Origin of the sequence: Nostoc sp. MG11, from assembly GCF_014904695.1 — a bacterium.
Classification (GTDB): domain Bacteria; phylum Cyanobacteriota; class Cyanobacteriia; order Cyanobacteriales; family Nostocaceae; genus Komarekiella.
Genome location: NZ_JACXXN010000007.1, coordinates 1 through 57,671, shown reverse-complemented (window position 1 = coordinate 57,671; position 57,671 = coordinate 1). Strand labels below are relative to the sequence as shown.

Genomic DNA, 57,671 nt, shown 5'->3' with positions numbered 1-57,671 from the left:
GCCTGAGCTTGCTAAGATTGACTCTGCACTTGAGGAACTCCGCAATCAGCAGGCCAGCCTGATGGTCAGTAACTAATAATCCATCTTGATAATTTAGCTATGAGTAACATGCTCAACTCCGAAACTCAATCGGAGGGAAGTTCGCTACATCTATCCCAGACAGAGACAGATGCTTTACTTGAAGCTGTCAGTGAGCAACTAAACCTGAACACCTTCAACCCTGATGACCAACAAATTCTAAAGCGGATGGTTGAAAGTCTGGGAGACTCGCGGGGGATGGTACGCTTGAGTTTCGCAGAGGCATTGGGTAAAATTGGCAAACCTGTTACCCCGTTGTTGCTGGAGGCTGTGGCAAATCACCCAAATCCAGTTGTACGGAGAGCCAGCGCTAAAACTTTGACACTCATTGCCGATCCAAAAGCAGTTCCAACCTTAGTTAATGCCCTCTTAAATGATCAGGATACAGTTGTTAAAAATTCGTGTGTTGGAGCGCTCGCTAGGACGGGTGAAGCTGCTGTACCAGCATTGCTAAAAATTTTAGCATCAACTGAGTATCCCGAAAGTTCCAAGGGTCTGGCGACATGGGCGTTGGCATTTATTGGTGCAGAAGCGAAAGAGTATGTATATCGAGAAGTTGACTCTGATTCGCCTGAAGTTCGTGCTGCTGTGATCGGTTCAATCGCAGCGATCGCTCAGGAAAATCCAGAAGCGGGAGCGTTCGATATCCTGATGAATGCTCTAGCTGATCCGGTTTCATCTGTGCGATGCGAAGCGACAACTGCCTTGAGTAACCTAAAATATCGTCCTGCGGTTCCCCAGCTAGTTGATTTGCTCAAAGATCATACTGATTGGGAAACTCGAAGGGCTGCGGCTTTGGCATTAATGAAAATAGGCGATCGCGCAGCCTTAGAACCTCTGCAAGCTGCATTGACACAAGAAGAGGAAGCGGGAGTTCAAGCAGTCATCAAGTTGGCGATTTCTCAAATTGAAAGGCACTTAGAAGAAGACATTTGGGAATAAGACGATAAAAGGCAAATGGAGAAATGACTCTTACTTTTGACCAAACTGTTTAGCCAGTGACAACCCGCCAAGCTAACTTAGTAGGCATCATCGGGTCTAGTGGTGTGGTGTCTGAGGTTGTGAACGGCAAGCGGTCGATTAGTGTAAGGCACAAGCTAAGGCACTTGGAGATTACTTTAAGGTGACGCCCAGCTTGTTCATCTAATCCATCATTAAATCATTTTGTTGTAGTGCGATCGCTAATTCACTCTCTTAGAATAGTTAATCACCTGATCTAATCGCGGCAATGCACTCACTGCTGACTCACGAATATATGGATCGACAGATTCATCATTAGTTAATGCCATCAGTACTTCCACTCCCCGAATGTCACCCATCGAACCAAGTGCATTCACAATCGCCACAGCCACCGCAACGTTATCCGTCGTTCTCAGCGCTTCAGCCAAAATTTCAAAAGCAGGAGAACCAATTTCGCCCAGCGCCATCACAGAGGCAATGTAAACAACAGGATTTGGGTCATTAAGCGCTGTTTTTAATCCCTGTAAACCATCACTGGAGAAGGGAACTTCTGGATGGTTGGCAGCGACCTGAGCCAGAGCCTTAGCACAACTACCTCGAATAGTCGCGTTATCACTGTTTAACAATGACTCAACCAGTGAAGGCACGGCATCTGGCCCAATAGCACCCAGTGCCTTTACCGCAGCCCGCCGATAGGTAACATCATCGTCATCCAAAATACCCATCAAACGAGAAATAGTATTTTCATCGCGGACATCAGCCAATTCCCGCATCGCCCTTTCCCGCAGATTAGGGTTGGGATGTTTCAATTGTTCAAATAAAGAATCTATTGTCATAGGTTTATTTTTATATCTTCAGATTGCCGGGGCTAGAAACTTACCACAGCTTAAGAAAGCTCTCTTCTTTGACCTAGAGTGGTGTCTGATGATGGAATGCAAGCTTCCACGAGCCATCCCAGCTGACATAGGTACTACTTATCATTATTGTGAACGGTTCGCGTCCCTGACGCTGTGCAGTAGCTTTGTAGATCACAACAGCACTGTCTGTCGTCAATTGTAAAATTCGAGGTGCATCGACAATGCGCCAGAAGAAGAATGGTGGTTGCCCCTCATTAACCGCGATGGTGGTTTCTTTGTTCAATACGCCAAAAGTTCCCACAGTAAGGGCATCGTTAGTGAGGTATCCCCGAATTAAGTCAACATTTGCAGCAGAGCTAGCCTCCCAAAACTTCTGTTCAAGCGCCATCAAGGTTTCTTTCAAATCCATCTTTGTTCTCTTTCCTTATGAGTAAAGCGTACCCCAGTAATCTGACCCGCGCCCAATATGAATTTCTTAGTACCTTCACCTTTGACCCTTGACCCATGACACTTGACTAATAACTAATGACACAACTGAGGGACTCTTAGTCGATCGCTTACCTTAAATTTAGGCAAAGCAATATACTGAGAGTCCCCTAGTTTTAGAGTATGACGATCGCTCGTCTAGTCAATCTTTCTCACTATGACAGGGAGTTGATTACGTAGTCGAGGAGAGAACGGAATTCAACCAATGCTTGAGGAGACATATCGCGAGGAGAGCAAGCGCGATCGCGAGTATAAGTCATCGCAGTAACGTAGGGAGCAGTGGGCAGACCCAAGGAGCGATAAACTTCACGAGCACCTGCAATACCCCACTCATCTAGAGGGCCAGTACCACCGACAACTAAGCTGTAGTTGATTAGACGCAGGTAGTGCTTGATGTCGCGCAGGCACTTGTCTTTCTTGGCTTGGGTATCGCCAGCTTCACCTTCTTGGTTGAGGTAAGGATATTTTTTGAAAGCAGCGTCATAACCTTCTTTAGCTACGGCATCGATACCAGAAGCTAGCTTTTCAGCAGCTTCTAGACGAGCAGACGCACGCTGAATGCTACCTTGGATGGATTCCAAGTCAGAGGTGCTGGGGAAACGACCTGCTGCATCAGCAGATGTAATAACTGTGGTGATAACTGATTTCATTGCTTTTTATACTCCTGATTGCATTTGCTCGGATTTGGATTTCAGTTTGCTTGGCTAATAGCCGTTAGCTATGAGTTGTTAGCTCAGAGCAGAAATAACGCGATCAAAGTAGCTAGCAGCTTCCGAAGCCAAAGCAGAGCAGTCGCCTTGAACAACTTCCAGTTTGCGGAACTTTTTACCAGCGTTAGCTTCAGTGTTGGTGTTAGTGATGTGGGCAACGCTGATAGACTTCAAGATTTGAAAAGCGCGTACAGCAGAGGTGGTGGGCACGCCCAAAGCTGAATAGGTTTCTTTGAGGCCATTCAGAGCGCGATCATCTAATACTGAGGAATCACCAGCCAACAGCGCATAGGTTACATAGCGCAGGACGATTTCAGCATCACGCAGGCAAGCAGCCATCCGGCGAGTGGGGTACAAGTTACCACCAGCTTGTAGCAAACCTGTGTTTTCACAAGCGATACCAGCAATAGCATCAGAAACAGCACAGCTAGCGTTGCTAGCGATCGCATTCACAGCGTCAAGGCGTTTGTTGCCATCAGCAATGAAAGACTTGAGGGCTGCCAAATCAGCACCACCGATAGGAGCAGTTTTTGCATCTGCTGTAATTACAGCTCTGGAAAAAGCATCAAGAACCATTGAGTTCCCCTTGATATTCACAAATGGTGGATATTATTTTTGGCGTGTTCTCGAAATAATTGCGAGCAGCCAAGAAAAACATAGGGGATTAATAGTACTCTCGTCTTTTCTATGAGAGAGAAAGTAATAATCTGTAATATTTCCCACTCAGCACGTCAGTCGCTTCCACATTCTCCTCTGGCTTACCCCACTCCCCTTTGTGGTTAATAAATAACATCAGCCTGGGTGAGTTTTACCACTTTCACTCAGGCTGATGTTATTTAGGACACTATGAGATTTGGCACTCAAATCAAGTTTGAATTAAAGCGTGAAAATCATCAACTCTTTATGTATGTAGTAGTGGACAGGCACTTGCAATGGTTAACTTCGTTGTAGGCAAAATACCTTACTATATAGAACAAATGTACTAAATAGCTAAGTGTCAAGCTTGTTTAATTAAATGCTTGACCAAATTGTCTTTTACCATCATCTGCCGTAAAACTTCTAGCAAGAATTCTTGAGCCTCTTCTCGACTCAAATCTTTTACTTGGTCTTTTAAGTTTTGTAAACGGAACTGTTGCTCTAAAGTCAGTTCGATTGGAAAATCCATGATTCACTCCTCTGATTCAGAAGATCGAAGGGTATTTGGTTAGTACTGTTTGTGCAGACAGTATTTCTACTAGTTTATCACAGGGTATTAAACTGTCTAATTTGTCAAGCTATGAGCGATTACCACCATAAAAGTTTACAATTGTAAGCAACATACCGATTTAATCCCTTTGTCGGGAGGCTTCTTGAAAGCTAACCGCTAATCGCTGTAATGTTTAGAATGTTTATATACCAATAACTTTAAAAAGAAAAAATCTGTAAAACATCATCCGCAGGAGTAATAAGTAGGAGTCAGAAGATTGATGGACGCGATGGAATTTTTTAAGCTAAGTGCAGGCAGGTGGCAATCGCAACGAGCGACTCATCACCTTGCCTTCAAGCGCTCAGAGACGGGAGAATCGGACATTCAGGTAGAAACTCTGGCTGAGGATCACCCAGAAATCATTGAACTATGCCAGTATCATCAGATTGACCCCAGTCTGTCAGTAGGTGGTTCGCGCGTGCGTTGGCTGGGTACAATGGCTTGGGATAGAGATAATGATGAAAACCACGAGGGTAAAACTATATTTGCGATCGTCCCTGATATTGATAACCCCAGGCAAGGTAGATTACTCCGAGAGAGAGGTTACGCAGAAATTGTGCCTGTAGTCGGTCAATATCACATGGATGATCAAGATGGGCTAGTGCTGACAACCGAATATGAAACAATGAGTTCCATTGAGCGGTTTTGGTTTGCTAGCCCAAATCTCCGACTGCGAACCAGTACAGTGAAACGGTTTGGTGGTTTCAGCACAGCATCTTTTTGTACTGAAGCTCGCGTTGAAACCTCTTCAGAGGATTCCAATCCAGAAGAAGCAACCTCCAGACAAACACCGGATGTTATGGAAGCAAGACAGTTTTATTCAGTTTTGGGCTGGTGAATTATCTGAAGCAGACTGATGCCTTTACTCGTGGTCTAGAGTACCTGCGTCTGGTACAGGAACTTGCCCTACAACCGGGTATGGTGGATGTGGTCAATAATCTGCGCGATCGCATCCCTATTTGCACTTGGATCGGCGATAACATTGACGCTATTAATGCTCAGCTTAAGATCTGTCTTGAAGCTTGTCATGATTGCTTTCATCCCCAAGATCGTCCTCACATCCAAATTTTTGCAGTACCCATATCTCAATCCTTTGGTATAGACGGGTTGTGCAACATATTCACAACCCCAATTACCATTCTGGTAGACGTTGGGCGAATTGCACCTATAGACTGGCTAGGTATCGTTGCCCATGAATACGCCCATGCTCATGCAGGAGACTCCGGTCATAACCAGCAGTTTGTCAGAATTTTATCTCACCTATGCTTAGGACTGGGATTGGAACCGCCTAACTGGGAGCCAGGGATGGAAGCAACTTTGCGTAACTGGCCTTACTGTAACTCAACCATAGATCCTCTGGAATTTTGGATAGGTCAATAAGAGGAAAAGGGCAGGGGGCGGGGAGCAGGGGGAGAAATCCCCAGTCCCCAGTCCCGAATCCCCAATGTTAAAGATTATTGCTTGAGTTCAAAAAAGTGAAACTGAATCTCTTAATCTGAAAATGGATAAAGCTTTTAATGATAAACTATCTAATTGTTAATTACTAAATTTATTGTTATCTTCAGTGAGAATTTAGCAATTAGATAAGTTTGACCGTTGATTCCTTTATTAAATTACTTAGCTTTATCTCAAAATCAGCGTGTATAAACTTGCTTTTTTTTCTGAGTAGCCACAGTTATTTTACTACTAGGCTATGGACTAAATCCCCTAAACTAACCGCTACTACTACGAAAACTTACCCTTGGTTAAGTTTCGTGAAATTTAATCAGAATTCTGAGGTTCTGATACAACTACTCCCTTAATATGTGATTTAAAGTTGTTAATTTTAATTAAGAACATGGAGGCTTTAGAGTGCCACTTCCTCTATTAACATATGACCCTTCAAGTCAAAACCAGCGTGTAGCGGCATATGAAGTACCGGGTGATGAACAGCCCAGGGTTTTCTCTACAGACAATCTACTTTCTCCGTCAGATCTAGGTAATCTGATTGAAGCTGCATATCGTCAGATTTTTTTCCATGCCTTTGCAGCCGATCGCGAAGCATTCCTAGAGTCTCAACTCCGTAATGGACAGATTACAGTACGAGACTTTATTCGTGGTTTACTGCTTTCCAATACCTTTAAGAAAAGCTTCTACGACCTCAACAGCAACTACCGCTTTGTTGAACATTGCGTGCAGAAGGTTCTCGGTCGCGACGTTTACAACGAACGGGAAAAAATTGCCTGGTCAATTGTAGTCGCTACCAAGGGTATTAGAGGCTTTGTTGATGAATTGCTCAACACTGAAGAGTACCTGAGCAACTTTGGCTACTCTACAGTTCCCTATCAGCGGCGTCGAGTATTGCCATCCCGTGCTGAAGGTGAGTTACCTTTCAACATCAAGTCTCCACGATACGATGCTTACCACCGTGCCAAACTGGGCTTCCCACAAATCATTTGGCAAGTAGAAGTACGGAGATACACCCCACAAGACCAAAAGCCCAAGGCTGGCGATCCATCTCTATTCCTGGGTATGGCACAAGATATCAATGCAACTGGCAATCCTCCACAACGGATTTCGCCATACAACATTGATATCGAAAAGTCTGTACCTTACAGACAACTGGCAGGCGTTAAGTAACGATTTTTCGTCTGCATCTGGCTAGTTAACGCTTTCAATTATCTTATAGCGTGCATAAGTCCTGGGTTATGCAGGAGTTTCATTTAGGTATAACTAGTGAAACAGACTCTATCCCATGTCTGATGCACGCTAATTGTTTAGCGAACATCACTGTCATTTGTTCTTTATCATTTGTAAATACAAATGACCAGTCGCATAGACGCCTCAGCAGCTATTCTCCAAATTCTGTATACTCCTACGGAGAAGCAGGCTACGCACGCGGAGCGTTCTGTAGTTTAGGGTAGGACTACCGCAAATTTATTTGTGCAACAGCTTAGTTTGACAGTGTAATTCGTTTTTGTAATACCTCCAAGAGCTTTGTAAATGTTCTAGGAGGGGGAGCTGTCACCTCAATCGACTCCGCAGATAGGGGATGTTGCAACTTTAGACGCCAAGCGTGCAGTGCTTGACCGGGCAAATTTACCCCCACTGAATGACCAGAACTATAAACTGGGTCGCCGACAATTGGATGACCGATTTTGGCACTGTGGACGCGAATTTGATGAGTACGTCCAGTTTCTAATTGGAAGTGGATTAATGTGTAATTACCCAAGCGTTCTAGTACTCGCCAATGAGTAACGGCAGATCGTCCGCCTTGTTCAATGGGTATAATAGCCATTTTTTTGCGGTCTTGTGGATGGCGACCGATGGGCAGGTCTATACTACCACTTTCAGTTTTTGGCGCACCGTAAACCACGCCTAAGTATTCTCGCCGGGCGGTTTTGGCTTGGAGTTGTGCTTGTAGGCTTTGATAGGCAATATCTGTTTTAGCGATCGCGATCGCCCCCGTTGTATCCTTATCCAGTCGATGGACAATTCCTGGACGTTGGATTCCCCCAATTCCTGGTAAGTTGGGGCAGTGTGCCAATAAGGCGTTTACTAGAGTACCGTCTGGATGACCAGGTGCGGGATGCACGACTAAGCCTGCGGGTTTGTTAAGAATGAGTAATTGGTCGTCTTCGTAGAGAATATCTAAAGGAATATCTTCTGCTTGCAGTTCTAAGGGTTGCGCTTCTGGTATTTCGAGAGTGATGCGATCGCCTATTTTGACATTAATCTTTTTAGATGTGCAGACTTTGCCGTTAATTTGGACGTTACCCTGTTCAATTAACTGTTGGATGCGGGAACGCGATAAGTCTGGTAATTCTTGTGAAAGATAGCGATCAAGGCGTTTGTTATTTTCTTCAACTTGTAAATTAAATTCGGTCACAATTGCTCTGGATTAATTCCCCGTTCTTTAAGTAAAGCGCGGAGTGCTTCAAGTTCACTTTCTGCTTGTTCAGCTCGTTGGCGTTCTTGTTCAGCTCGTTGGCGTTCTTGTTCAGCTCGTTGGCGTTCTTGTTCAGCTTGAGCTTGCGCTTGTTCCCGTTGTTGCGCTAGTTCTATATATGTCAGAAATCGCTGCCCATCAGGACGATAAATCTGAAGTTCGCTATCTGACAATTCAAAGCGTATACCAAGACGGGAACTTACCCAACCAGTCATTTGAGGAATTTCAGCTAGTTCACTACCAGAACGTAACCAACCACTTAACTCATCTGTCTCTGGATCGTATAAGTAATATTCTTCTACCCCATAACGTTCGTAAAATTTGTATTTAGCAATCATCTCTTTAGCACTATTGCTAGGAGAGAGAATTTCAAACACCACTTGCGGGGGAATATTATCTTCTTGCCATTGTAGATAAGAACCTCGGTCTGCTTTTGGTCTGCCAAAGACTACCATGACATCAGGCGCTCTGCGTGTGACGTTATCCCCCTGAACAGGATACCAAAATAAATCGCCGGCAACGAATACATTAGGGTCATCAGCAAATAAAAGATCCAAGTTCTTTTTAATCAGCACAATCAACTCAAACTGTTTTGTATTTTCTGCCATTGGCTGTCCATCGCTTTCGGGGTAGACAATGGCTTTTTGGCTGGAAGATGGTAGCTGAGTGACCATTGCTATAAATCCAATTTCACAAATGTATTGTCAATTTTAACGAACTGAAGGTTCTTCAACTTGTAAATTTAATTCGGTCACAATTGCTCTGGATTAATTCCCCGTTCTTTAAGTAAAGCGCGGAGTGCTTCTAGCTTACTTTCTGCTTGTTCAGCTCGCTGACGTTCTTGCTGTCTTTGCTGATCTAGTTCCAAATAGGTGAGAAAGCGATCGCCATCAGGACGATAGATTTGCAGTTCTTCTTCAGACAACTCGAAGCGTACTCCTAATCTAGGACTTACCCAACCAGCCATTTGGTCAATTACTTCTAGTCGTAAGTTACGAAGTTGCCAACCTGTCAAGTCCACTACATCAGGTTCATACAAATAGTATTCTTCTACACCATAACGCTCATAAAACTCAAATTTCTTCGCCATTTTGGAAAGACGATTTCCAGGCGACCAAATTTCAAAAACCACTTGTGGAGGAATATTATCTTCAAACCACTGTTGGTAAGAACCTCGGTATCCTTTCTGTCTACCAAATACTACCATTACGTTGGGAGCTTGGCGGAGCTTGTTATCATTTTCTACGGGATACCACAGTAAATCACCAGCCACAAACACATTAGGATCGTTGGCAAACAGCAGTTCTAAATTATCTTTAATCCATACAATTAACTCAAACTGCTTGGTATTGTCTGCCATTGGCTGTTCGTCGCTGTCAGGATAAATAATGCCTTTGTGGGTGGAAGATGGTAGCTGTGTGACCATTGTGATGATTCCCATTTAACGAGTAGCATTGTTAATTTTAACCAATTACCAAGCAAGATAGAGATTTAACGGCGAATCTCCAACATTTGAATATCTGTCACTTTTAAGACTTTAAAACTTTATGCTAAATTGCTATTACCAAATAATTTATTACTTGATAAGTGTAATTTAATCACATCACAAAATAATATTTTACTGTACATTTTGCATCTACCCGGATATTCCAACTAAAAAATATTCATAGAACTTTTGATCGAATAAAATATAAATTATTTTTTATATTTTTTCTAATTTTTTATTATAAATTTTACATACTATTTTTACTTTTAGTTGAAATTTATAGTAACCTGAGTTTTAGTAAGTAATTTACTTACTATCTACCTTGAACTGAAAATTATTATTTTTAGGTATGCACTCTACTTCTTGAGTTTCGCTACAAATTCGAGAATATAAAATTCAGAATTGTGCAGAGTAACTATTCGTCGCAACAAAACTTTAGAGCGTGTTTTCATTACTTATGAACAGATTACCTTTCACTGAGTCAGTCGTGGTTGAATCTCCCTACATACCATTACTGGATCAACTATCATCTAATTTCCCCCTAATGAGAGTTTGTCATTCCTATTGCTCAAGGGATGAATTTGCTCAAGTCTTGTAAAGAAAAGCTCTACAATCTGGAACTAGGGTAGAATCTTAAATAATTGTAAATACTTAGTTGCATCTATTACTTTTGTTCTACATAAAATTCTTCTCAAGATGGTGTTTAAGCTATTAACCTTTTAGTTTGCGCGTATTGGCTGAAGCAGCAAAGTTCGAGCAAAGCGGAACAATAGGGGAAAGAGATTACCACGTTTTTCTCTAACCAGATGCAGGGGAAATTACATCCGAAATACAAGTTAAATGCACATCAGCTTGGAAAGCCTATCTTCCTTCTACGTTGCTGACTGACTACAACCTTAGACCGTCAAATATCCTCTTATGCAATGTTTTTGCTCTATTTGCGTCTCTGAAGTGTTGGTCTACGCCTGTAGTTGAGTTACCCTTAGTCCAGCCAGATTAGCGAAAGATACAGAAAGTAAATCTGATTTTTGGAATACTGTTTCTAGGAAAATTGAGCTATTTCGCTATTTGGCAACAGTAGAGCTTGGTTTGACATAGCGAGTTGTGATTTGTGCATTATAGCTTAGCAGAGATTGGCGAATTAGGTGTTGGGGGGTGTGGAATCTCTGTACTAACTTAAATGTGACCGCTATATTGATCTGACAGTGCTTACGATAATGTCGCTGTGAATTCTGAAAAAGAAATTCACCAATTTTGACTGCGAATATTAATTTAATCCAGAGCCGTCCCGATGAAGACACTTCCTATTAGTAGATATAGATTTTTTCAAAAACTCCAGCCCTTATCTTTATTAAAAAAAATTACTAGTAAGTCTGTTACTGGTTGTTTACAAGTCTTTAGTACGTCAGGTTCTTGGTCAATATACATAGACGAAGGTAAATTGATCTATACCTGCTACTCAGAGAAAATGTTTGAACCGCTGTACAGAAACTTGCAACGCTTGAGTCTGCAAATTTCTACCCTCCCTCGCGGAATTCACGAGCAGTTGCGAGCGATATTTGAAACGGGTATTGAGAATCAGGCAATACCAAATCCAGATTATTTAGCTATTTGCTGGTTAGTCAATCAGAAATATCTGAGTTCTTCTCAAGCAGCGATACTGATAGAACAATTAGCCCTAGAATTCCTAGAGTCATTTCTGAGCTTAGAAGAGGGGAGTTATGAGTTTGTTCCTGAAAGCTTTCTGGATGACATGCCAAAGTTTTGCCATTTGAATCTTCGCTTACTAGTCGAACGTTGTCAAAAGCGATCGCCTACTTCTCTAGTGCAACCCTCGCAATTTTTGCCAACAAATCAACCCCAAACTCGAACCAAGCCTGTTCAAAAGTTGCTTAAGCTAGACAACGGTAATCAACCAGTAGCATACGCTAACCGGCCTTTAACCGATAGTATTAATACTGTTGACAATAGCAGCAAGCAAATTATACCGCCGCCTGCGGAGAAAAAACTCTACACCATCTTTTGTATTGATGATAGTCCGACAGTTTTGAGTGCGATCAAAAGTTATTTAGATGAGCAAATGTTTTCGGTTGTGGGAGTCACCGATTCTTTGAAAGCTTTAATGCACATTATCCGCGCCAAACCCGACCTAATTTTGTTAGATATCTCAATGCCTAACTTAGACGGGTATGAACTATGCTCTTTGCTGCGGAAGCACTCATATTTTAAAAATACACCCGTGATTATGGTGACAGGAAAAACGGGTTTTTTAGATAGAGCAAAAGCCAAGATGGTCAAGGCATCCGGCTATTTAACTAAGCCGTTTACACAAGGAGACTTACTGAAAGTAATCTTTCAACACATTGTTTAATTTCCCAAAAGAAAGAATAACTACGCCTTGGAGATTTAAGGTTGAGTATTACTTGGATTGGCACAATTTTGGTTGTAGAAGATTCTTTAAGCGAATTGAAATTAATCAGTTATTTTCTTAGAGATAGAGGTTACAACATCATTAAAGCCACCAATGCTAAAGAAGCTCTGGAAATAGTCTTAGAAGAAAAACCAAATGCGATTATTACGGATATAATAATGCCAGGAATGAGTGGATTTGAGTTGTGTCGCTTCCTCAACAGAAATCCAACTAATCAAAAAGTGCTAATTATAATTTGCAGTAGCAAAAATCAAGCAATTCATCACTTGTGGGCGAGGAAACAAGGTGCTGACGCCTATATAACTAAGCCATACAACTCTGAACAGCTACTAAGTATTATTCAGTCAGTAGAAGTACAAAGTCCCAATCCGATTTGTGAGATTTAATGCAATGCAGTTAAGTTAAGAATAATTGTGGAATGCTGACATAATTACAACATTTCCAGAAGCTCTAACAGCTATTTCAACAAACGGATAAAACCCGCTTGCTCAAAATGTTGATCAGTTGTCAAAGCCTCCTGAATCCCCACTTGTTGCATTGAGATAAAAGATGTGCAGTCAACCAGTGACCAAGCTTTGTCTGGTCTACTTTTGCAGAGTTCCCAGGCTGCGGTATCGGTTACGTCATTGATGTGAATATCCTCAACATAAGGCACAGTCTTGATAGCATCAACTATTTCAAAGATACGTGGGCGTGGAATCCGAAGTGGACTTGCTGAGTAGTGCTACCAATTCAGCAACTACGTAATTTGTCGTAACAATACCTCTCTGTTGTTGATGAGCTAGACGAAAGTACTAATCTGCCTGCGAATAAAAGGGTTGAGTGTTAACAAATAGACTTGCCCAACCAGAGGTATCTACAAACAGGCTACTCAACACCCTTTAACTCGTGATATAGAGCTTGTCCAATATAGTAGTCGTGATTTTCTGCTAAATCAGGAATATCCATACTGAGGGAACCAATTAGTCGCAGAAGTGGGTCTGTTTCTGTTTTTTGTATGGTTTCACACTGGGCTAAGTTGGTTAATTCTTGTGATAATACTTGTAACACAACTTCCTCTGGAGACTCATTCAGGCGCTCTGCTTGGGTAGTTAATGCTTGCTCTAGGTCATCTGGAAGAGTAATCACAAAGGTTTTAGCCATAGTATCCTCCTAGTTAGGTTGCTAGTGTACATCATCTGTAACTTCTTCAAGGAAGCTTCAAATGAACCATCAAACTGGACGACAACAAGACAAAATACTGTGCATATTTACTACCTGCCCAATTACCGCGATCGCAGGTGCACCAAATCCAGTTTGCTCTACCTGCTCAACAATTGTCTTCAACGTCCCAATCAATTCTTCCTGTTCAGGTCGCGTACCCCAACGCACTAAAGCAATTGGCGTTTCTAAACTCAGCCCAGCTGCACTTAACTGTTCTACAATGTAGGGCAGATTGTGAATTCCCATATAAATTACAATCGTTTCGGAACTGTGGGCGATCGCATGCCAATTTACTATCGGTTTATACTTACCCGCTGCCTCATGACCAGTAACGAATATTACCGAAGAACTATATAGCCGATGAGTTAAAGGTATACCTGCGTATGCTGCTGCTGCAATCCCAGATGTAATACCAGGCACAACTTCTACAGGTATTCCAGCTTTAACTAATTCTGCCATCTCCTCACCACCGCGACCAAAGATAAACGGGTCGCCACCCTTGAGCCGCACGACAATTGCATTATCCTGCGCTTTATCAATCAGTAGTTGAGTTGTTTCTTCCTGCAACAAAGAATGTCTCCCCATCCGCTTACCAGCGTTAATTTGCTCTGCTTGGGGATTAATCATTGCCAAAATTGTTGGACTCACCAAGGCATCATAGATCACTACATCTGCACATTCCAACAAACCTTTACCCTTGAGGGTCATTAGTCCCGGATCTCCGGGCCCTGCACCTACCAAATAAACCTTTCCCAAATACTTTCTCCCCTCTGTTTGTGTGCAATTCATTTGTCTACTAAATACCAAATTAGCTCGGCTAATTCTGCGCTTGCTCCTAAAGGCTGAGCCAGTTGGAAATTCACCGTAGGGAACTGTAATTTTAGCTCCTCTATTGACCGAGCGATCGCATCTGTTATTCCACCGGCGAACAAAAAATATGGCAAAATTGCAATTTCCCGATAGCCAGTAACTACCAATTCTTTCACCCGTGATTCTAAACTAGGAGGCACAGCCCAATAAGCAACCATTGCTCCTAAACTCGCCGCCATTGCTTCTACTGGTTGTTGCGAACCAGGGCGACTGCTACCATGAGCTAACAGAATCCATGCTTGTGCTTTGATAGCAGCCATTGACTTTGTTAGTAATTTCCCTAAACTTGGCTGACTACCTAAGTATGGTCGCAGGTCAATAATCATATCTTGACCAATAACCTGTTGTGCTAGTGCTACTTCCGCCGGAATATCTGTCATTACATGCACTCCAGACAGCAAAAATAGCGGTACTATATTCAGGCGATTGCACCCAGAAGCAAAAGCGCTCTTGGCAAATTGTCGAATCTGCTCGTGTAATGGCTCAGAACTTGCTTCCAAGTAAGCTACACCTACTTGATTTTTACAATCTGGAGTTACACCTGCTTGGTTATAGCTATTATCCAATTTATTACGTAGTAACTGTGCCAGTTCTTGCATGGCAATTTCTGGACGCGGATCGCGACTTCCGTGGGATACCAGCAAATAAGCAGATGACATTGGCAAGGGTTTAACTCTCGATTGCTATTTTTCTTATCTTACTTAAGATTAAAAGGACTTGATTCGTGGGATATTTTAAGTAACCGCAGCAGGAACAGGCATCGTAGTTAGGCTGATGCCAACTGTGTTTTGGAGATTACTGGTTTATTTGCGATCGCAGAATATCAATAAATTGACCGAATAGGATAGCGATTCTCTAAAGATTTATATATAAAAGTATGTGCGAGCTATTCCATATTCTTGCCTCTACTGCTTGCCTTATTGTTCTTGGGCAGTGTAAGTATAAAATTGATTCAATGCTCCCACCGTTTCAAATCTGTAAGAAGGTATCCAAGAATTTAGTTTTAAATCTGTACGGTAAATACTAAAAATAATATAATTTTGCCTTTCTGTAGTCCTGGCAAGAATTTCCTGCATTTGTGGGTTAACCGAATCAACCAATTTCTCACAATTTAAATTTATTAGATTTTCTAAGATATTCGTTGTTTTTTTACATACGTCAGCTTTTAAGTACTTAGCCAATCGCTGTACTGCATACTCTTCATATTCAGCCTGATTGGGATTGGTCTTCGCCATTGTCACCCCTAAAGCGGCGAGTCCCGCTGCTGCTCCAACATATGCGATAGTGGTTAGGGCCTTCATGTTTGCCAGATAAAATTTCGTTGTAGTCATTAGACTCTAAATCAACTGAGTCCGTTCCTTTAACTAACACTCTTGATCGCTTCCCCAAAACTTGTTATAATCCAAATTGTTGAATGGCGAGCGTAGCCAAGTGGTTAAGGCAGTGGTTTGTGGTACCACCATTCGTGGGTTCGAGTCCCATCGTTCGCCCTATAATACAGTACAGCACCTCATTTGGCAATAATTTTTTATCTACAGTTGAATCAACCTAGATAAGGTAGTATAGCTAAATATTAGCTTAGCTTATAGATATTTTGATTTATATAAGCACAAGTACTTGATAAACTTGGCTAACTTCTCTTTTTCAACGAAGTCAGAAGTTTATTCGGGCGTGGTTGGAATACCCGTACTTATTCTGACTTCTGACTTCTGACTCTGAACTTCTGACTTCTTGTTCAATACCAAACGTATGAGAATGATAATAGTAACTTATTACCTTTTTATTTCTCTGCTAACGCATGAATAATGGAAGCAGATTAGCTGTATCTGCTTCCAAAAATTTTTTCAACGCACAGCAAACTGTTAGAAAAGTCCCAAAAGAATGATGAAAGTCAATCCACAGAAAGCAAGTAAAGAGATAATCATGATGTTACCTACACTGTGGTCTGAAGCTGTTAACTTATTTATGTTGTCAGCCATATTAACCGACCCTATTAAAACAACTTTATGTTGAAATTATAGCTAGGGCAGATAAACATTTGGTCTAGATAACTTAAAAAATTGATTTTAATTCATTTAAGTTAAAATACACAGACAGTTATAGCCTTAAGCAAAAAATTAACTTTTGTTTCAAGAAGTGAGAAGTTAGTAGTGCACTACTTAAAGAATGGGTTTTTGCAAAAAAAGTTGGTTCTTCAGTACTTGTTATGCAAAAATATTAGTTGTAACTATAAAATAGTATAAATAGTGATCGCTCTCAGAACCAACTTTTATTTAAATTAATAATATATAAACAAAAAAATTTAAGTAAAAATTATGAATAAAATCAGGCTGATGAATTGGGAATTGTTAACTGGGCAAGACTTCCCAACTTTAATTCCTAATAACTGATCGCCAAGCAAGTATTATCTGGATGGATGGACAGGTGAACCGAAAGGTTCTACAATCTGACTGATTGTGGTAAATTTACCTATTGTCCAATCAACCTAAGCATAGTAAAGATTTCCTAGTGATTCTGCTATGTCACAGAAGCACTAAATTAATATAATAAAGTCTTGAGTAAAGGGCAGCAAGCAAATGGATGTAAAACTCATATTAGCTGGACTAACAGTTATATTTACGATTTCGTGCTTGTTTTTTGGCACGAAAAATGGATTTTATGATTCAGACAACTATCACGGCAATGGTTCTGCACATTGAGAGAAGTCTAAGCGCTTGCGAGAGGCAGACGTAGAAGCCTAGAGTGTGGTGAGGCTGCGTTGCAAAGAGAAGTTGGAGCAGCGGCTTCTGAAAACTATGTTTGTCTTTGGCGATAACTCCGCTAACGGCAAACAGAAATTCAGTAGTCGCTCTAAACTTCGGGGAGGGTTAAGCTCAACCCAGGTAACTACGTTCGCCCAAAGGGTTCTCGCACCCTTACAAAGAAACAAGCTACGCATTGGCAGAGCCTCTTGCAGAGAAGCTTCCCGAAAGACTTGTCATCAGACATCAGAACTTCGGAAAATACTTCCTGTCAGGTTGAGTCAACTCTTTGCGCTCAGAACTTTAAAAGAGAAAACAGGTAAGGGGCAAAGTGCCTGAGCAAATAGTTTGAGAGATATTCGTTAACCAACTTTTCCGAACCAGTGCGGGTTCGGTGGAGGCGTCCTCCCCAATCAAAAATTCGCATTTTCAAGACTAGATCTAGGTACGCACTACAAAACTTACCCTAGATCACAAAACCAAAATCCGTGTATTTTTTGGCTTTTGGGACATGTTCATGATGATGAGGTTTGAGGGGAGGAGAGCATGAGGGATAATCTGTCGGCATCCTCTCGCGTTCATGCTGGAGAAGCGGGTAGTGAATTAGAATGTTTGCCTTATAGTGTCCAGCATAACGATGAGGGTATATGTTTATTGATCAAGATGGGGCCACACCGCATCTTGTTAGATTGTGGTTTGGGAGATATTTCATCGCTGGCAAGAGGGCTGAGTAAGTCGGAGCGTCGGGGTAGTTCGCCTCTACCAGCAGATTTGGTATTGATTAGTCATGCCCACCCAGATCACGCTAGAGGTTTACTAGCACTGCACAAAGCTTTTCCAGTGTTACCCATCTATGCCAGCGAGGTAACTAGCAAATTACTACCGTTAAATTGGCAAGACCAGGCTCCTCCAGAAATTTCCCAATTTTGTCAAGCGTTGCCTTTGCGATCGCCTGTGGAATTTAAAGATGGTCTGGTAGCGGAATTATTTCCCGCAGGTCATCTTCCCGGAGCAGTAGCGATTATGCTCACCTACACTACCCAGCAACGCTCTTACAGACTACTGTATACAGGAGACTTTTTCTTATCAAACTCCCGGTTAGTAGAAGGTTTGCGTTTAGAGGAACTGCGGGGATTAGACTTGGATGTGCTGATCATTGAAGGTAGTTATGGCACATCCCGTCATCCTCACCGTCGCAACCAAGAAAATCAACTAGCAGAGCGAATTAATCGCGCCATCGCCGACCATTGTTCTGTACTACTTCCTACACCTGCTTTAGGACTGGGTCAAGAACTGCTGATGCTCTTGCGCTCTCATCACCACTTCACAGGACGTGATTTAGATATCTGGGTAGACGGTGCTGTCGCCACTGGATGCGATGCCTACCTGGAACTACTACCTCACCTACCTGCTTCAGTACAGAATTTCGCTCGCCATCAACCATTGTTTTGGGATGAACGGGTACGTCCCCGCGTACGTCGCTTACAGCCAGAAAATCGTGCTACCGTGGGCAAGTCTCCCTGTATTGTTCTCACCGACTCTACTGCTGATTTGAGTCAGCACTGCCAACCCGATACTGGGCCTTGGTTAATTCTTTTACCAGAAAAAATTGATATAAAAGTTAACAAACAATATTTAGCACCTACCACTATTGAAACCTATCTTTTAGCTCAACATAGTGATGGCCCTGGTACTACCCAGCTAATTCATAATTTGCGACCCCAGCATGTCATATTTGTCCACGGTTCCCCTGCTTACTTGGCAGACCTGACTAGCTTAGAGGAGTTGCAAAACCGTTACCACGTACATTCTCCTGCTGCTGGTACTTTAGTTGAACTGCTTATTGGTGATACATTTTTACAACCGGCAGCACCAGAGACTAATTATGAAGGCGAACTAACTGATTTAGGAACAGTAATTACGATTACTCTTTCTGAAGCCATTACAGCTGATTCACGCTGGCAACAGTTTGCTGATACTGGTTTAATTGAAGCTCGTTGGCAGGGGGAAGAACTAGTATTGCGGGGATTGTCTCAACGAGAATTACTCAACCAAAGTAGCGATCGCTTTACATGGTCTGAAGTAGACTGTTGCGGTACTTGCCGACACCAAAGAGGACAGCGGTGTTGGAACCCTGCTTCTCCATTGTATAACTTCAAGGTAACTCTTGAAGGGTACTGTCCTGCCTTTGAAGGTTTAAATGATAGTCAATAGTTTAAAATCAAGAGTCAATAGCCCAAAGCAATTAACTTTGACCCTTGACCCTTGACTATTTATTCTGGATTTGAGTCTGTGTATCGGTTGCGGATGCGCTCAGCTTCGGGACAATCCTCTGTTAGGAGAGGTTCTACATTACCGCGCGGCACTGAAGCTAATTTTTGTGTTACAGCGCCAATGCTTTCGAGACGAACCATCTCCTCCCAAGAACAAGTTTCGTCTTCTTCTTCTGTTTCGTAACGTAGAGTCACTAAATCCCCTTCTATGTCGAGGATGCGGGCGCGTTCAATCCAGCGTTGCTGGTCCCGCAAGAAAACACATACCTCCCGCCCATCGCAACACAATTGATAAATCTTGCGGTGTAGCATGTACTGCTTCTGCCTTTTTAAACAACGTAGTTAAACCTGTCAAAATTTGGGTTTTACCCCAGTAGATTACACTTTTAAGAGGTCAATTTTAAGGTTCACAACTAGTGTGTCTCGTAACCCAATCCTTATACTTGCTTATAGTTGCCAAGTTTAAGGATATTTTGAGCCAAAAACCAATGTTGTTGCACCAGTTGAACTTGAACTCTTTCAGGGTCATTCTAGGGAACGTTTACTTCTGTAGAAGTCAAACGATTCAGGAGTTGTCTTACCCAACTTAATACTTGCTGGTGAGTTCTTACTACCATTATGTAATAATAAATACTCCAAAACTAGCATTGATTGCGGTTGTTCGAGTTGCCTAATTGTAATCATTGGCATTGCTAGAAGTCCGGGGACTTGGCTTGACTTTTACCCCCATGTATTTGATCTTAACTCATTCTCTCGCTGACCTGAACGGTTTTAAACAACAACACCCGAAGAGTTTTGAGTTTGGGGTTGTTACTTGATGTGACACCTCCACCTCCAATCAACAATACAGTACTAGAGTCACCTATTGTTGGAGTATCAGCAAGATTTGTGCGTTATGGGAAATTCTATGAGCAGATTCGAGGACGCTTCTCGTTTAATTTGACCTGCGCGAACTGCATCGTATAGAGATGCAATGGCTGTTAAATCCTCTGACTGATAGCATTTAGTTGCCAGAACTTGATGAAGTAGACCCTCAGATTCAACACTAAGATATCCAGTTTGAAAAGCAGATTCAACGAGTGTGCGAATCATGTTGATTGGGGCAGAGTGAGCAATTTGTTACCTCTAGTGTGTAACATTTTCCTCTTTTGCCGATTGATATGAAACATTAGATCACGGTGATTATAGTTACATAATTTTAGTGATATAAATCACACCGTATGAGATGATGTGCATTCTTGAATTATTTGTTTACATTATAAACGGTAGATTATGGATACATAATTTTATAGCATAAAAGTTTTAAATACGTAAAAATAAAAAGTGCTATAAAACACAAACAAAAACATGGTAGCTCATGATGAATGTATAAAAAACAACTAATAAATAATTAAGCAAAAAACTGGCGGAAATCCTCATCCTTACGACTCAATTGTACCCAGTCTAAGTTTAAGAACCCAAATTTTTGCACCAAGCGATCGCAAGCGGGGCGTTCAGTAGCGTAATGTCCGGCATCAATTAAAATTAAACTGCGATCGCGGCTTTCTTGAAACTGATGAAACTTGCAGTCAGAAGTCAGATAAGCTTGAGCACCAGTTTTGACTACCGCCGAGATAAAACTAGCCCCTGAACCACCCAAAACTGCAACCCGTGAAATAGGCTGCTGTAAATCAGCGGTTGGGGAAAAAATCAAATTAGGGGGAGTAAGTCGAGTTTGAATTGCTGCAAGTAATTCCTGTAAAGTTATAAGTTGCTCCAACATACCAACACGCCCATATCCTAATCCTGCTTGTGTGGGTACTATGGGAGTGATTTCTTTGAGTTCTAAAATTTGAGCCAACACGTCAGCAGTACCATCATGTACTTGGTCAAAATTCGTGTGGGCGCTGTAAATACCAATATTGTGGGTAAAAGCTAACCGTACCATCTCCGCGATCGCCTCACCACTACGTAAAGACTTAAGAGGACTAAAAATTAAGGGATGATGGGCAAAAATTAGATTAGCATCAAGAGCGATCGCTTCTTGCATTACCGCCAAAGTTGGTGTCAAACACACCAATACTCGTGCTCTTTTCTCTAACACTCCGGGTTCAACCTGCCAACCACAATTATCCCAGCTTTCACACCAAGCAGGATTTGCCCATTCTTCAAACCAAGAAATTAACTCAGCAATTTTCATCATGATTTTCTAAGCAATTATTTTGGATACAGCCAGAATACTTGCTAGTGAGTGATATATTTGACAATTTTGAATTTGTACTCAGTGTCTCTGTGGTTGAATATTCAATTTTAATGCTAACTGCTGGCGCATTTCCTGGAAAGGTTTATTCCAAACAGGGTGAGCATTCCAGTTCCACGTCGCCACCGGGATAAGTTGTTCTTGGGCAAGATAAGTTAGGAGACGGTATTCATCTTGCGGTTCACGGGAAAAAGTAAAAGGATTGCGGTAGCCTGTGTCACACAGTTTATAGCATTTAACCTGACCGTGACTGATACGTTGCAAAAGTTCCTGACCCTTAGCAAGCAAATAATCTAAAAAAACTAGGCTGAAAGGCTCTATATGTACACGAGTTTGTGGATCTTTTTGTACCCATCTTGCCCACTCAAACCCGTACATAAAATCGTGAACGTAGCGAAAGCGGATTTCTGTTTTAATTCCGAACATATCCGTTAAAGACACCATCTTTTTCCCAAAAGATTTTAAAAAAATAACAGCACCCTCATCTGCTATTAAAGCCTGCCTAAGCATACTACTTACCATAAAATCAAAATCCCAGAAGATGTTTTCTGGGAAGCTTTGCAGCTGAGCACGGACTATATCTTCTAAAGTATCTCGAAATATTGTAAGTATTTGAGTATTAGTGCTTTTTTCGGCAGTCAAATATCCCAGTTCGGCGAAGCTGGTAATTACAGTCTTTTGGGGATTAAGTGACAACAGATTAACAGACTGCTGGGCAAGGATTTCGTCAATAAATTGGAAAGGATTAGTGGATGCTAGGTCTTGCTTCATAAGTAATTCAAATAGCCCATGCAGCTTCCTATAAATAATAGTTTAAATTAGAATAAATCGAATATTAAATTAATATAAAAAAACTTAACTCTTGAGTTAATAAATTGACATATAATGCTCGGTATATATTTAGTTAATTGCACATGAAAAGCTTTCGCCAACAAATTATGATGGCGAGAATCGCTTAATTATATTACTGCGAACTTTCCGAGATTATACACAAAAGGCAGACAGCAAGAACAGAGCATTTAAACTCTACAGATTAATGCTTAAAGAAAACTATGTTCTAAATTTAAAACCTCATTAGCGAGAAATGTGAACAATCAATTCTCTTGTATGACTGCGCTGACGATGTTCCCAAATATAAATTCCTTGCCAAGTTCCCAATACTAAATGACCGCGATTAATCGGGATATTTTCAGAAGTGTGAGTAAAAGCTGTACGGATGTGTGCAGGCATATCATCGGGGCCTTCTGCATCGTGGATGTATTTACCCGATTCTGGTACAAGTTTTGCCATAAAGTTAGCTAGATCCACAAGAACATCAGGATCGGCATTTTCTTGGATTACTAAACTAGCTGAAGTGTGGCGCAAAAATAGAGTACAAAGACCAGTTTCTACCCCTGACTCTGCAACTATAGCTTCAACTTTAGCGGTGATATTTTGAAAAGATTTACCAGTAGTAGAAATTCTTAAAAGCTTTTGGTAGTGAGTCATATATATTAAGGTTTAATTACTGCGAAAGTAGTTAATGACAGCCTGAGCGATCGCTTCATTACCATCCTTAGCAATTGGTTGGGATTGTTTAGGTTTTTGGGGTAATTCATAGAGAAAATCCCAAGTTCCTTGAAAAAACTCAGATGGTTTGATGATTTGATGCTGGTTGTAATTAGTTATGCCTTCTATTATAAAAATTGCTTCGGCAAAATCCTCACGTGGGATGGTAACAATAGGTACTCCTAGTAGCGTGGCTTCAGAAAAAGTACCATAACCAGGTTTAGAAACAACTCGTCCACAAATAGGCATAAAATCTACAGGGCGGTATTTACGATTGCTAATTTTCACCAAGTTGGGTAGATCAGGTGCAGATTCATCAAAAACAATGAATTGCCAATCTGGAAATCGCCGCAGGTTGTCGTAGGGAATTTGCTGTAAACCCAAGCCGCCAAAAGTCAGCAAAATGGTTTTTTCGATTGGTGCATTTATTCCCCAAACAGAGCGTAAATCATCCGCAGAGTAATAGGGAGAACCACCAGTTAAGCCAACATCTGTGATATTCTTAAAAGCCGACATTGGTTCGTGAAAGGGGAGACGAAATAAGCGATCACACTTTGAGTACCAATCACTAATCCAGTCAGAAATGGCAGTAAATTCACCCCCCCAATCTCGGTAAATAAAGTCCCAGCCGAAATTACTCATCATCCAGCAAGGAATATTTGCAGCATGAGCAAACCCAGGGGCTAGGAAGGGAATATCTGCCAAAATAAGATTAACGCGATTTTGGCGAATAAAATTAACTTCCGAGGCAATCAGCGAATTCTGATGCTTCTTAATATCCAGCAACTTTTCTAAAGTCGCTTCTTTATCCATTGTTAAGCTATCTGCTTGCACCACACCTAAATCAAATGCACGGGGACGATGAATAAAATCGCCTTCTATGTAACATTCTAATAACCAGCGTGGGGCAGTGGTTGCCAGAATTAGTAAAATTTCTGGATATAACTTTTGAATTGTCGCAGCTACAGATGCCGTGCGGGTAGCATGACCAAAGCCGTGGTTAGTGATGGCTATGTATAAAATTGGACGTTCCATTTTGGAATTAGAAGATGGGAAGTAGCTCTGTCAAGGTAGATCAAAAATCTGCTTTTGTCCCTATAATTAGTAGATCATTTTACTTAGTGTCTTGGTGTCTTTGTGGTGACGAAAATTAATTTATTAACCACAAAGGCGAGGGCAGCCATGTGGGCTGGTTTCCCGACTTGAACGACTGCCTGTGCAAAGACACAAATAAAACTGAATTTGAAGTTACACCTTGGCATGGTTCGAGCTAGGAAGTAGGAATTAAAATCATAATTTCTATTTGATAACTCATAACCCTTAACTGATTTTGCAAAAACTGTGAATCGCCTCAACTAATAGGTCAATTTCCGATTCTAAAGTAAAGTAATGGACGCTAGCGCGTATACAGTTAGGGTTGGCAATTGTCCTAGTTAATATCTTTTGTGACTCTAGAAATTGCACTAACTTGAGACTTGCTTGGGGCTGCTTGGTAAGTTGAAATGAGACTATACCGCTTTGGGGTGGGGAAGTCTTCAAACATCTGACATCGGGTAAAGCTATCAACTTTCGCCAGAGGTAATCACTGTTACGGCAAATTTGCTCATAACGTTCCTGTGACGTTCCCCATTGCTGATGAATTGCGATCGCTTCCCTTAACCCGACATATAGCGGATAAGCTAATGTAGACACTTCATATCGTCGCCCATCTGGAAGCCAATCCACAGGCTGAGATTGACTATCGACAACAATGCCACGCAAGCCAATAAACGTAGGTTTCAAGCTCTCTCGTACTTCTGGTTTGACATATAAACCACCCACACCCGCCGGCCCACATAACCACTTGTGTCCTGTGAAAGCATAAAAATCTACCCCCAATTCCGTTAAGTTTAAAGGCAATGCACCCACAGACTGGGCAGCATCAATTAGCAATGAAGAGTTATTCTTTTTGCATACTTCAACTATTTTGTCAATGGGTAAAACTTGGCCCGTGTTCCAGAAGACATGACTTAGTACTACCAGGCGGGTATTAGGGCGCAAGTATTGGGCAATGACTTGCACAGGGTCGCCCTCATTTAAAGTTGCCATTAAAGGACAGGTAGTAACTTCTACAGCAAATCTGCGGCTAATTTCCTGTGCAGTGGCAATTATACCTGGGTGCTCGCAATCGGAGAGCAAGATATTGTCGCCAGCGTGCCACTCGATACCCCATATAGCGATATTACAACCAACAGTGACATTTTCAGTGAAGGTAATTGTTTCAGTTGGTATATGTAACTCAGAGGCGATCGCTTCTCTGGTAGCTTGAATCTGGGGAGCTATCCAGCGATAAGCTTCATTGCCAAAGGGCCCTATGTGCTGGATGTGAGCTTGAGTTTGGGTGATGGCATCCATCGCCCCTTGAGGCATCGGCCCTTGTCCCCCGTAGTTGAAATAAGTCTTATTTGCTAAAGCAGGAAATTGCTCTCGATGGGAATGCAACCTAGTTTGTGAAACAGAAATACTAGTCATACAAATTTTGGATTAAGTCAACGATCAAGGGTCAAGGGTCAAGAGTCAGTAATTTATTTCTCCTCTGCTCTCCCATTCTCCCACTCCATTATTAGTTGTCTGGGTTTATCGCAGAGAATGCTAAATTCTTGTTAACTTAAAGGGATGTTAATTAATGCCGAACTCCTACTACAATACCAACGCTGTAAGCGCCGACCTTTCTTAGATACTCACGGTGACAAAAGTCAGCGAGATGCTCCCAATGAGCTGCTGTGGAAACTACAACAAGACAAAATCGCTCATCAGCTGAGTATCTTGGCAAAATTGACTTATCACCAACCAGATTATCCATACGGAAACTGGGAAGCGGGAGCAGCGGCGACTTTAGAATTAATGCAGCGTGGTACTGAGTACATTCATAAAGGAGTGCTGTTAGCAACTTATTCTGAAGGATACATCCTGCTGAGCCGTCCAAATTTACTCGTCAAGCAGCCAGGAAAGTCCTGCTTTGGAGATTGGGTTTACGTCCCGGCGAGTATTGAGTTGGGTAAGCGCCCCAAGCAAGAATATCAAGTTGTTGCTGCATTTCACGCCCAAGTATTAGCGACAGTGCAGGGAGTTACACCCGGAACAGCTTGGCTGATGTTACGAACCAAAGACAGAAGTTATGCGGTAGATTTGGTCAAATGGACGCCACAGATGCAGCAGATTCTAGAGGAGTTTATTCAAGTTTTAGAAACGCCGACTGCGCCAGAGGTGTTTATTTCTCGTCAAAAGTGTAATCTGTGCCATTGGTATAGTCAATGTTATGCGATCGCCCAATCTCAAAAACATCTCTCATTGTTACCAGGAGTAACACCCATTCGCTACACTCAACTTCAAGCCCTCGCCATCACCACACTGGAATCTCTGGCTAACACTAGTCCCACCGCCCTAGAAAACCTGCTTGGTTTCGACAGTCAAGTAGCGCCCAAGCTAGTAGTACAAGCTCAATCTGCACTGGACAGACGACCGTTTATCTTACCCTACCCGCTACCAACAGCAGATATTACATTCACAGCACCCATAGAGCTTTACTTTGATATTGAGGCACAGCCAGACTTAGATTTAGATTATCTCTTAGGAATTTTAGTCGTTGATCGCAAAGCCAACACAGAACAATTTTATTCCTTCATGGCAGAAAAACCAGAAGACGAAGAATTAATTTGGCAGCAATTTCTGGATTTAGTTTGGCAATATCCCGAAGCGCCAATTTATCATTTTTGTGTTTATGAATTTGATACAGTCAAACGACTGGCAAAACTTTACCGCACCCCGTATTCCTCAGTACATCCCGTCTTGAACCGATTTGTGGATGTGTACGAACAGTTAACGCAAAGTGTCGCCTTACCCGTAGAAAGTTATGCCCTGAAAGCGATCGCCCGTTGGTTGGGCTTTGAATGGCGCGACAAAGAAGCTAGTGGTGCTAAGTGTATTTACTGGTATGACCAGTGGTTGCAAACAGGCGATCGCACCTTACTAGAAATTATCCAACGCTACAACGAAGACGATTGCCGCGCTACCCGCAGCGTGAAAGACTGGCTCGTTAACTTTGTTCAGGATGAATATAGTAGACGACTCGCTTAAATATTTTAAGGCTGGTAAATGACTGTTAACTTTAGCGTGATATCTTATTTATGATTTTCACACAGTAATAGCTTTCCATGCAGCTAATGAGAAAAATCTTCACCTTGCCACGAATTATTTACTTTATTATCTCGATTTTAACTATCAGCTTCTTATTCACAAGGTTAACTACAGGCGCTATTGAGATTAGTGATATAGAGTTGATCGGAGAAACCTCTTTCACAAAAGGATTAACTTTCCAAAAAACTGAAGTCGGAGGATTATCTGGAATTACCTACGACACAAAAAATGAACTTTATTATGCTATATCAGATGACCGTGGACAAAAAGCCAACGTCCGTTTATATACCCTGAAAATTGACCTCAGCAAAGGTTCGCTAAAAAATGGCGGGGTTGTTCCTGTCGGTGTAACCACATTATTAAATGAGAATAATCAAACATTTTCTCCTGGCAAAACCGATACAGAAGGTATTGCTTTAACTAATAAAGCAACTGTATTCATTTCTTCGGAAGGCGATGCTGGAAAATTGATTAATCCTTTTATTAAAGAATTTTTACTATCTTCTGGTAAAGAAATTATCACATTACCCATACCAAAAAAGTTTTTGCCTGATCAGATTAGTCAGCAAGGTATCCGCAATAATTTGGCGTTTGAAAGCCTTACCATCACACCTGATAAAAAGCATCTGTTCACGGCTACCGAAAATGCTCTAATTCAAGATGGACTAGCAGCTAAACCCAAGATTGGTACTTCTTGCCGGATTTTGCAATACAATCTGCTTACCAACCAGCCAGAAAAGGAATTTCTTTACCAAACTGAACCAGTCACACCATTTTTAAATATAACTGGCAAGTTCGCTAGTGGATTACCTGACTTACTTGCACTCGATAATCAAGGACACTTTTTGAGTTTAGAGCGGTCTTTTACTGGCTTGGGATTTGCTATTTTCCTATTTCAAGTCTCTTTAGAAGGAGCTGATGATATTCACAATATTGACAGCCTATTGGCGGTTGAATCCAAAAACATCAAACCCGTTCAGAAAAAACTGCTGTTAGATTTAAGGACTCTAGATGTGCTGCTAGACAATATCGAAGGCTTAACTCTTGGTTCTAAGCTACCTGATGGACAGCAAGCATTAATTCTCGTTAGCGACAATAACTTTAATCCTTTGCAACGCACACAGATACTAGCCTTTAAACTCAAAATTGAAACACCGTTAATCAGGTTATTACGCCGTTTTTTCCCAAATCTCAAACGCTAAGATAAAGGCGATCGCGTCTTTACTTTGTTCAGTTATTTTTGCTTGTTTCTGTGTATTCACGGTCTAAACGACACAACTTAACCTCACCTATTTATCGTTTCAGTGAAATTCCTCAACCACGTAACTTAATAAATATGTTACATAATGTTTAACCTTTTTTGTAGTGATTTTTATCTGAAATGATTTATTTACTAAAATCATTAAAATATGTCTTAGATCTAATTAACGATTAACAAGATTTTATTAAATATAGAATCACAAAATCAATTGGATAATATGGTAAGGCAAAAAGCCGAATTAGATATTTACCTCGGAAAGTTTTTAAATAATCGTTATTTAATTAAAGATTTAATTGGTAAAGGTGGAATGGGTAGAGTTTACCTCGCAGAAGATGCTGCTAAAGGTGGTATGCCCATTGCTGTAAAAATTTTATCACTTAGTTTGGCGAATCAGCAAATGTCACAACGATTTGCCAGAGAAATTTTTATTGGCGCTCAATTAGGTCGAAAAAGTAAATACATTGTGCGCGTATTAAGTTACGGTGTTACTGAAGAAAAGGTTCCATTTTATATAATGGAATATCTCCAGGGGAAAAATCTCAAACAGATTTTGAAAATTCAACCTTTAATAATATCTAAATTTTTGACTATATGTAATCAAATTTGTTTAGGTTTACAATGCGCTCATCAAGGTATCAGCTTTAAAGGAGAAATTTATCCGATTGTTCACAGAGATATTAAACCAGAAAATATATTCATTAGCGAAGATAGCAAACATAGAGAAAGTATTAAAATACTTGATTTTGGCATTGCCAAGTTTTTAACAGAGCGGAGTGGGATGACGCTGACTGATTCTTTTATCGGCAGTTTACCTTACTGTTCTCCAGAACACATGGAAGGACGCAAACTGCTAGATGTAAGATCTGATATTTATAGTTTGGGAGTGCTGATGTTTGAGATGTTAACAGGAAAACATCCATTTCAGACAAAAAGTAACTCTTTTGGGACTTGGTATCAAGCACATCGTTTTCAGACACCACCTACAGTTGAAGAAGTCAATCCGCAAGTAAAAATACCGCAAGAATTACAAAAACTATTGATGAGTTGTTTAGCTAAAGAAGTAAGCGATCGCCCTCAAAATATCAGCCAGATATTAGACATTTTAGAAAAATTTCAGATACAGACAAAGACTGATATTGTTACTAAAAGCGATAACATTCAATTTGTTTCTCCAGTGCAATTAGTACCAGTAACGTCATTATCAGAAAAAGAGTGTTTGCAGAGAAATTGGCCTAAAAATAAACCAATTGCCCCAATTGGCTTTCCCTGTTTGTTAACTACATCTCAGGGCACTATACCCACTTTCTGGGCAATGTTACCTAAACAAGAGATTGCAAAGTTTTTAGATAAAACACATGGCACTGAATTTATTACTAAAATGAATTTATACCCAATGTTGTTGTGGGTAACAGTACTATATGATGCCCAGCTTTCTCTAACTAGATGGTTATCTTATTTCTTAGATTTCAAAGATAATAAAGGGGAAAAAATAGTGCGATCTTTATCAGAAACAGGTTACTACCATCTTCTATTTTTCCCTCTAGAAAACCCAAATCGCTGCTCCCACGTAATGACTTTAAATCTCACAGCTAGTCAGCGCCAACAACTTGCAGATTGGTTAGATATGAGTCAAGAATCAAATAATTGTATTCTGCCTAAGCAAGCTAAAAGCATTCTCAAAGCAGAGTATGAAAAGCTCAAATTGGATATAATACGAAAATTGGTAATGCATCAAACAAGTGAAAAAGTAAGTTTAAAAGATTGGATGAATAAATTATTAGGGATTTTTTTTAAACTTTTGTCAAATCATTGAAACTTCATTATAAGAAATGAAGATTTTCGCTATAGTAGATGATAAAACTTTTAGATTGTAATTTATAATTTTGAATTGCGTCAGTAGCAGAGGTTATTAAAGTGAATAAAAGCCCATTTGCGTCTCTAAGTAATACGGGGTTGCTTGCTAATCGTTATCAACTCAAGCAGTTAATTGGTAGCGGTGGCATGGGTGAAGTTTTTTTAGCCGATGATATTTTGTTAGGGGGAACACCAGTTGCTATCAAATTTTTGGCTCAGACTGTTGCTAATACTAAGATGCAACAAGACTTTGCTCGTGAAGCTTTAATGAGTGCAGCTTTAAGCCAAAGAAGTGTACATATTGTGCGGGCGTATGATTATGGTGTGAGCGAAAAAGGTAAACCGTTCTACGTCATGGAATATCTATGCGGTAAGAGTTTAAAAGATTTGATTCCGCTGTCATTGCCAATGTTTGTAACACTCTTGCGCCAGATTTGTTTAGGTTTGCAGTGTGCTCATCAAGGTATTAATATTGATGGCAAAGTTTATCCATTAGTTCATAGAGATATTAAGCCTGCAAATATATTGGTTATTCCTGATCCAATATTAGATAAATTAGTTAAGATTTTAGACTTTGGTATTGCCAAGTTTTTAAACTATACATCAACTGCCAGCACTAGCAGAGGATTTAATGGCACTTTACCTTATTGCTCACCGGAACAACTAGATGGGGAAAAACTAGATAGTCGTTCTGATATTTATAGCCTAGGTGTAATGATGTTTGAGATGCTGACAGGTAAAAAACCCTGGCAACCAGAAACCGACTACTTTGGTGCTTGGTATAAAGCGCATCACTTTGAACCACCACAAGCGATCGCAGATGTTAATCCTGCTCTCAAATTACCTCAAGAGCTAGATAATTTAATCATGGCTTGTCTTGCTAAAAAAGCAAGCGATCGCCCGCAAAATATCGCCCAAATATTGCGCGTATTAGAAAGTTTAGGACAGCCTGACTATCTCAGTTTTTCTAAAAGTTTACCTGCCAAATCTATCCCCAGCAGCCCCTTAGTTTCTGGTTTATCTACCACAGTAGAACAAACCTGTTGGCAACTTCTCTGGCCCCAGGATAAACCAATTCAAGAAATTGTATTTTCCCGACTTCTCGATATAAAACAAGAATTTGTAGCAGCACTATGGCTGATGTTGCCAAAACAGGAAATTAAAAACCATACTCTTTCTAACCGTTACAACCAGTTTATCTTCATCAAATCTCCACACCCAATGCTACTTTGGGTAACTTTACTCTACAATCAGCAACTGACTCCTAAGTGGCTACCCTGCTACCTAGATATGCAAAATCTCCAAAATCGTAGGCTGGTGCAGTCTCTAGCTGAAAATGAACACTACCCTTTGATTTTCTTTACTCTAGAAGCACCACATACCTGTACTAATGTTCTCAGTAGCTACATCGATCCAACTCAGCAGCAAATGTTAAAAACTTGGACAAAACAGAGTCAAAACCTACCACCCTCTTCTCAACCTCATTTAAGCAAACACCTGTTAAAGCAGCAGTATAAGCAAATGCAATCCCAAATGTTACAGCGTTTGGAATCAAAGCCCCAGGTTGTAGTATCAGGGCATATTTGATTTCAAAAACTACGCCGACAAGGAGCGTATTTTTTTAGCATAGGGAAAAAATTACCAATACCCTATACCCCTTAACCTAAAGGCATTGGCTTTAGTACTTGACAAATAAGAAAAAAATAGGCATAATAACAAAGTTGCCAATTAAGGGACTGTAGTTCAATTGGTTAGAGCACCGCCCTGTCACGGCGGAAGTTGCGGGTTCGAGCCCCGTCAGTCCCGTTCTAGATTCATAAATTTTGAGTCCTGAGTATTATATAAATTAGACATAGGTAATGGTGATGACGCAAAGTCAACAGTTCTTAGACTCAGTACAAACGCGATAAATCGCATCTCTAAGGACTCAAAACCAAGGCTTAGTCATAAGCTAAGATTTATCATTTTTTGCAAAAGAGAGAATTAACTGTGACTGTTAGAGTCCGTATTGCTCCAAGTCCGACTGGCAATTTACATATTGGTACAGCCAGAACAGCTGTATTTAACTGGTTGTTTGCTCGCCACCACGGTGGGAAATTTATCCTGCGAATAGAAGATACAGACCTGGAGCGATCGCGTCCCGAATACACTGAAAATATTCTCGAAGGGCTGCGCTGGCTGGGACTAAACTGGGATGAAGGGCCACTTTTTCAATCCCAACGCTTAGATCTTTACAAAGAAGCAGTACAAAAACTGTTAGATCAAGGATTAGCTTATCGCTGTTATACCACCTCTGAAGAACTAGAAGCTCTCCGAGAGGCTCAGAAAGCCAGAAACGAAGCACCCCGCTATGACAATCGTCACCGTAACCTCACCCCAGAACAACGCGCCGCCTTTGAAGCAGAAGGTCGCTCTTATGTGATTCGCTTCAAAATCGAAGATGGGCGGGAAATTGTCTGGAATGACTTAGTACGGGGAAAGATGTCTTGGCGAGGTAGCGATTTGGGTGGAGATATGGTCATCGCCCGTGCTTCAGAAGAAGGTAGTGGTCAACCACTATATAACTTTGTAGTTGTAGTGGATGACATCGATATGCAAATCACCCATGTCATCCGGGGAGAAGATCACATCGCCAATACCGCCAAGCAAATTCTACTTTATGAAGCTTTGGGTGCAAACATACCTGATTTTGCCCACGCGCCACTAATTTTGAATATGGATGGGCGCAAGCTTTCTAAGCGGGATGGTGTTACTTCAATATTTGACTTTAAGCAATTGGGCTTTACTGCTGAAGCTTTGGTAAATTACATGACATTGCTAGGTTGGTCGCCCCCAGACTCAACTCAAGAAATATTTACTTTAGAAGCAGCAGCCAAAGAGTTTAGCTTTGAGCGCGTGAATAAAGCAGGCGCAAAATTTGACTGGGCAAAGCTAGATTGGTTGAATAGTCAGTATATTCACAGTACGCCAGTAGATAAGCTCACAGATTTACTCATACCCTTTTGGCAAGCAGTTGGGTATCAATTTGATGGCGGACGGACTCGCCCCTGGCTAGAACAGCTAGTAGCTTTAATTAGCCAGAGCTTGACTCGTCTAGTGGATGCTGTACCAATGACACAACTGTTTTTCAGCGACATTGAATTTAGCGATGAAGCCAGTACACAACTCAAGCAAGAAGGTTCTGCTACAGCAATCCAGGGTATAATTACAGCCTTAGAAAACCAACCGCAACTGTCGGAAGCCTCTGCTCAGGACATTATTAAACAAGTGGTAAAAGGGCAAAACGTTAAAAAAGGCTTAGTCATGCGATCGCTCCGAGCAGCCTTAACCGGAGATGTTCATGGCCCTGACCTCATCCAATCCTGGTTACTACTCAATCAGATCGGTTTAGACAAGCTGCGCTTGAATAGAGCCATAACAGAAGCCAATTAGCGATCGCTTCTAATTTTTAGAAATATTTGAGATGTTAGGGACGCACATTTGTTTGTGCGTCCTTATCCATAAGTTAGAGCAACCATAGAAACAATAAATCTTAAACTTGAAACAAGTAGTCAATTATCCTCATATTAATATTAGGAACTAAGTGTGTAAAATTCATGTCTTTAATAACACTTAGGAACGAACTTAATTACAATGCGAAAAAAAACACTCAATAGAGGAATGAGAATATCTTTCATGATGGTTATACTCTTCATGACATCGGCAATTAATACCACATCTGATGCTGAGGAAATGCCAACCATATTTGGAGATGTCACCATTGATCGCCAATTTTCTCCAGACCCCATGATAGTTCGCGGTATGAGTGGTGGCTTAGTATCTGGGAACCAAGTGGCCGGAAGAGGCGAGACAGCCACGGGCCCTTGTAATGGATTTGTTGATGAAACACCAGACCATACTTTGGTATTAACAAGTAAATTTGACTACTTGAGGCTGCAAGTGCAAAGTCCTGAAGACACCACCATGATTGTTAAGGGCCCCGGTGGTACTTGGTGCAATGATGATTTTGATGGCAAAAATTCCGGTATTATTGGTGAATGGCTTCCTGGAAGTTACCAAATTTGGGTTGGTTCCTATAACCAAGGCAAGTATCTTCCTTACACTCTACAAATTACAACAGAAATTAAGTAGGTAAAGGCATAGAGGAAGAATAACAGCACACTTAAGTTTTCTTTTATTTTATCGTATATTTACTGAATAAATTTTATTTTGCTGGTAAGCAAGTTGAGCTAAACTTCTCAGTAAAATTCCGCATAAAGTTTGGTTGATTGTGTTTCAGACAACGCCCAAGCGATCGCTAATTTTATGTATCTGCTATTCAATATTGCTGATTTTTAGCTTCTACGACGATTTAAGCAGCGTCACCTTATGACGCTTTCATTTGAAATTCTCTGCTTGTTTATCCAAGCTGTATTAAAATTAAGTTAAATTTGATTAAGATTCTTGATAGCATCGTCGTAATGCCCCAGTGGTTCTATGGCAGTGCATATAAGACATCAAATTAAACAAAATGGATTTATAAATATCCGTTTCACAGCTATATAGTGACAGAGTGATGAACCATTCGGTTGCTAAAGCTGATGAGTTGTATAGGTATCTAAAGGCAAATTAAAATGAAATTCTCTTGGAGAGTCCTAGTACTCTGGACGTTGCCGGCTTTGGTAATTGGCTTTTTCTTCTGGCAAGGGGCATTTGCTGGCGCTCCTGCCGATATGAGTAAGAATGCCGCCAATACCCGCATGACCTATGGTCGCTTTCTAGAATACTTAGACGCCGATCGCGTTACCAATGTGGATCTGTACGAAGGCGGTAGAACAGCAATTGTCGAAGCCGCTGATCAAGATATCGAAAATCGTACACAACGGTGGCGGGTAGATCTGCCTGTTAACGCTCCTGAGTTAATTAGCAAGCTCAAACAAAAAGGAATCAATTTCGATGCTCACCCCATGCGGAACGATGGCGCAATTTGGGGATTATTGGGCAATCTTATTTTCCCAATTTTATTGATTACTGGATTGTTCTTTTTGTTCCGGCGCTCTAGCAACCTTCCCGGCGGGCCAGGTCAAGCGATGAACTTCGGTAAATCCCGTGCTCGCTTCCAAATGGAAGCAAAAACTGGCGTCAAATTTGACGATGTAGCAGGCATTGAAGAAGCTAAAGAAGAACTGCAAGAAGTTGTCACCTTCCTTAAACAGCCAGAAAGATTTACCGCTGTAGGCGCACGCATTCCTAAAGGAGTGCTGTTAGTAGGGCCTCCGGGAACTGGTAAAACTCTCTTAGCAAAAGCGATCGCTGGTGAAGCAGGTGTACCATTCTTCAGCATTTCTGGTTCGGAATTCGTGGAAATGTTTGTTGGTGTAGGTGCATCCCGTGTACGCGACCTTTTCAAGAAAGCTAAAGACAACGCTCCTTGTATTATCTTTATTGATGAAATCGACGCCGTTGGACGGCAACGGGGTGCTGGGATCGGTGGCGGTAACGACGAAAGAGAGCAAACTCTCAACCAACTGCTAACCGAAATGGACGGCTTTGAAGGTAATACTGGCATCATTATTATTGCTGCTACCAACCGTCCCGACGTATTAGACTCAGCATTGTTACGTCCAGGACGCTTTGACCGCCAAGTAACTGTTGATGCACCAGACATTAAAGGGCGTTTGGAAATCTTGCAAGTTCATGCACGCAACAAGAAACTAGACGCAAGCGTATCACTAGATGCGATCGCTCGCCGCACTCCCGGATTCACTGGCGCTGACTTAGCCAACTTACTCAACGAAGCTGCCATTCTCACCGCCAGAAGACGCAAAGAAGCGATCACCCTCCGCGAAATCGATGATGCTGTTGATCGAGTAGTCGCAGGGATGGAAGGTACTCCCTTGGTAGACAGCAAGAGCAAGCGCTTAATTGCTTACCACGAAATCGGACACGCTTTAGTTGGAACTTTGTTAAAAGACCACGACCCTGTGCAGAAAGTCACTCTGATCCCACGAGGACAAGCACAAGGTTTAACTTGGTTTACTCCCAACGAAGAACAAGGATTAATCTCCCGTTCTCAACTCAAAGCCAGGATTACAGGCGCTTTGGGTGGTCGCGCCGCCGAAGAAGTGATTTTTGGCCCTGCGGAAGTGACAACAGGTGCAGGTGGAGACTTGCAGCAGTTGTCAGGAATGGCAAGGCAGATGGTGACACGTTTTGGAATGTCTGACCTAGGTCCGCTGTCACTGGAAAGCCAACAAGGAGAAGTATTCTTAGGTCGTGACTGGACAACGCGATCAGAATATTCTGAATCCATCGCCTCCCGCATCGATGGCCAAGTCCGGGCGATCGTCGAAGATTGTTACGAAACAGCCAAGAAGGTTATACGTGACCATCGCACGGTCACTGATCGCTTAGTAGATCTGCTCATCGAAAAAGAGACTATTGACGGCGAAGAATTCCGCCAAATAGTAGCTGAGTACACTGATGTGCCAGAAAAACAGCAATACGTACCGCAGCTGTAATAGCTGTTGGGAAATCATAAAAATGGGTATGGTTTTGCTACCATACCCATTTTCTTTTGCAAGATAAAAGCTTGTAGTCAGGGGCTTTAGCCCTTTAAAGCCTTATGCAGAGCAATAAATTGCTCACTACGAACAAAATCTTTATCTGGAATTTGGCGTTGCTGAGTAAAAGTATGAATTAGCCTGGCGCAGAGAAGCAGAAGTACAGATGGCAAAGAGCTAAAGCTTGATAGCATTCGATTTAGTCCTGTTCTAAATTTAACGCCTCATCTAATACTGCATCCGTAAATTTTTTACTTTTCAAATATGTATGGTAAGCTGCCACTGGCAAAGTTAACACATCACTCCAGGCTTCTTCCTGTTCATGAAAATATTGAGTTTTAGAGTCTTTTGTAGCAGATAAACTTCTATGTATTTCTGATATTTCGGGTGGTAATTCATCAATTAACCCGTGATAATAGTCTCCTACTGCCAGCAGATAATCATAAATTTGGCGAGATATTCTTTTACCAACCGACCGTAACAAGTTACAAGTTAATGCAGGAATTATATGCCAAGTTTCAGCTAGCAAATCTTGATATAGCCCTGATATTTTTGTAGGAATTAGCAAATCTACATCACTTATAAAATCTGTTTTTAAAGAGAACATCATTACAGAAACAATCAGCCATTCTTGTGTCTCTATAACTGGTTCAGGCTCTTTGACAATCATCACATAGCGCGGTGGAGAGTTTTTTGCTAAAAATCTTTGTACTGAAGAGGAGTAGAAAATCTGTTGCTCTTTACTTGAGAACTCTAGAGGACTTTGCACCAAGCGACTCACTTCCCAGATTTCTCCAGGTTGCGGTGTTGGCATATTACATCCTTGCTTGTTACTCAAGTTTATACGCATAAATCTATATCTCCCGACGCGAATGGCTGACGAGTTGGGATTGGGAGTTTAGTTGTATCCATATATAAGTTAACGAGCGATCGCGTCCAATTATAACGACTTGTTTTAATCTTTATAATTCTGGACAATCGCTTTCTTTATTTACCACTGCTTTGTTGAGCGATCGCGTCCTGTCTTCTGCTTGCAATTTGCTTGTTGTCGCTTAACATCTTCAAATTTTAATAATCCTAGCACCTCAGCGATGCGTCCTACAAGTTCCTCCCACCGCTTGGATATTTCACCCTGGCTAACTTCCAATTCAGCAGCAATTTGAGTTTGGGTTTTCCCATTAATCTTCTCTTGCCATAGTTTGAGATACTTTTGATGAGGATAACTTTGATCAAGTTGGTAAATCGCTTCTATCGCTTTAACAATTAAATCTGCACGCTCTGTTGCTTCCAAAGTACAGAATTCATCGGGAATAGTATCTAACAGCGATATATCTGTTCCAGGAATGTTACAGTCTAAACTCTGACAATTCCGCAAACTTTCTTTACGAACAAAATCAATAATTTCACATTTAGCTACTGTAGCCGCCCAGTGATAAAATTCTTCTATTCCACCTTGTCGAAACTTGGCAGCTTGAACAGCTTGAAAAACTTTTAAATGAGCCGACTGAATAGCATCTTCCCAAGATAAGCCTGTGTTCCTAGTATATTTGCGAGCAATCTTTTCCAGGTTGTGGCAATAGTACGAGTCGCGCAGTAGCTCCTGATAATAACATTCTGATTGCTGTTTTGATATCATCTGGCACGTCCTTCTTTGTCAGGCGCTATGAGTTCAGCAGTAGGCCGTTTAAAAAATTTGGACATTACTGAATCAAAATATGATTTCGGTGAGCAAAGAATAAAGATTGATATAAGTACAAAGTCTGTTTTATACTTCCAAGATTACAGCTTGAGCATCTCAACCAACTTAGTGAAGTCAAACAAGATTTTGCGCTTTTCATCTAGAAAACATCTTATTGTTTGCTCTTGCATGGCCTCAGTTTTCAAAGTTTGTGATTACAGGCAATGATAAAATTTGGTTTTCAGCCTGTTATTTCGCTGCTATCATACTCTCGCAGTTTGCTTAAACTGGTGTGAAGCGATCACTCTGTGTCTAAACGACAACCTCCTGTAATATCTCAAACCTTCATCACACCTAGCATTGCTTAGGTTTGAAAATGGTAATAGCAAGAGCAAAACATAAGTATGTTCTTACTTTTGAACATTAAATGAATGTTACAGAGATGAATGCAATAGTTTATTAAACTTAAATAAGTATTACTTATATTTACTTTTATCGAGTGCATGCTATCTGATAACCGCTTGAGAATGAATTCTCAGGCTAATAATCGGTTCCTTCAATTGCGCCCAAGGCTAAAAGCGTTACTCGTTGAGACTCCGTTAAACCCACGACACCTGTAATGTTCATGCCCTCATAAGGCCTTGGACTTCTAAGAATTTTCAGACACTCACCAGTCTGAGTATCCCAAAGCTGGATAGTTTGGTCTTCACTACTGCTAGCGAGGATGGAATTTTGTCCTGGGCGAGAATGGATAAAAGCGATCGCATAAATCCATCGTGTGTGACCTTTCAAAACCCTCAAACACTCCCCAGTTGCCACATTCCAAATCCTCACGGTTTGGTCAGTTCCTCCGCTTGCTAACAAGCGACCATCAGGACTGAAAGCTACAGTAATCACAGCGCGAGTATGTCCCTCAAAGGTTTTTAGGCATTGGCACGTCTCAAAATCCCAAATTTTGATTGTTGCATCTTCACTGCTACTTACTAAGGTTTGCCCATCTGGACTGAATTTAGCTGACCAGATGCCGTTTGTATGCCCACGAAAGGTTTTCAGACATTCCCCTGTAGCCACGTCCCAAGCTCGAATTAGGGCATCTGCACAGCAACTAATTAGCATCTTGCCATCAGGACTATAAACAAGTGACGAGACAATATTGCTATGACTACACAACACGCCTAGACATTGCCCAATCTTGACATTCCAAATTCGCACCTGTTTGTCACTACCACCACTGGCTAAGATTTGTCCATCTGGACTAAAGGTAACTGAAAGCAGCCAGTTTGTATGACTCTGCAATATGTGCAAGCAATTTCCTGTATCTACATCCCAAATTCTCACCGTTTCATCGGCACCTGCACTGGCAATAGTCTTACCTTGAGGATGGAAAGCCACAGTTCGCACCCAATTAGTATGTCCCCTCAAGGTTTTGATGCACTGACCAGTTTGAATATCCCAGAGTTTAACGGTTTGGTCTTCACCACTGGCCAAGATTTGGCTATTTAAAGAATTATTGAGTGGAGACGTGGCTAATGCCCACACACCGCTACCATGCCCGCGAAAGGTTCTGAAACACTGCCCTGTACGAATGTTCCAAAACTTGACATTTTGGTTGTCATCACTGGCAATCAAGGTTTGTCCATCTGGACTGAACGTTAGCGATCGCACAGTGTGGGTGTGTCCTTGTATGCTTTTCAGACATTCCCCGGTGTAAATATCCCAGAATCGAATCGTTGTGTCACTGCTGCCACTTGCTATTGTTTTACCATCAGTACTACAAGCCACACACCAGACATGGGCTGTATGACCGTGGAGAGTATGCAGACATTGCCCTGCTGATACGTTCCAAATCCTCACACTGCCATCAGCACTACCACTTACCAACATTTTGTCATCTGCACTAAATGCTACAGACCAAACAATACTCGTGTGTCCTTGGAGAGTTTTCAGGCACTCTCCTGTATTGACATGCCAAAGTTTGATAGTATAGTCGGCGCTGCCACTGGCTAAAGTTTGACCGTCTTTACTGAGAGCGATCGACCAAATCCAATCTGTGTGTCCTTGCAGTGTTTTTAAACATTCCCCTGTGTGAATATCCCAGAGTTTTACCATTTGATCCATACCACCACTGGCTAGGACTGAATAACTGCCACTTAAATTTTGTTGCCGAGCTTGAGCTACAGACCAAACAAAGCCTGTATGCATCCTACTGAATACTTGTAGGCATCGACCTGTGAGATCCCATTGTTTAACAGTTTGGTCATCACTGCCACTAAATAAGGTTTGACCATCAGCACTAAATACAATGGAACGCGCCCAACCTGCGTGTGCTTCCCAGGTTAGGCATTGCTGTCCGTCTGTTGTATGCCACAGAGAAATTTTACCGAGAGTATCCCCTATTGCCAAAAGGCTGCCATCTGGACTAACTGCCAGTGTAAATGTGTAGCTCAGATTTGCAGTGAAGGTAGATTTTGTTAAATCTGAGTAGGCGAAGTTTGTCCGGTGTAAGTTAACACCTTTTAAATCAGCTTGCCAAATCGTCAAACGAGAAAAGTTGCGATCGCTTAAATTCACTTGTAGTTGATGAAGCAAATTAATAGTGTTTCCGCCCACATAACCAGTATCAGTTGGTTTCTTGCCGCGGAGTGATGCCAAAATAGTCATCAACTGAGATTCAATTCGATTTGCGGTTCCAAACAAAGAAAGCAACTGTTTAATAATAGGGTTGAGAATTAAATATATTTGAATTTCTTTAATGTAATCTTTGGCAGTGGCTTTGATTAGCGCATGGGTTTTAAAAAGATAAATCGTCTGGGTTTGAATTTCAGCACAAATATATTGAATTAAGCGACTGGTCATGTACTCCATCAACACAGGCTGTAGCGTTAATAACCCGCTGCCTTTTTCAATGAGCGATCGCCGCTCTAAAGCTTCCAGTGCTTCTAGTAGTTGAGCCGATGAAATAGGGAATAGTAAATCAGCTTGGATTTCTGGAAACGACATGGGTTCTCGGTTGATTGCCAACCAATACATAACTTCCTTTTCCAAAGCTGATAAACGGTGAAATTGTTGCTCAAGCAAATCTTGAATATCACCAAAGACAACAGCGCCTTGAGCCAGAAACCGAGAAATATTACCATCAAATAAATCACGAATAGTTGTTGCTACAATCTTCAAAGCTAGTGGATTACCTGCATAAGATTGAATTAAGGTTTGCCACTCATGGGTTGAGCCGGTAAACTTACCTTTGTAGTGAAAAATGGCTTGTATATCTGTGGTTGTTAAACCAGATAGCTGCAAAGAGCGAACTGGGAATGTTTCACCTTCAAGTACTGCTACCTCTTTAGGCTTTTCTCGGCTTGTCAAAACCAAACAACTTTGGTGACGAAACTCACCAATCCGCTTAAAAAGTTCACCGTAGCCTTCATAACCAGAGCGATATTGGCCTGTTCGACCCTCACTGCTGGTCAGAATTATCTCTGCATTATCAAGAATTAGGAGACATCGATGCTTTTGTAAATGTGTAAGCAGGCGAAAAATCTTATCGCTTACAGATTCGGGTAAATCGCCTTCTTGTTGATTAGAAAGAAATTGAATTAAGCTTGTGAGTAGCGATTCAATAGTTGGGGCATTGTGGAGCGATCGCCAAATAACATACTCAAAGTTTTCCTGAATTTTCTCACTCAACTTTACTGATAAAGAAGTCTTACCAATTCCCCCAATTCCCAATAATGCTACTAACCGACAACGGTCTTGGATAATCCATTGCTCTAAGATTGCAATTTCTTGTGTACGTCCGTAAAAAATAGAAACATCGAGGGCTTCACCCCAATCATAGTGATGAGTGCTGTTAGCGGTAGCGGGGCGTAGCCCGTGCTGAGTGGTGTTGAGTTTGCCAGAAGACCATCTTCTCAAAGACGAACGGAGGTTATCTTTAGTTACTTTCTCGCCTATTGCCTTGGAGAGCATTTTCCAGAGTCGAAAACCCACAACTTTGATGTAGTCAGCATCATAACCAAATTCTTCAGCAATCTCTGGATATGTTTTCTGTTCCCAGGACTGTCGAAAAATAACCTCTTGCAAGTCGTTTAGAGATGCTTTTCCCAGAATTATTTCAACAATAGCTAAGGCTTCTTCGACAGTCATTTGCCTATATGTTGCTTACTAAAGCTAACCATAACTTGTAACTTTCAATAACTTTTAGTTACTGCAAAGGTTCAGCAACTTTTTTAAGATGCTATCAGTTGTTGATTCCCAAAAACAACAACTTTAAATCATCAACAAAATCATTGAAATCATTTTAAACTATGACCACTATCTTACAAAGACGCTCTAGCGCCAATGTCTGGGAGCGGTTCTGTGAGTGGATCACTAGCACTGACAACCGTCTATACATCGGTTGGTTTGGTGTGCTGATGATTCCTACTCTGCTTACCGCTACTACCTGTTTCATCATCGCCTTTATCGCCGCGCCCCCCGTGGATATCGATGGTATCCGGGAGCCTGTTGCTGGTTCTTTAATTTATGGCAACAACATTATTTCTGGCGCGGTTGTTCCTTCTTCTAATGCGATCGGTTTGCACTTTTACCCCATTTGGGAAGCAGCTTCCTTAGATGAGTGGCTCTACAACGGTGGCCCTTACCAGTTAGTAATCTTTCACTTTTTAATTGGCTGCGCTTGCTACATGGGACGTCAATGGGAGTTGAGCTATCGGCTGGGAATGCGTCCTTGGATCTGTGTAGCTTATAGCGCACCTTTGGCTTCTGCTACCGCAGTATTCTTAATTTACCCCATCGGTCAAGGCTCTTTCTCTGATGGTATGCCCTTGGGGATCTCTGGAACGTTCAACTTTATGTTGGTGTTTCAAGCTGAACACAATATATTGATGCACCCTTTCCATCAATTAGGAGTTGTGGGTGTGTTTGGTGGTGCCTTCGTTTCTGCAATGCATGGTTCTATGGTCACCTCTTCTTTGGTGCGCGAAACCACAGAAAATGAATCTGCAAACTACGGTTACAAATTTGGTCAAGAACAAGAGACGTACAATATTGTTGCGGCTCACGGCTACTTAGGGCGATTGCTATGGCAATATGTTAGCTTCCAAAACTCCCGCTCATTGCACTTTGTCCTAGCGGCTTGGCCTGTGATTGGTATCTGGTTTACTGCCTTAGGTATCAGTACAATGGCATTTAACCTGAACGGTTTCAACTTCAACCAGTCAGTCATTGATGCTCAAGGGCGCGTAATTAATACTTGGGCGGATGTAATTAACCGTGCCAATTTAGGGATGGAAGTGATGCACGAACGTAATGCTCACAATTTTCCTCTGGATTTGGCCGCGGGTGAAGCAGCACCAGTCGCTTTAACTGCTCCTGCTATCCACGGCTAAGGTTTAACTGTCATTGTTTATGAGTGCTTAAATTATTTTGGGGATGGTACACACCATCCCCATTTTTTTATCGTTCCACTTCATCCACTGCTTTGGGAACCCCGGCAGTTAATACCTCGTGTCCATCAGGTGTGACTAACACATCATCCTCAATACGAATGCCAATACCAATCCATCGCGGGTTAGTCTCTGGTTGGTCTTCTGCTAATTTAGTATCTGGGACAATATAAAGTCCTGGTTCCACTGTGAGAATTTGACCCGGTTGTAAAATCTGCGGTTTATCTTCACCGTGTTGATAAACACCGACATCATGGACATCTAAGCCTAACCAATGACTGGTGCGGTGCATATAATATGGCTTATATTTCTCTTCCTCAATTAACTTGTCAATTTCGCCTTTGAGGATGCCAAGCTCTACTAAGCCTTCGGTAAGGACGTGCACAGCTGTATCATGAACTAATTTGTGGGGATTACCTGGTTGTATTTGAGCGATCGCCTGTTTCTGCGCTTCTAAAACAATCTCATACAGCGTCTTTTGTTCTGGCGTAAACTTACCACCTACAGGAAATGTCCGGGTAATATCAGAGTTGTAATAACCATAAGCGCAACCAGCATCAATTAGGAGCAACTCCCCATCCTGCATCTGGCGCACATTCTCGATGTAGTGGAGGACGCAAGCATTCGCGCCGGAAGCCACAATTGAAGGATAAGCTGGCCCCATTCCCCCCCGCAAACGAAAGATGCGTTCCATCTCAGCCTGGATCTCATACTCATAACGTCCGGGTGCGCTAATTTCTAGTGCGTAATTGTGTGCTTCAACTGCGATCGCCGCAGCTTGACGCATCAATTCCAACTCGGTTTCACTTTTAACGAGTCTCATGCTGTGGAGAACAGGCCCAGTATCTTCGATGGCAATTGGCCCTGTGCCGCGCTTGGGATAAGTCCGCAGTAAACTTTGGTAATGCCACAGAATTGTGTCATTAAAATTGCGATCGCGTCCTAAGTGGTAGTAAATGCGATCGGCTTTTTCTAAATACTGGGGTAACTTTTCATCCAGTTCGCTAATCGGATAAGCTTCATCTGCACCATAAATTTCTTTCGCTGCATCTACCCCACAGCGATAACCACTCCAAACTTCCTTTTCTCGATCTTTCGGTTGAACAAACAACACAAAGCGATGTTCTGCATGATGTGGTGCTAGCACCGCTACTGCTTGCGCTTCATTAAAGCCAGTTAGATAGAAAAAATCACTGTCTTGGCGATAAGCGTATTCAACATCGTTGTGCATTACTGCCATTGGCGCACTGCGGAAAATGGCAGTACCATTACCAATTTTTGCCATTAACTGCTCACGGCGTTGCCGATATTCTGCTTGCATAACTGAATCAATTTATAAATTTATCGTGTTATTTTACACCTTTAGCAACTATAAACTCTACAAATAATGCCTTTGATTAGTTGCTAATTTCAATTATTCTAGCCAATATTTATTTTTAATCGAATCGTAAACCATCTTGTGAATTTGTCTAAGATATTTCAAATCAAAGCGAACCACTACTTGTATGTGTATAGTTTAAGAATTAAAATAGCATTAAGTATCCTACTAGTTTGACGATGATATCGTCTGTTTGAGTTTAACAATCGCCTTGATCATGAGAGAGAATGAGCATGGTTCAATCAGTTGCAAAACCTTTAACTGTTGATGAATTCATTACTCACTATGGTGACAATGAATGCTATGAACTAATTGATAGTGAATTAATCGAAATTGAACCAACAGGGCCGCACGAGCAAGTATCTGCCTTAATTGGGCGAAAATTAAATGTAGAAATTGACCGTCAGGATCTACGCTATTTTATTCCCCATCGATGTTTGATTAAACTGCTAGGGACAAATACAGCTTTTAGTCCCGATGTAATTGTGTTAGATCAAACTCGACTGATTAATGAAGCATTGTGGCAACAATAACCTGTAATTACATCAGGAAACTCAATTAAACTAATTGCTGAAGTTATTAGCACAAACTGGCAGAACGACTACGCTCGCAAAGTTGAAGATTATGCTCTGTTAGGAGTGCCTGAGTATTGGATTGTTGATTATTTGGGCATTGGTGGTAGAGAATATATTGGGAAACCTAAACAGCCAACAATTACAATTTGCACACTGGTAGAAGACGAGTATCAAAAACAGTTGTTTCAAAACAAAGATCAACTGATTTCCTCGATTTTTCCTAACTTGCAACTAACGGCACAACAAGTCTTTGCGGCTGGGCTATCTGTTGAAATGTAGTTTATAAATAAATTCAATCTTTTAGTTTTGTATTTTAGTACCAATATTTGCATAGTTAGTTTGATAAATAGGAAGCATCTCTTTAGCCTGTATAGAGACAGATGTCCCTTCTGGAATTGCTTCTAATAAATTTATTGCTTGCTCCCATTTGGCTTTTGCTTGCTGCTCTGAATCAGGCGAATTTTGAACAAAAAAAGTAGCCTCTGTTGTTAGTTTTTGGGCTGATTCCAAGTTTGCTACTGCTTTTTGTTCAGTCAATAGTCTTTTACTGATAACGTTATAATTAACACGATAGCTAGCCAGTTGCTTCTTTGCTTGCAGAGAAATCGCTGTTTCTTCAGGAATACTTTCTAATAATTCTATTGCCTGTTGCCATTTAGTTGTTGCTTGTTTCCAAACTGCAAGAGGATGAGGCGGATTTTGAACTAAAGCCGCAGCTTCCATACCGAGGTTTTGAGCAGATTTAAAATTGGCGAACGCACTTTTTTCCTGAGTGATTAGATTCATCTGCTGAAGTTGTGGATTTTGGTTATTGATTATCTGACTACCAAAACCCAAGACTACTAAACTTGAAGCTATCACTAAAGTCAAACTTATGACTTTTTGTGTTGAGAACTTCGGCACTTCTTCTGATTGAAGATTAATCACTGCTGATTTTTCTACTTGAGGATTAATAATTGTTTTTTTACTAAGTTTTTGTTCAGTTTTTATCAGCGCTTTTTCTGCCTGTTCTTTTAAAGAATTACTATGTAGAACTAAATTAGACATCTTTTCTTTCAAAGAATCACAAGTATTGAGAATATCTGTTAACTCTTGTAAATTGCCTTCACTAGATATAATTAATTCATGATCGTCATCCAACCATTCTAAGGCAAAGCCAGATTGACCACAGAAACAGGATACTCCCAGCAATATTGTTAACATATTCTGGCTATTTTGAATAGTATCAACTATGTAACCAAGTCTTTGTTGTGTTTGTGATAATTCCTCTTGAGTATAGTTTATTTTATTAATTTGCTGCTGTAAAAGTTTAGAATTGCCAAAGCCTAAATTAATATTTAAGCTAGCATCAATATTTTGAATTTCAGTGGATAAGCTTAAATAGCTAATATGAGAATCCAGTTTAGACACCAACTGAGAATCACTTAAAATATCTGTGGCTATAGCCTGAATTAAATAACCCCATTCAATCCAACAATCAATTTTTGCTTGTAAATCAGTTAATGATATTTTTGCTTCTGGATTGCCAAACTTCGCAATGATGAATTCCTTTTTGCCATTAGCAAAGTTAGTTGGCAACATGTTAAAAATAACCAAACTTTTGGTTGAATTTAAACGAGAAAATGTGCTAACTGTAGTATTTATATCTTTATTAAATCTTAGTTCTTTAGTAATCAGTTTTTTGATATTTAGTAGCTGTTCCTGAACACTATTTATCAGGATAATTTCTTCCATGATCTTATGAGAAGTACCAATAGTTAGCTTCAAGCTATGAACAAGTTTTGGTAGCTCATTGACAAGCATTTCTAGGTCAGCCATAAATATCCCTTGGGGATTTGTTGAAAGTTTATGCGAAACAATTAAAATGTCTATGCAGCGAGGTTATAGCGTAACCACGCCTGTTGAAGGTAGGCATCCTAATTAATTAATAAATCTCAGGAGCGATAGATTTATAGTTCCCGAAAATCCTGCTAAAGTAACAATTTAAGTTGCAAAGTTGTAGAGGAAGATAAAACTACCTATTTAGCTAACTTATGAATGAAATTGACTTAGTTTTTACCCCAGCATTGGAGTTGGCGCAATTAATCCGTCGCCGGGAAGTGTCGCCATTAGAGTTGGTGGAAATATATTTAGAAAGGATTGAGCGCTTAAATCCCCAACTGGGAAGTTATTTTACGGTGATGGCAGAATTGGCGATCGCAGATGCCAAAGCCAAAACAGAAACTCTCACGACTACCTCAGAACTACCGCCATTTTTTGGTGTACCGATTTCCATTAAAGACCTCAACGCTGTAGCGGGTGTGCCTTGTACCTATGGGAATCCAGTATTACTGAACAATATCCCTGACTATAATGACGGGATTGTAGAGCGGATTAAGCAAGCTGGGTTTACTATTCTTGGCAAAACTGCAACTTCAGAAATAGGCTCACTTCCTTACAGCGAACCGATAGGATTTCCCCCAGCCAGAAATCCGTGGAATTTGGAATACACACCCGGTGGTTCTAGTGGCGGCGCAGCCGCAGCCGTAGCCGCTGGATTATGTGCGATCGCTCAAGGTTCTGATGGTGGTGGTTCGATTCGGGGGCCTGCGGCTTGTTGTAGTTTGGTGGGAATCAAGCCATCGCGAGGAAGAGTCAGTAAAGCACCTGTAGGCGATCGCCTTGCGGGAATTGCTACCAATGGGCCAATAGCTCGTACTGTTGCTGATGCTGCTGCGCTTTTGGATGCGATATCTGGTTATGTTACAGGAGATCCTTACTGGTTGCCAGATCCAGAACCATCATTTTTGTCTGCCACACAGGAAAAACCCAGTACTTTGCAAATTGCCTTTGCTACTAGCATCCCTCCCCTGGGTGAAGCTGATGCCAACTGTCAACAAGGTGTTTTGCAAACAGTTCGGTTATTAGAACAACTTGGTCATAAAGTTGAGGCAAAATGTCCAGATTTCAGCGCTTTAGTTGAACCATTTCAAATCGTTTGGCAAGCTGGGGTAGCTGCATCTGGAATTCCAGTTGAGATATTACAGCCGATGAATCGTTGGCTTTTGGCACGAACAGGTTCGGTTGCTGAGTACCTCCAGGCGGTTTCGCAAATGCAGGTAGTGGCACGGCAAATTGTGGCGTTTTTCGATAACGTAGATGTGCTAGTCTTGCCAGTTTATTTACATTCACCGATCCGGGTGGGAGAATGGGCTTCTCTAAGTCTAGAAGAGACATTCCAAAATATTATTCACTGGGTTGCTCCTTGTCCACCAACTAATGCAACTGGACAACCTGCGATCGCACTTCCTGTAGGTTTTGATAGTAATGGTTTACCCATCAGTGTGCAGCTAATTGGTAAACCAGCCGCCGAAGCTACCTTGATCAGCCTAGCAGCACAAATTGAAGCAGCTAAACCTTGGATTCAACATCGTCCAGCATTTGCAACATAATACTACTTGTACAATTCTCTAAAAAAGAGGAGCATAATATGTTATGCTCCACAAATTAAAACCTGAAAACCTAAATTAAATCTGATGCCTCTTATACTAAATTACCCAAAATAAGACTACAGATGAAAACCTCAAAACCCAGATAAAATATGACTTTCATAATTATGAATTATGAATTATGAATTATGAATTATGAATTATGAATTATGCAAGCATCCCTTGAACAACTTTCACAAGTTATCGTGTTTGCAGGTTTAGAAACAGCAGATCAAATAAGTTTGCAACCTCACACCTTATTGCAACGCCATCCCAAAGGAGAGATTATTCTGCACGAGGGCGATCACCTACCAGCAAAGCTATATGCTGTTGTCAGCGGTTCAATTCAAATTACTAAAACAGCAACAACAGGAAAAGAAACAATTCTCCGTGCCTTGGCTGCTGGTGAAATTTTTGCTGCACCTGCCTTGTTAGGCAACGGAATTTCTCCGGCGACTGTAACTGCTGAATCTGATTGTGAAATTTTCACTATCGAGCGAGATGCTTTATTAAAAGCTATTCAACAGAATCCTGAAATTGCCCTACGGATGCTGATGATTTTTAACACTCGGATTCAGCTACTTCATGAAACAGTCCACGGATTAGTTTCTGAAAGAGCTATTGTGCGTCTTGCTAGGTTAATTCAATACTTCGCTACCGAATCTGGAACTAAATCAAGTCCACAAGGTACATCTTTAAAAGTCAAATTATCTTACTACCGGATGGCTCGGAGTAGCGGGATTACTTATGAAGAATGCGTGCGTTTAATTAAAAGTATTAACTCGGTAGTTGCTTATAGTCGAGGTGGTCAGATTACGATACTCGATACACAGAAATTAGATGCGATCGCTTCTGGAGAGATAGATTAGGCTGAATATTGCCAATGAACCCTATAAGCTTTTTTGGTGTGTTTAGTAAATTTACACGGTGCTAAGTTCAGGTTAATCATAAGAGTGAGATAACTTATTTCTTACGATAGTTGCGAGCATTATCCTAAATAAGTCAGAGTAAATATACCTAACTTAGGTGAGGTTCAAAGCATGGACTCTACAGGTAAGGTTCAAATTATGGACTCGCCCTGGCATATTCCACTGCCGATGGAAGAGTCTGCAATGAGCCGAGTGACAGTTTATTTTTATAATGACGGATGGGTTCCAATTAAATATTGTTACTTGGGAAAAGCAATTTTGCTATATCACCAAGCAAGGTCAGCAGGTAAGGAAATTTTTTTATTTCCTGTTAATTTAGATCCCAATAGTTTTTAAATCTCTTTCAACTGCATCATTTTCAAAAAACTTTGCAACAAATAAATCGGCTTTAGTAAGGATGCACATCTGTGCGCCCTCAACTATCTAAATGTGTTTGAGAAGAGTATACAAGTTTTATCAAACTGATAACTTGCACCATTCTCAATTAATACTGTCACCCGTCCTGTAAGAAATTGCAGCGGCTCGTAACTCAAATCCAGGTTTAGTTTACATGGACTAAAGCCCTTTACCAGTCGTCCTTAGACGACTTTAGCTATTAGCCTTGGAATGAATTCCAAGGCGGTTGTTGGGAGAAATGCAAGATCTCAGATCAAACCAAACCAGAACGAAGCGCGACAACTGCTGCTTGTACGCGATCGTCAACTGCTAATTTGTTCATAATTCCTCTGACATGAGTTTTAACAGTGTTGGGACTGAGATAGAGTTTTTGAGCTATCTCTGGATTACTCAACCCATCTACCATGAGTTTCAACACTTCTAATTCACGCCCAGACAAGTTAGCAGCGTTGCTGGTGGGTGAGGGCGGTTTGAGATTGTCAATCACTCGCCGGGCAATTTGAGGATCGAGATAGGCTGCTCCATCAACTGCAGCGGCGATCGCACTCAGTAGTCTTTCTACACTTGCACCTTTGATACAATATGCATCTGCACCGCTAGACAGTGCAGCGATAATTTCTGTCTCTGTTGTGTGGGATGTTAGCATCACCACATGAGTTGCTGGTAGTGCCGCCTTAATTTGCTGTGTCGCTGCAATCCCATCGAGTCGCGGCAATCCAATATCCATAACAACTAAATCAGGCTTTAGTCGCAGTGCTGCTTGGACTCCCAAATAACCATCTTCTGCTTGTCCAACAATCTCTAATTGGGGATGGGCCATTAGCGATTGCTCTAGTCCCAGTTGCATCATCGGATCATCCTCGACAATCAACACCCGCAACGGGGAAGTATTAGCAGGCAAATTTAAAGGATAACCAGTATTTGGAGACATTTTTATCAGTTAGGAGTCATTAGTCACTTGTCATTAGTCATTAGTCACTTGTCATTTGTCAGTTCAGGACTTACGCAAAAATCGCCGAAAAGCTTAATTTATCGTTCGCGTAGCGTGACGGAAGCATACCGCCTTATCAGCAAGAGGTTTCCGCAAACGCCTTGGTCTTGTAGAGAAGAATTCGTAGAGCGTGCGTAAGCCCTACAGTTGTTTCTTCTTTTATACTGACTAATGACTAATGACCAATGACTAATGACCAATGACTAATTTTCCTATTCTTCCACGCGGTAGCCTAACTCTGCTAAACTTATCCGCGAATGCCGCCATTTTGGTTGGACTTTCACAAAGAGTTCTAGGTAAACTTTGCCAGCGATTAACTTTTGGATTTGCTCACGAGCTGAGCTACCTATTGCTTTGAGCATCGATCCACCTTTACCTATAAGTATCCCTTTTTGGGAATCGCGCTCTACATTGATGGTGGCGAGTACACGGGTAATACTGGGAGTTTCTTCTACTAAGTCAATAGCGATCGCTACTGAATGAGGCACTTCTTCACGAGTCAACAATAAAATTTGCTCTCGGATTAATTCGCCCATAATGAAGCGTTCTGGCTGATCAGTTACCAAGTCTGGGGGATAGTATAACGGCCCGGTTTCTAAATGTCCAATTAATAATTTTTGAAGTTGCGGTAATCCTGCACTAGTCTTCGCAGAAAATTTGACGATTTCCCATTCATGAGACTTAGCCATTTCAGCATAAGTATCATCTAGAAGTTGAGAATCTAGAGGTTGTTGATCGCTTTTATTCACACCCACAATCAGCGGTGTTTTGCTGCGAGACAGCAAATCGGCAATGTAGCGATCGCCTGCACCACAAGCTACCGAGCCATCTACTACAAACAATACTACATCTACAGATTCAATGGCAATTTTGGCATTTTGTACCAACACTTCCCCCAATTGATGATGGGGTTTATGAATTCCTGGTGTATCTACAAAAATCAATTGCGCCTCTGGTGTGGTTAAAATACCGCGCAAACGGTTACGTGTAGTTTGTGCTATCGGTGATGTAATAGCAATTTTTTGCCCTACTAATTGATTCATTAAAGTAGATTTACCGACATTAGGACGCCCAATAATGCCGATAAAACCTGATCTGAATTCAGGAGGAGCTTGGGGGATTGTGACTTCTCCTGAAAAAGAGAAGTTGTAATTATCAATACTAGTCACCTTTGGCTCCACCCTCATATTTTACAGTTGGGATAACTTGGTTTTTTCTTATACACAAAACAAGCACAAGATCACCCTATATTTTCGGGAATTGCTTTTTGCTTACGTTTAATCTACTACTGGTTCTACACTTATATTTTACAGCTGAGATAACTTTGTTTTGTTTTTAGACACAAAACAAACATAAAATTACTTTGGCATTTACAAAAAGAACTTTTGCTGAGTTTAATCTACTACTAACCCTGGTTTAAGTTTAATCTACTACTAAATATATTTGGATCAAAATGTCAAAAAAAAATATGGGAGAACGCAAACGCATTGGAATTCTTACTAGTGGAGGAGATTGTTCTGGCTTAAATGCTGTGATAAGAGCTGTAGTAAATTGTGCTGTTAATACTTACGACTGGGAAGTTCTGGGAATCCGTCAAGCTACTGTAGGATTAATGGCACATCCACCGCAAGCCACAAAGCTAGAAATTGATCAAGTTGACTCGCTGTTAACCGCAGGTGGCACAATGTTGGGTACAACCAATAAAGGCGATCCTTTTGCCTTTCCGATGCCAGATGGAAGTATATGCGATCGCTCTGAAGAAATCATCGCAGGCTACCATGAACTAGGGTTAGATGCTTTGATTGGGATTGGCGGCGATGGTAGTCTAGCAATTCTTCGTCGCTTAGCGCAACAAGGCGGTATTAACCTAGTTGGTATTCCCAAAACTATTGATAACGATATTGGCGTGACTGAACATGCTATTGGTTTTGATACAGCAGTCAATATTGCCACAGAAGCCTTAGATCGGTTACATTTTACTGCTGCTAGTCATAGCCGAGTCATGATTTTAGAAGTCATGGGACGTGATGCAGGACACATAGCAATAGCTGCGGGAATTGCGGGAGGAGCAAATGTAATTTTAATTCCCGAAATACCCTACACAATTGATCATATTTGCCACAAAATCAAAGAACGCCAAGAAAAAGGCAAAAACTATTGTTTGATTATTGTTTCTGAAGCAGTTCGTACCCAAGATGGGGAAAATGTGACAATTACAAATCGCTTAGGTCAATCTCGATATGGTGGAATTGGTGAATACTTAGCCGATAAAATCATCCAGCATATTGGCGTAGAAACGCGAGTCACAGTTTTAGGACACATTCAACGAGGTGGAACTGCTTCACCGTTAGATAGATTAGTTGCAACTGTGTTTGGTGTTGCAGCGGTTAATCTCATTGCAGAAGGTAAATACGATCACATGGTGACATGGCAAAATCGCCGAGTATTAAGTGTACCAATTACAGAAGCGATCGCTCAATATAGCGCCGTCGATCCCAATGGTACTTTGGTTAAAACCGCTCGCGGTATGGGTATTTATTTAGGCGACTAAATTTAGTGCTGAGTTGTGTCGTCAAGTTGGGTAAAAATCTATTTTCATTTTACTTGGTGTCTTTGTGTCTCTGTGGTTGAATTAATTTTTATCACCACAAAGGTACAAAGACAAAGGTTATATCTTGACAAGATTACTATTAACTAACAACGCCCAGCACAAACTCGCCTTCATTCACAGCCTGATTGGTTGCAACATCATAAACCAAACCATCATGTTGAGCAAAAACATCAATTACGCTTGGTAACTTACTTTCTTTATTAAAACTGAGAATTTGATACAGTCTTTCTCCAGCTTTGATTAAGCTACCTAATTCAATTCGAGATTGAATCATACCACCTGCGATCGCATAATATTTTTTCCTGTTACTACTAGATGCAAAAGTCATTTCATGGGTTTTTGCGTCATGCGATAAATTAGAAATTTGCAATACACCTTTTTGTATTAAATAGTTTTTCACACCCCGGACACCTTTAGAAACTGAATCAGGATTCATTTGCATTCCTGTTCCTAGTTCAAGTGTCCAAGCTTCTATATCAAATCTGATTTCTCTACCAAGCTGTTGAAAATAAGTTTCCAGTGCTAACCAAGGCTTGATAAAAGCTTCATCAAAAGCATCCCCATCATATTTATCAAGTAAAATTCCGAAATCTAGCAGGAAGTATTTTGCACTGTCTTCTCGATTGCGGAAGTAATAAAGGTAGTCTAACGCTTGATTGGTAGAACTGTGTAAATCAATTAAATAGTCCGCATCTAAACTTAGAGATTGTAATTGATAGCGAAACTTTTCAGTGTAAGGTACGCTAATAGGAGAATTAACTTTTTCTAGAAGTTTGGTAAATTGTTCCTGAATTAGAGTTAGATAATTTTGTCGAACGACTTCTTGATCAATATAAAGTTGAGATTTAGTAAAAGCTACTAAATTATCAGCTTCTTTTTCATAATCCCAAAATATCCGGTTCCAGTCTTTGGCTTCGTAAACACAATACCGTCCTGGAGAGTAATGCTGAGCGCGTTCATTTGTTCCCATTGGATTACAAACAGGAACCAACCAAATTTCTCCAGCTAAATCAGCATTATTGAGAGTTAGCAAAAACTCAATTAATTGGTGAATAACGGCATTACCAGCAATCTCTGCACCGTGCAGATTAGATTGAATATAAACCTTTTTACCCGGTTGAGCACCGATGAATTTGTATAGTTGTAAGTGTAAGCGATCGCCCGAAGCCATTTGACGTAATACAATACTTTCAATAACTGGCAGCATGAAATAACTCGGTGATGATTTGAGTAAACTATGGCTGTATCTGTACTGAATTAAAAGCCACATAAACCCAAATTCTACCAAGTTGCGGTAATTACAAAAACTCAATCTTTCTCTCTGCGCCTCTGTCTTGGAAAGTTCTGAGCGCCGGAAGTCGGCGCACCCTGCGGGAAGCAAGCTACAGACTTTCCGCCGCGTCTCTGCGTGAATTACCCAAATAAGTTAGCATCAAATAAACCAGTAACCAGCACAGCAGCAATGGTAACAAATTGGTTGCGAATCACACATCAAAGCGAAACAATCCAACTTTCCTGGCAACGCGGATATGAAAGTCCTCGCCTTGCGCCAGAAATCCTATTTCAGCAACCCTTCGATGAAGAAAACGCGGCTGAGTTGCGCTGGTATTTAGAAGATTATCTAAAGTTTCCTTACGGTATTTTTCCAGATAACGCTGTAAAAATTGAACAAAAATTACAGCATTGGGGACAACAATTATTTGAGCTAGTATTTCGCAGTACAGAGAAAGGAAGAGAGTTTTTTCAGGAAGCGACACGGGAAGGGCTAGATAACTGTGAACTGGGCATAATTTCTGATAACGCCGAAGTGCTGAATTTGCCTTGGGAGTTGCTATATTCCCCCGATTATCAATTTCTTGCACCTTCACTGGCGGGGATGTATCGCAGTCTCAGCAGTCAGGGCGTAAAAGCACCATTGCCACTAATGCCCAATGACCAACTGAATATTTTACTAGTTATTGCCCGTCCTTACGATCAGCAAGATGTTGGGTTTAAAACCATTGCCCGTCCCCTGCTGGCGGCGTTGCAACCAATACGACAGCAAGTCAACCTCAAAGTATTGCGTCCCCCTAGCTTGAAAGCATTTGAAGCAGAACTGCAAGCGAATAAGGGTTTTTATCATATCGTCCATTTTGATGGACATGGGAATTTTGACAGCGAGACACAGGGTGTTTTAGTCTTTGAAAATGAGCAGGGAAACGAGCAACTTGTTAGTGCGCGAGGTAATTTGGGCAGCGCGGGATGAGCTAGAAAAAGAGTCGTAGGGTGTAGTGCAAGATTTATTGCCAACGTCAAATCATTGATAATTTTTATTTAACCATTGGTTGCGATCGCATAAGCGTTTGCCACAAAAACGATCGTTTTCGTAACCAAAGCGATCGTTTTGGTCACGACAAGGTGGTTATTCACAAGTGCGATGTCTACAACAGGCTACACCTACGCAACATTTATAGCAGCAGTGTTTTATCCTAGAAACAAAAAGGGCAAAAGTATGCAAGCCTACAAGCTGAACGCAACAATTGATGAATCAGGTCATTTAATTATTGACGAACCTCTAAATATTGCTCCAGGGACGGTAGAAGTGATTATTTTGCAACCAGTTCCATCCTTGGAAAGTCCTAGAGAAAATCAAACCCAGTCCCAACCTGTAAAGCAAAAAAGAATAGTGGAATGCTCTATACCCATTTTGAAAGAGTGGTTGGAAAGTACAGAGCCGACTCCTTCAGATTTTGATCCCGACCAAGCCAAATGGGAATATTTGAAGGAGAAACATAATCTGTGAGAGTCTTACTAGACACTAATATAATTTTAGATTTTGCTCTTGAACGCCATCCTTTTTACAGCAATACTATACAGGTATTATCATTTATTTATCAAAAACAAATAGAAGGTTATCTTTCTGCTTCTACTTTTAGTGACCTCTACTACATCATTCGGAAAGATAAAGGTCGAGCATCTGCTTTATCTCTTTTAAATAGAATTGTAACCTTCTGTCAAGTCGCAACAGTAGACAGTACCACAATCAACATGGCATTAACTGCTAACTTTAGAGATTTTGAAGACGCTATTCAATACAGCACTGCGGTACTTAATCACTTAGATACTACTATTACTCGCAACCCTAGAGATTTTCCAGTTGCTACTCCCAGAATTATCACACCTGATGAGTTGATTCAGGAACTAACAAATACTCTATAAATAATTAAGTCAAATATATACAGCAGTTTCGAGGTAAATGAGGTACAGTAAATATTAGTGCATCGAGAATGACAATGAAAGCGTACTCCATCGATTTGCGTTCAAAAATAGTAGA

Annotated in this window: 52 protein-coding genes, 2 tRNA genes and 2 pseudogenes (1 of these 56 running past the window's edge); 27 read left to right on the top strand and 29 right to left on the bottom strand. The window is 41.1% G+C overall.

Translation table 11 applies throughout. The features are described 5' to 3' along the window. From HCR01_RS12885 to HCR01_RS38615, 3 genes and pseudogenes are all read left to right on the top strand, one after another. On the top strand, nucleotides 1-76 hold the end of the coding sequence (locus HCR01_RS12885) for a hypothetical protein (protein WP_193196574.1). It extends 164 nt beyond the left edge of the window; only the last 76 of its 240 coding nucleotides appear in the window; its start codon lies off the left edge, out of view; the stop codon is at nucleotides 74-76. Between the two features lie 23 nt (nucleotides 77-99). Further along, on the top strand, nucleotides 100-1,020 hold the full coding sequence (locus HCR01_RS12880) for a HEAT repeat domain-containing protein (RefSeq protein ID WP_193196573.1): 921 nt from the start codon (nucleotides 100-102) through the stop codon (nucleotides 1,018-1,020). A 65-nt stretch (nucleotides 1,021-1,085) separates the two neighbouring features. Further along, a pseudogene (locus tag HCR01_RS38615) lies at nucleotides 1,086-1,225 on the top strand (transcriptional regulator); the annotation flags it as partial. 34 nt (nucleotides 1,226-1,259) lie between these two features. Here the strand turns inward: HCR01_RS38615 and HCR01_RS12875 are convergent. The 5 genes from HCR01_RS12875 to HCR01_RS12855 form a co-directional block, all read right to left on the bottom strand. Beyond that, a complete protein-coding gene (locus HCR01_RS12875; RefSeq protein WP_193196572.1) occupies nucleotides 1,260-1,874 on the bottom strand; it encodes a HEAT repeat domain-containing protein in 615 nt (204 codons plus the stop codon). Between the two features lie 73 nt (nucleotides 1,875-1,947). Beyond that, entirely contained in the window at nucleotides 1,948-2,283 is a 336-nt protein-coding gene (locus tag HCR01_RS12870) for a nuclear transport factor 2 family protein (protein ID WP_226889300.1), read from the bottom strand. Between the two features lie 253 nt (nucleotides 2,284-2,536). Next, complete coding sequence (locus HCR01_RS12865) at nucleotides 2,537-3,031, bottom strand: bleomycin hydrolase (protein ID WP_193196570.1); 495 nt, start codon at nucleotides 3,029-3,031, stop codon at nucleotides 2,537-2,539. A gap of 78 nt (nucleotides 3,032-3,109) precedes the next feature. Continuing rightward, a complete protein-coding gene (locus HCR01_RS12860; protein ID WP_191761284.1) occupies nucleotides 3,110-3,667 on the bottom strand; it encodes a bleomycin hydrolase in 558 nt (185 codons plus the stop codon). A gap of 421 nt (nucleotides 3,668-4,088) precedes the next feature. After that, nucleotides 4,089-4,256 (bottom strand): NblA/ycf18 family protein, encoded by a 168-nt coding sequence (locus tag HCR01_RS12855; protein WP_191761285.1) that lies wholly within the window; start codon nucleotides 4,254-4,256, stop codon nucleotides 4,089-4,091. A 301-nt stretch (nucleotides 4,257-4,557) separates the two neighbouring features. Here HCR01_RS12855 and HCR01_RS12850 point away from each other — a divergent pair, with 301 nt between their 5' ends. The 3 genes from HCR01_RS12850 to HCR01_RS12840 all read left to right on the top strand — a co-directional run bounded on the left by HCR01_RS12850 (nucleotide 4,558) and on the right by HCR01_RS12840 (nucleotide 6,956). After that, nucleotides 4,558-5,175 (top strand): phycobiliprotein lyase, encoded by a 618-nt coding sequence (locus HCR01_RS12850; protein ID WP_193196569.1) that lies wholly within the window; start codon nucleotides 4,558-4,560, stop codon nucleotides 5,173-5,175. Continuing rightward, on the top strand, nucleotides 5,172-5,717 hold the full coding sequence (locus tag HCR01_RS12845; RefSeq protein WP_193196568.1) for a hypothetical protein: 546 nt from the start codon (nucleotides 5,172-5,174) through the stop codon (nucleotides 5,715-5,717). The genes HCR01_RS12850 and HCR01_RS12845 overlap by 4 nt, the downstream gene beginning before the upstream one ends. Nucleotides 5,718-6,188: 471 nt before the next feature. After that, the gene (locus HCR01_RS12840; RefSeq protein ID WP_193196567.1) at nucleotides 6,189-6,956 is read left to right on the top strand and encodes a phycobilisome rod-core linker polypeptide; all 768 of its coding nucleotides are present in this window, start codon (nucleotides 6,189-6,191) and stop codon (nucleotides 6,954-6,956) included. Between the two features lie 313 nt (nucleotides 6,957-7,269). Here the strand turns inward: HCR01_RS12840 and HCR01_RS12835 are convergent, their stop codons facing one another. The 3 genes from HCR01_RS12835 to HCR01_RS12825 form a co-directional block, all read right to left on the bottom strand. Continuing rightward, nucleotides 7,270-8,205, bottom strand: coding sequence for an RluA family pseudouridine synthase (locus HCR01_RS12835; protein ID WP_413773944.1), 936 nt, complete (start codon nucleotides 8,203-8,205; stop codon nucleotides 7,270-7,272). Next, nucleotides 8,202-8,939, bottom strand: a complete 738-nt coding sequence (locus tag HCR01_RS12830; RefSeq protein WP_193196566.1) for a Uma2 family endonuclease — start codon at nucleotides 8,937-8,939, stop codon at nucleotides 8,202-8,204. The genes HCR01_RS12835 and HCR01_RS12830 overlap by 4 nt, the downstream gene beginning before the upstream one ends. A gap of 77 nt (nucleotides 8,940-9,016) precedes the next feature. Further along, nucleotides 9,017-9,691 carry a Uma2 family endonuclease gene (locus tag HCR01_RS12825; protein WP_193196565.1) on the bottom strand — a complete coding sequence of 225 codons (675 nt, stop codon included), beginning with the start codon at nucleotides 9,689-9,691 and terminating at the stop codon, nucleotides 9,017-9,019. A 1,351-nt stretch (nucleotides 9,692-11,042) separates the two neighbouring features. On the opposite strand from HCR01_RS12825, the gene HCR01_RS12820 reads away from it, so the two are divergent. Then, a complete protein-coding gene (locus HCR01_RS12820; protein WP_193196564.1) occupies nucleotides 11,043-12,122 on the top strand; it encodes a response regulator in 1,080 nt (359 codons plus the stop codon). A 41-nt stretch (nucleotides 12,123-12,163) separates the two neighbouring features. Continuing rightward, a complete protein-coding gene (locus tag HCR01_RS12815; protein ID WP_193196563.1) occupies nucleotides 12,164-12,568 on the top strand; it encodes a response regulator in 405 nt (134 codons plus the stop codon). A 71-nt stretch (nucleotides 12,569-12,639) separates the two neighbouring features. On the opposite strand, the gene HCR01_RS38610 is transcribed toward HCR01_RS12815, so the two are convergent. The 5 genes from HCR01_RS38610 to HCR01_RS12790 form a co-directional block, all read right to left on the bottom strand. Then, nucleotides 12,640-12,837: a type II toxin-antitoxin system VapC family toxin gene (locus HCR01_RS38610; protein WP_226889299.1), complete on the bottom strand. Its 198-nt coding sequence runs from the start codon at nucleotides 12,835-12,837 to the stop codon at nucleotides 12,640-12,642. Between the two features lie 212 nt (nucleotides 12,838-13,049). Continuing rightward, nucleotides 13,050-13,325, bottom strand: coding sequence for a hypothetical protein (locus tag HCR01_RS12805; RefSeq protein WP_193196562.1), 276 nt, complete (start codon nucleotides 13,323-13,325; stop codon nucleotides 13,050-13,052). Between the two features lie 69 nt (nucleotides 13,326-13,394). Continuing rightward, nucleotides 13,395-14,174, bottom strand: a complete 780-nt coding sequence (gene cobA / locus HCR01_RS12800; protein WP_193196561.1) for a uroporphyrinogen-III C-methyltransferase — start codon at nucleotides 14,172-14,174, stop codon at nucleotides 13,395-13,397. Beyond that, entirely contained in the window at nucleotides 14,171-14,914 is a 744-nt protein-coding gene (locus tag HCR01_RS12795; protein WP_193196560.1) for a sirohydrochlorin chelatase, read from the bottom strand. The genes cobA and HCR01_RS12795 overlap by 4 nt, the downstream gene beginning before the upstream one ends. Nucleotides 14,915-15,172: 258 nt before the next feature. Next, nucleotides 15,173-15,556 (bottom strand): DUF4359 domain-containing protein, encoded by a 384-nt coding sequence (locus HCR01_RS12790; protein WP_193196745.1) that lies wholly within the window; start codon nucleotides 15,554-15,556, stop codon nucleotides 15,173-15,175. A 116-nt stretch (nucleotides 15,557-15,672) separates the two neighbouring features. Between HCR01_RS12790 and HCR01_RS12785 the strand changes: the two genes are divergently transcribed. After that, a tRNA-His gene (locus HCR01_RS12785) sits at nucleotides 15,673-15,745 on the top strand. A 1,797-nt stretch (nucleotides 15,746-17,542) separates the two neighbouring features. After that, nucleotides 17,543-19,210 (top strand): MBL fold metallo-hydrolase, encoded by a 1,668-nt coding sequence (locus tag HCR01_RS12780; protein WP_193196559.1) that lies wholly within the window; start codon nucleotides 17,543-17,545, stop codon nucleotides 19,208-19,210. Between the two features lie 59 nt (nucleotides 19,211-19,269). On the opposite strand, the gene HCR01_RS12775 is transcribed toward HCR01_RS12780, so the two are convergent. From HCR01_RS12775 to HCR01_RS12740, 8 genes are all read right to left on the bottom strand, one after another. Next, nucleotides 19,270-19,581 carry a DUF6679 family protein gene (locus HCR01_RS12775; RefSeq protein WP_162397257.1) on the bottom strand — a complete coding sequence of 104 codons (312 nt, stop codon included), beginning with the start codon at nucleotides 19,579-19,581 and terminating at the stop codon, nucleotides 19,270-19,272. 213 nt (nucleotides 19,582-19,794) lie between these two features. After that, a complete protein-coding gene (locus HCR01_RS12770; RefSeq protein ID WP_193196558.1) occupies nucleotides 19,795-19,959 on the bottom strand; it encodes a hypothetical protein in 165 nt (54 codons plus the stop codon). 186 nt (nucleotides 19,960-20,145) lie between these two features. Further along, nucleotides 20,146-20,361 (bottom strand): hypothetical protein, encoded by a 216-nt coding sequence (locus HCR01_RS12765; RefSeq protein ID WP_193196557.1) that lies wholly within the window; start codon nucleotides 20,359-20,361, stop codon nucleotides 20,146-20,148. Nucleotides 20,362-20,659: 298 nt separating this feature from the next. Further along, nucleotides 20,660-21,448 carry a Nif3-like dinuclear metal center hexameric protein gene (locus HCR01_RS12760; RefSeq protein WP_193196744.1) on the bottom strand — a complete coding sequence of 263 codons (789 nt, stop codon included), beginning with the start codon at nucleotides 21,446-21,448 and terminating at the stop codon, nucleotides 20,660-20,662. 81 nt (nucleotides 21,449-21,529) lie between these two features. Then, the gene (locus HCR01_RS12755) at nucleotides 21,530-22,279 is read right to left on the bottom strand and encodes a hypothetical protein (protein WP_193196556.1); all 750 of its coding nucleotides are present in this window, start codon (nucleotides 22,277-22,279) and stop codon (nucleotides 21,530-21,532) included. Between the two features lie 303 nt (nucleotides 22,280-22,582). Then, nucleotides 22,583-22,996, bottom strand: a complete 414-nt coding sequence (locus tag HCR01_RS12750) for a secondary thiamine-phosphate synthase enzyme YjbQ (RefSeq protein ID WP_193196555.1) — start codon at nucleotides 22,994-22,996, stop codon at nucleotides 22,583-22,585. 12 nt (nucleotides 22,997-23,008) lie between these two features. After that, nucleotides 23,009-24,091 (bottom strand): glycosyl transferase, encoded by a 1,083-nt coding sequence (locus HCR01_RS12745; RefSeq protein WP_193196554.1) that lies wholly within the window; start codon nucleotides 24,089-24,091, stop codon nucleotides 23,009-23,011. 285 nt (nucleotides 24,092-24,376) lie between these two features. After that, nucleotides 24,377-25,567, bottom strand: a complete 1,191-nt coding sequence (locus HCR01_RS12740) for an aminotransferase class V-fold PLP-dependent enzyme (RefSeq protein ID WP_193196553.1) — start codon at nucleotides 25,565-25,567, stop codon at nucleotides 24,377-24,379. Nucleotides 25,568-25,711: 144 nt separating this feature from the next. Here HCR01_RS12740 and HCR01_RS12735 point away from each other — a divergent pair, with 144 nt between their 5' ends. The 8 genes from HCR01_RS12735 (at nucleotide 25,712) to ftsH2 (ending at nucleotide 36,847) form a co-directional block, all read left to right on the top strand. Further along, a complete protein-coding gene (locus tag HCR01_RS12735; protein WP_193196552.1) occupies nucleotides 25,712-27,172 on the top strand; it encodes a TM0106 family RecB-like putative nuclease in 1,461 nt (486 codons plus the stop codon). A 77-nt stretch (nucleotides 27,173-27,249) separates the two neighbouring features. Next, on the top strand, nucleotides 27,250-28,434 hold the full coding sequence (locus HCR01_RS12730) for an esterase-like activity of phytase family protein (protein WP_193196551.1): 1,185 nt from the start codon (nucleotides 27,250-27,252) through the stop codon (nucleotides 28,432-28,434). Between the two features lie 276 nt (nucleotides 28,435-28,710). Beyond that, entirely contained in the window at nucleotides 28,711-30,306 is a 1,596-nt protein-coding gene (locus HCR01_RS12725; RefSeq protein ID WP_193196550.1) for a serine/threonine protein kinase, read from the top strand. Nucleotides 30,307-30,407: 101 nt separating this feature from the next. After that, on the top strand, nucleotides 30,408-31,934 hold the full coding sequence (locus HCR01_RS12720) for a serine/threonine protein kinase (protein ID WP_193196549.1): 1,527 nt from the start codon (nucleotides 30,408-30,410) through the stop codon (nucleotides 31,932-31,934). Nucleotides 31,935-32,079: 145 nt separating this feature from the next. Beyond that, nucleotides 32,080-32,153 (top strand) — tRNA-Asp (locus tag HCR01_RS12715). Nucleotides 32,154-32,336: 183 nt separating this feature from the next. Then, the gene (gene gltX / locus HCR01_RS12710; protein ID WP_193196548.1) at nucleotides 32,337-33,779 is read left to right on the top strand and encodes a glutamate--tRNA ligase; all 1,443 of its coding nucleotides are present in this window, start codon (nucleotides 32,337-32,339) and stop codon (nucleotides 33,777-33,779) included. Between the two features lie 201 nt (nucleotides 33,780-33,980). Then, complete coding sequence (locus HCR01_RS12705; protein ID WP_193196547.1) at nucleotides 33,981-34,478, top strand: hypothetical protein; 498 nt, start codon at nucleotides 33,981-33,983, stop codon at nucleotides 34,476-34,478. A gap of 482 nt (nucleotides 34,479-34,960) precedes the next feature. After that, complete coding sequence (gene ftsH2 / locus HCR01_RS12700) at nucleotides 34,961-36,847, top strand: ATP-dependent zinc metalloprotease FtsH2 (protein ID WP_193196546.1); 1,887 nt, start codon at nucleotides 34,961-34,963, stop codon at nucleotides 36,845-36,847. A 241-nt stretch (nucleotides 36,848-37,088) separates the two neighbouring features. On the opposite strand, the gene HCR01_RS12695 is transcribed toward ftsH2, so the two are convergent. The 3 genes from HCR01_RS12695 to HCR01_RS12685 all read right to left on the bottom strand — a co-directional run bounded on the left by HCR01_RS12695 (nucleotide 37,089) and on the right by HCR01_RS12685 (nucleotide 42,710). Further along, nucleotides 37,089-37,703, bottom strand: a complete 615-nt coding sequence (locus HCR01_RS12695; RefSeq protein WP_193196545.1) for a hypothetical protein — start codon at nucleotides 37,701-37,703, stop codon at nucleotides 37,089-37,091. A gap of 177 nt (nucleotides 37,704-37,880) precedes the next feature. Continuing rightward, nucleotides 37,881-38,525 (bottom strand): sigma-70 family RNA polymerase sigma factor, encoded by a 645-nt coding sequence (locus HCR01_RS12690; RefSeq protein ID WP_193196544.1) that lies wholly within the window; start codon nucleotides 38,523-38,525, stop codon nucleotides 37,881-37,883. Between the two features lie 582 nt (nucleotides 38,526-39,107). Further along, entirely contained in the window at nucleotides 39,108-42,710 is a 3,603-nt protein-coding gene (locus HCR01_RS12685) for an NB-ARC domain-containing protein (protein ID WP_193196543.1), read from the bottom strand. A 161-nt stretch (nucleotides 42,711-42,871) separates the two neighbouring features. On the opposite strand from HCR01_RS12685, the gene psbA reads away from it, so the two are divergent. Beyond that, nucleotides 42,872-43,954, top strand: coding sequence for a photosystem II q(b) protein (psbA, locus tag HCR01_RS12680; protein ID WP_193196542.1), 1,083 nt, complete (start codon nucleotides 42,872-42,874; stop codon nucleotides 43,952-43,954). A 67-nt stretch (nucleotides 43,955-44,021) separates the two neighbouring features. On the opposite strand, the gene HCR01_RS12675 is transcribed toward psbA, so the two are convergent. Continuing rightward, entirely contained in the window at nucleotides 44,022-45,332 is a 1,311-nt protein-coding gene (locus tag HCR01_RS12675; RefSeq protein WP_193196541.1) for an aminopeptidase P N-terminal domain-containing protein, read from the bottom strand. 290 nt (nucleotides 45,333-45,622) lie between these two features. Between HCR01_RS12675 and HCR01_RS12670 the strand changes: the two are divergent. Beyond that, a pseudogene (locus HCR01_RS12670) lies at nucleotides 45,623-46,243 on the top strand (Uma2 family endonuclease). 21 nt (nucleotides 46,244-46,264) lie between these two features. Here the strand turns inward: HCR01_RS12670 and HCR01_RS12665 are convergent. Beyond that, a complete protein-coding gene (locus HCR01_RS12665) occupies nucleotides 46,265-47,782 on the bottom strand; it encodes a hypothetical protein (RefSeq protein ID WP_193196540.1) in 1,518 nt (505 codons plus the stop codon). A 215-nt stretch (nucleotides 47,783-47,997) separates the two neighbouring features. Between HCR01_RS12665 and HCR01_RS12660 the strand changes: the two genes are divergently transcribed. From HCR01_RS12660 to HCR01_RS12650, 3 genes are all read left to right on the top strand, one after another. Continuing rightward, nucleotides 47,998-49,395 (top strand): amidase, encoded by a 1,398-nt coding sequence (locus HCR01_RS12660; protein WP_193196539.1) that lies wholly within the window; start codon nucleotides 47,998-48,000, stop codon nucleotides 49,393-49,395. 206 nt (nucleotides 49,396-49,601) lie between these two features. Next, on the top strand, nucleotides 49,602-50,300 hold the full coding sequence (locus HCR01_RS12655) for a Crp/Fnr family transcriptional regulator (RefSeq protein ID WP_193196538.1): 699 nt from the start codon (nucleotides 49,602-49,604) through the stop codon (nucleotides 50,298-50,300). A 171-nt stretch (nucleotides 50,301-50,471) separates the two neighbouring features. Further along, nucleotides 50,472-50,696: a hypothetical protein gene (locus HCR01_RS12650; protein ID WP_226889297.1), complete on the top strand. Its 225-nt coding sequence runs from the start codon at nucleotides 50,472-50,474 to the stop codon at nucleotides 50,694-50,696. 313 nt (nucleotides 50,697-51,009) lie between these two features. On the opposite strand, the gene HCR01_RS12645 is transcribed toward HCR01_RS12650, so the two are convergent. Continuing rightward, nucleotides 51,010-51,687, bottom strand: coding sequence for a response regulator (locus HCR01_RS12645; RefSeq protein ID WP_193196537.1), 678 nt, complete (start codon nucleotides 51,685-51,687; stop codon nucleotides 51,010-51,012). Nucleotides 51,688-51,959: 272 nt separating this feature from the next. After that, nucleotides 51,960-52,934, bottom strand: a complete 975-nt coding sequence (gene era, locus HCR01_RS12640; RefSeq protein ID WP_193196536.1) for a GTPase Era — start codon at nucleotides 52,932-52,934, stop codon at nucleotides 51,960-51,962. A gap of 281 nt (nucleotides 52,935-53,215) precedes the next feature. On the opposite strand from era, the gene HCR01_RS12635 reads away from it, so the two are divergent. After that, nucleotides 53,216-54,298 (top strand): ATP-dependent 6-phosphofructokinase, encoded by a 1,083-nt coding sequence (locus HCR01_RS12635; RefSeq protein WP_193196742.1) that lies wholly within the window; start codon nucleotides 53,216-53,218, stop codon nucleotides 54,296-54,298. A 139-nt stretch (nucleotides 54,299-54,437) separates the two neighbouring features. Here HCR01_RS12635 and HCR01_RS12630 read toward each other — a convergent pair whose 3' ends face one another. After that, a complete protein-coding gene (locus tag HCR01_RS12630; RefSeq protein ID WP_193196535.1) occupies nucleotides 54,438-55,565 on the bottom strand; it encodes a succinylglutamate desuccinylase/aspartoacylase family protein in 1,128 nt (375 codons plus the stop codon). Nucleotides 55,566-55,820: 255 nt separating this feature from the next. Here HCR01_RS12630 and HCR01_RS12625 point away from each other — a divergent pair, with 255 nt between their 5' ends. From HCR01_RS12625 to HCR01_RS12615, 3 genes are all read left to right on the top strand, one after another. Next, nucleotides 55,821-56,603 (top strand): CHAT domain-containing protein, encoded by a 783-nt coding sequence (locus tag HCR01_RS12625; RefSeq protein ID WP_226889296.1) that lies wholly within the window; start codon nucleotides 55,821-55,823, stop codon nucleotides 56,601-56,603. A gap of 171 nt (nucleotides 56,604-56,774) precedes the next feature. Then, nucleotides 56,775-57,140, top strand: coding sequence for a hypothetical protein (locus HCR01_RS12620; RefSeq protein WP_226889295.1), 366 nt, complete (start codon nucleotides 56,775-56,777; stop codon nucleotides 57,138-57,140). Further along, the gene (locus HCR01_RS12615) at nucleotides 57,137-57,556 is read left to right on the top strand and encodes a type II toxin-antitoxin system VapC family toxin (protein ID WP_193196534.1); all 420 of its coding nucleotides are present in this window, start codon (nucleotides 57,137-57,139) and stop codon (nucleotides 57,554-57,556) included. The genes HCR01_RS12620 and HCR01_RS12615 overlap by 4 nt, the downstream gene beginning before the upstream one ends. Nucleotides 57,557-57,671 lie beyond the last annotated feature (115 nt).

Excerpts from the sequence above, each read along its gene's own strand:
- HCR01_RS12880 (WP_193196573.1), top strand. The coding sequence starts at position 100 with ATGAGTAACATGCTCAACTCCGAAACTCAATCGGAGGGAAGTTCGCTA.
- HCR01_RS12875 (WP_193196572.1), bottom strand. The coding sequence starts at position 1,874 with ATGACAATAGATTCTTTATTTGAACAATTGAAACATCCCAACCCTAAT.
- HCR01_RS12870 (WP_226889300.1), bottom strand. The coding sequence starts at position 2,283 with ATGGCGCTTGAACAGAAGTTTTGGGAGGCTAGCTCTGCTGCAAATGTT.
- HCR01_RS12865 (WP_193196570.1), bottom strand. The coding sequence starts at position 3,031 with ATGAAATCAGTTATCACCACAGTTATTACATCTGCTGATGCAGCAGGT.
- HCR01_RS12860 (WP_191761284.1), bottom strand. The coding sequence starts at position 3,667 with ATGGTTCTTGATGCTTTTTCCAGAGCTGTAATTACAGCAGATGCAAAA.
- HCR01_RS12855 (WP_191761285.1), bottom strand. The coding sequence starts at position 4,256 with ATGGATTTTCCAATCGAACTGACTTTAGAGCAACAGTTCCGTTTACAA.
- HCR01_RS12850 (WP_193196569.1), top strand. The coding sequence starts at position 4,558 with ATGGACGCGATGGAATTTTTTAAGCTAAGTGCAGGCAGGTGGCAATCG.
- HCR01_RS12830 (WP_193196566.1), bottom strand. The coding sequence starts at position 8,939 with ATGGTCACTCAGCTACCATCTTCCAGCCAAAAAGCCATTGTCTACCCC.
- HCR01_RS12825 (WP_193196565.1), bottom strand. The coding sequence starts at position 9,691 with ATGGTCACACAGCTACCATCTTCCACCCACAAAGGCATTATTTATCCT.
- HCR01_RS12820 (WP_193196564.1), top strand. The coding sequence starts at position 11,043 with ATGAAGACACTTCCTATTAGTAGATATAGATTTTTTCAAAAACTCCAG.
- HCR01_RS12805 (WP_193196562.1), bottom strand. The coding sequence starts at position 13,325 with ATGGCTAAAACCTTTGTGATTACTCTTCCAGATGACCTAGAGCAAGCA.
- cobA (WP_193196561.1), bottom strand. The coding sequence starts at position 14,174 with ATGAATTGCACACAAACAGAGGGGAGAAAGTATTTGGGAAAGGTTTAT.
- HCR01_RS12795 (WP_193196560.1), bottom strand. The coding sequence starts at position 14,914 with ATGTCATCTGCTTATTTGCTGGTATCCCACGGAAGTCGCGATCCGCGT.
- HCR01_RS12790 (WP_193196745.1), bottom strand. The coding sequence starts at position 15,556 with ATGAAGGCCCTAACCACTATCGCATATGTTGGAGCAGCAGCGGGACTC.
- HCR01_RS12780 (WP_193196559.1), top strand. The coding sequence starts at position 17,543 with ATGAGGGATAATCTGTCGGCATCCTCTCGCGTTCATGCTGGAGAAGCG.
- HCR01_RS12775 (WP_162397257.1), bottom strand. The coding sequence starts at position 19,581 with ATGCTACACCGCAAGATTTATCAATTGTGTTGCGATGGGCGGGAGGTA.
- HCR01_RS12770 (WP_193196558.1), bottom strand. The coding sequence starts at position 19,959 with ATGCCAATGATTACAATTAGGCAACTCGAACAACCGCAATCAATGCTA.
- HCR01_RS12765 (WP_193196557.1), bottom strand. The coding sequence starts at position 20,361 with ATGATTCGCACACTCGTTGAATCTGCTTTTCAAACTGGATATCTTAGT.
- HCR01_RS12760 (WP_193196744.1), bottom strand. The coding sequence starts at position 21,448 with ATGAAAATTGCTGAGTTAATTTCTTGGTTTGAAGAATGGGCAAATCCT.
- HCR01_RS12755 (WP_193196556.1), bottom strand. The coding sequence starts at position 22,279 with ATGAAGCAAGACCTAGCATCCACTAATCCTTTCCAATTTATTGACGAA.
- HCR01_RS12750 (WP_193196555.1), bottom strand. The coding sequence starts at position 22,996 with ATGACTCACTACCAAAAGCTTTTAAGAATTTCTACTACTGGTAAATCT.
- HCR01_RS12745 (WP_193196554.1), bottom strand. The coding sequence starts at position 24,091 with ATGGAACGTCCAATTTTATACATAGCCATCACTAACCACGGCTTTGGT.
- HCR01_RS12740 (WP_193196553.1), bottom strand. The coding sequence starts at position 25,567 with ATGACTAGTATTTCTGTTTCACAAACTAGGTTGCATTCCCATCGAGAG.
- HCR01_RS12735 (WP_193196552.1), top strand. The coding sequence starts at position 25,712 with ATGTTAATTAATGCCGAACTCCTACTACAATACCAACGCTGTAAGCGC.
- HCR01_RS12730 (WP_193196551.1), top strand. The coding sequence starts at position 27,250 with ATGCAGCTAATGAGAAAAATCTTCACCTTGCCACGAATTATTTACTTT.
- HCR01_RS12725 (WP_193196550.1), top strand. The coding sequence starts at position 28,711 with ATGGTAAGGCAAAAAGCCGAATTAGATATTTACCTCGGAAAGTTTTTA.
- HCR01_RS12705 (WP_193196547.1), top strand. The coding sequence starts at position 33,981 with ATGCGAAAAAAAACACTCAATAGAGGAATGAGAATATCTTTCATGATG.
- ftsH2 (WP_193196546.1), top strand. The coding sequence starts at position 34,961 with ATGAAATTCTCTTGGAGAGTCCTAGTACTCTGGACGTTGCCGGCTTTG.
- HCR01_RS12695 (WP_193196545.1), bottom strand. The coding sequence starts at position 37,703 with ATGCCAACACCGCAACCTGGAGAAATCTGGGAAGTGAGTCGCTTGGTG.
- HCR01_RS12690 (WP_193196544.1), bottom strand. The coding sequence starts at position 38,525 with ATGATATCAAAACAGCAATCAGAATGTTATTATCAGGAGCTACTGCGC.
- HCR01_RS12685 (WP_193196543.1), bottom strand. The coding sequence starts at position 42,710 with ATGACTGTCGAAGAAGCCTTAGCTATTGTTGAAATAATTCTGGGAAAA.
- psbA (WP_193196542.1), top strand. The coding sequence starts at position 42,872 with ATGACCACTATCTTACAAAGACGCTCTAGCGCCAATGTCTGGGAGCGG.
- HCR01_RS12675 (WP_193196541.1), bottom strand. The coding sequence starts at position 45,332 with ATGCAAGCAGAATATCGGCAACGCCGTGAGCAGTTAATGGCAAAAATT.
- HCR01_RS12665 (WP_193196540.1), bottom strand. The coding sequence starts at position 47,782 with ATGGCTGACCTAGAAATGCTTGTCAATGAGCTACCAAAACTTGTTCAT.
- HCR01_RS12660 (WP_193196539.1), top strand. The coding sequence starts at position 47,998 with ATGAATGAAATTGACTTAGTTTTTACCCCAGCATTGGAGTTGGCGCAA.
- HCR01_RS12655 (WP_193196538.1), top strand. The coding sequence starts at position 49,602 with ATGCAAGCATCCCTTGAACAACTTTCACAAGTTATCGTGTTTGCAGGT.
- HCR01_RS12650 (WP_226889297.1), top strand. The coding sequence starts at position 50,472 with ATGGACTCTACAGGTAAGGTTCAAATTATGGACTCGCCCTGGCATATT.
- HCR01_RS12645 (WP_193196537.1), bottom strand. The coding sequence starts at position 51,687 with ATGTCTCCAAATACTGGTTATCCTTTAAATTTGCCTGCTAATACTTCC.
- era (WP_193196536.1), bottom strand. The coding sequence starts at position 52,934 with ATGAGGGTGGAGCCAAAGGTGACTAGTATTGATAATTACAACTTCTCT.
- HCR01_RS12635 (WP_193196742.1), top strand. The coding sequence starts at position 53,216 with ATGGGAGAACGCAAACGCATTGGAATTCTTACTAGTGGAGGAGATTGT.
- HCR01_RS12630 (WP_193196535.1), bottom strand. The coding sequence starts at position 55,565 with ATGCTGCCAGTTATTGAAAGTATTGTATTACGTCAAATGGCTTCGGGC.
- HCR01_RS12625 (WP_226889296.1), top strand. The coding sequence starts at position 55,821 with ATGGTAACAAATTGGTTGCGAATCACACATCAAAGCGAAACAATCCAA.
- HCR01_RS12620 (WP_226889295.1), top strand. The coding sequence starts at position 56,775 with ATGTCTACAACAGGCTACACCTACGCAACATTTATAGCAGCAGTGTTT.